This window comes from Pantoea sp. AN62 (genome assembly GCF_050432985.1).
Classification (GTDB): Bacteria; Pseudomonadota; Gammaproteobacteria; order Enterobacterales; family Enterobacteriaceae; genus Pantoea; species Pantoea brenneri.
Genome location: NZ_JBNPYB010000007.1, coordinates 1 through 57,671, shown reverse-complemented (window position 1 = coordinate 57,671; position 57,671 = coordinate 1). Strand labels below are relative to the sequence as shown.

Annotated in this window: 51 protein-coding genes (1 of these 51 running past the window's edge); 16 read left to right on the top strand and 35 right to left on the bottom strand. The window is 56.6% G+C overall.

Annotated elements, in window-relative coordinates; genetic code table 11:
• The 3 genes from FHW04_RS10020 to FHW04_RS10010 all read right to left on the bottom strand — a co-directional run.
• Positions 1 to 701: the 5' portion of a LacI family DNA-binding transcriptional regulator gene (locus FHW04_RS10020; protein WP_089561642.1), read on the bottom strand. It extends 280 nt beyond the left edge of the window; the window shows 701 of its 981 coding nt (coding positions 1-701); the start codon lies at positions 699 to 701; its stop codon lies beyond the left edge, outside the window.
• A 148-nt stretch (positions 702 to 849) separates the two neighbouring features.
• A complete protein-coding gene (locus FHW04_RS10015; protein ID WP_069728646.1) occupies positions 850 to 1,512 on the bottom strand; it encodes an OmpA family lipoprotein in 663 nt (220 codons plus the stop codon).
• A gap of 116 nt (positions 1,513 to 1,628) precedes the next feature.
• Entirely contained in the window at positions 1,629 to 2,189 is a 561-nt protein-coding gene (locus tag FHW04_RS10010; RefSeq protein ID WP_089561643.1) for a DNA-3-methyladenine glycosylase I, read from the bottom strand.
• Positions 2,190 to 2,443: 254 nt separating this feature from the next.
• Here FHW04_RS10010 and FHW04_RS10005 point away from each other — a divergent pair, with 254 nt between their 5' ends.
• The 6 genes from FHW04_RS10005 (at position 2,444) to FHW04_RS09980 (ending at position 8,174) form a co-directional block, all read left to right on the top strand.
• Positions 2,444 to 3,073: an autotransporter gene (locus FHW04_RS10005; protein ID WP_227021944.1), complete on the top strand. Its 630-nt coding sequence runs from the start codon at positions 2,444 to 2,446 to the stop codon at positions 3,071 to 3,073.
• Positions 3,074 to 3,148: 75 nt separating this feature from the next.
• Positions 3,149 to 3,826 (top strand): hypothetical protein, encoded by a 678-nt coding sequence (locus tag FHW04_RS10000; protein WP_089561645.1) that lies wholly within the window; start codon positions 3,149 to 3,151, stop codon positions 3,824 to 3,826.
• A gap of 107 nt (positions 3,827 to 3,933) precedes the next feature.
• The gene (gene dnaT / locus FHW04_RS09995; RefSeq protein ID WP_031376148.1) at positions 3,934 to 4,470 is read left to right on the top strand and encodes a primosomal protein DnaT; all 537 of its coding nucleotides are present in this window, start codon (positions 3,934 to 3,936) and stop codon (positions 4,468 to 4,470) included.
• Entirely contained in the window at positions 4,470 to 5,210 is a 741-nt protein-coding gene (gene dnaC, locus FHW04_RS09990) for a DNA replication protein DnaC (protein WP_031376149.1), read from the top strand. The genes dnaT and dnaC overlap by 1 nt, the downstream gene beginning before the upstream one ends.
• A 190-nt stretch (positions 5,211 to 5,400) precedes the next feature.
• Positions 5,401 to 6,912 carry a sodium:solute symporter family protein gene (locus FHW04_RS09985; protein WP_089561646.1) on the top strand — a complete coding sequence of 504 codons (1,512 nt, stop codon included), beginning with the start codon at positions 5,401 to 5,403 and terminating at the stop codon, positions 6,910 to 6,912.
• Positions 6,913 to 7,040: 128 nt separating this feature from the next.
• Positions 7,041 to 8,174 (top strand): ROK family protein, encoded by a 1,134-nt coding sequence (locus FHW04_RS09980; RefSeq protein WP_089561647.1) that lies wholly within the window; start codon positions 7,041 to 7,043, stop codon positions 8,172 to 8,174.
• 31 nt (positions 8,175 to 8,205) lie between these two features.
• Here FHW04_RS09980 and FHW04_RS09975 read toward each other — a convergent pair whose 3' ends face one another.
• The 5 genes from FHW04_RS09975 to xylF all read right to left on the bottom strand — a co-directional run bounded on the left by FHW04_RS09975 (position 8,206) and on the right by xylF (position 15,200).
• Positions 8,206 to 9,657: a sugar porter family MFS transporter gene (locus tag FHW04_RS09975; RefSeq protein ID WP_031376152.1), complete on the bottom strand. Its 1,452-nt coding sequence runs from the start codon at positions 9,655 to 9,657 to the stop codon at positions 8,206 to 8,208.
• Positions 9,658 to 10,210: 553 nt separating this feature from the next.
• On the bottom strand, positions 10,211 to 11,389 hold the full coding sequence (xylR, locus tag FHW04_RS09970; protein WP_031376153.1) for a D-xylose utilization transcriptional activator XylR: 1,179 nt from the start codon (positions 11,387 to 11,389) through the stop codon (positions 10,211 to 10,213).
• A 92-nt stretch (positions 11,390 to 11,481) separates the two neighbouring features.
• Positions 11,482 to 12,666 carry a xylose ABC transporter permease XylH gene (gene xylH / locus FHW04_RS09965; RefSeq protein WP_031376154.1) on the bottom strand — a complete coding sequence of 395 codons (1,185 nt, stop codon included), beginning with the start codon at positions 12,664 to 12,666 and terminating at the stop codon, positions 11,482 to 11,484.
• Entirely contained in the window at positions 12,659 to 14,179 is a 1,521-nt protein-coding gene (locus FHW04_RS09960; protein ID WP_069728652.1) for a xylose ABC transporter ATP-binding protein, read from the bottom strand. Before FHW04_RS09960 ends, xylH begins: the two co-directional genes overlap by 8 nt.
• Before the next feature lie 28 nt (positions 14,180 to 14,207).
• The gene (gene xylF / locus FHW04_RS09955; protein WP_069728653.1) at positions 14,208 to 15,200 is read right to left on the bottom strand and encodes a D-xylose ABC transporter substrate-binding protein; all 993 of its coding nucleotides are present in this window, start codon (positions 15,198 to 15,200) and stop codon (positions 14,208 to 14,210) included.
• A gap of 346 nt (positions 15,201 to 15,546) precedes the next feature.
• Here xylF and xylA point away from each other — a divergent pair, with 346 nt between their 5' ends.
• Both xylA and xylB read left to right on the top strand, forming a co-directional pair.
• Positions 15,547 to 16,869, top strand: coding sequence for a xylose isomerase (xylA, locus tag FHW04_RS09950; protein ID WP_031376156.1), 1,323 nt, complete (start codon positions 15,547 to 15,549; stop codon positions 16,867 to 16,869).
• Between the two features lie 17 nt (positions 16,870 to 16,886).
• Positions 16,887 to 18,329 (top strand): xylulokinase, encoded by a 1,443-nt coding sequence (gene xylB, locus FHW04_RS09945; protein ID WP_094106092.1) that lies wholly within the window; start codon positions 16,887 to 16,889, stop codon positions 18,327 to 18,329.
• Between the two features lie 126 nt (positions 18,330 to 18,455).
• Here xylB and FHW04_RS09940 read toward each other — a convergent pair whose 3' ends face one another.
• The 24 genes from FHW04_RS09940 to ravA all read right to left on the bottom strand — a co-directional run bounded on the left by FHW04_RS09940 (position 18,456) and on the right by ravA (position 45,073).
• Positions 18,456 to 19,694, bottom strand: a complete 1,239-nt coding sequence (locus FHW04_RS09940; RefSeq protein ID WP_031376158.1) for an MFS transporter — start codon at positions 19,692 to 19,694, stop codon at positions 18,456 to 18,458.
• A 107-nt stretch (positions 19,695 to 19,801) separates the two neighbouring features.
• Positions 19,802 to 20,536 carry a phosphate signaling complex protein PhoU gene (gene phoU / locus FHW04_RS09935; protein ID WP_031376159.1) on the bottom strand — a complete coding sequence of 245 codons (735 nt, stop codon included), beginning with the start codon at positions 20,534 to 20,536 and terminating at the stop codon, positions 19,802 to 19,804.
• A gap of 17 nt (positions 20,537 to 20,553) precedes the next feature.
• Entirely contained in the window at positions 20,554 to 21,327 is a 774-nt protein-coding gene (gene pstB, locus FHW04_RS09930; protein WP_031376160.1) for a phosphate ABC transporter ATP-binding protein PstB, read from the bottom strand.
• A gap of 44 nt (positions 21,328 to 21,371) precedes the next feature.
• Positions 21,372 to 22,262: a phosphate ABC transporter permease PstA gene (gene pstA / locus FHW04_RS09925; RefSeq protein WP_031376161.1), complete on the bottom strand. Its 891-nt coding sequence runs from the start codon at positions 22,260 to 22,262 to the stop codon at positions 21,372 to 21,374.
• Positions 22,259 to 23,221, bottom strand: a complete 963-nt coding sequence (gene pstC / locus FHW04_RS09920; RefSeq protein ID WP_031376162.1) for a phosphate ABC transporter permease PstC — start codon at positions 23,219 to 23,221, stop codon at positions 22,259 to 22,261. Before pstC ends, pstA begins: the two co-directional genes overlap by 4 nt.
• Before the next feature lie 87 nt (positions 23,222 to 23,308).
• Positions 23,309 to 24,352, bottom strand: coding sequence for a phosphate ABC transporter substrate-binding protein PstS (gene pstS, locus FHW04_RS09915; protein WP_031376163.1), 1,044 nt, complete (start codon positions 24,350 to 24,352; stop codon positions 23,309 to 23,311).
• Between the two features lie 165 nt (positions 24,353 to 24,517).
• The gene (gene glmS / locus FHW04_RS09910; RefSeq protein ID WP_031376164.1) at positions 24,518 to 26,347 is read right to left on the bottom strand and encodes a glutamine--fructose-6-phosphate transaminase (isomerizing); all 1,830 of its coding nucleotides are present in this window, start codon (positions 26,345 to 26,347) and stop codon (positions 24,518 to 24,520) included.
• 147 nt (positions 26,348 to 26,494) lie between these two features.
• Positions 26,495 to 27,865, bottom strand: a complete 1,371-nt coding sequence (gene glmU, locus FHW04_RS09905; protein ID WP_089561648.1) for a bifunctional UDP-N-acetylglucosamine diphosphorylase/glucosamine-1-phosphate N-acetyltransferase GlmU — start codon at positions 27,863 to 27,865, stop codon at positions 26,495 to 26,497.
• Between the two features lie 160 nt (positions 27,866 to 28,025).
• Positions 28,026 to 28,445 (bottom strand): F0F1 ATP synthase subunit epsilon, encoded by a 420-nt coding sequence (locus FHW04_RS09900; protein ID WP_031376165.1) that lies wholly within the window; start codon positions 28,443 to 28,445, stop codon positions 28,026 to 28,028.
• Positions 28,446 to 28,469: 24 nt separating this feature from the next.
• Positions 28,470 to 29,867, bottom strand: a complete 1,398-nt coding sequence (gene atpD, locus FHW04_RS09895) for a F0F1 ATP synthase subunit beta (RefSeq protein WP_010258870.1) — start codon at positions 29,865 to 29,867, stop codon at positions 28,470 to 28,472.
• Between the two features lie 30 nt (positions 29,868 to 29,897).
• Entirely contained in the window at positions 29,898 to 30,764 is an 867-nt protein-coding gene (atpG, locus tag FHW04_RS09890; protein WP_031376166.1) for a F0F1 ATP synthase subunit gamma, read from the bottom strand.
• 52 nt (positions 30,765 to 30,816) lie between these two features.
• Positions 30,817 to 32,358 (bottom strand): F0F1 ATP synthase subunit alpha, encoded by a 1,542-nt coding sequence (gene atpA, locus FHW04_RS09885; RefSeq protein WP_069728658.1) that lies wholly within the window; start codon positions 32,356 to 32,358, stop codon positions 30,817 to 30,819.
• 14 nt (positions 32,359 to 32,372) lie between these two features.
• Positions 32,373 to 32,906, bottom strand: coding sequence for a F0F1 ATP synthase subunit delta (gene atpH, locus FHW04_RS09880; RefSeq protein WP_069728659.1), 534 nt, complete (start codon positions 32,904 to 32,906; stop codon positions 32,373 to 32,375).
• Between the two features lie 14 nt (positions 32,907 to 32,920).
• Positions 32,921 to 33,391 (bottom strand): F0F1 ATP synthase subunit B, encoded by a 471-nt coding sequence (atpF, locus tag FHW04_RS09875; RefSeq protein ID WP_031376169.1) that lies wholly within the window; start codon positions 33,389 to 33,391, stop codon positions 32,921 to 32,923.
• 105 nt (positions 33,392 to 33,496) lie between these two features.
• On the bottom strand, positions 33,497 to 33,736 hold the full coding sequence (atpE, locus tag FHW04_RS09870; RefSeq protein WP_003849523.1) for a F0F1 ATP synthase subunit C: 240 nt from the start codon (positions 33,734 to 33,736) through the stop codon (positions 33,497 to 33,499).
• A 104-nt stretch (positions 33,737 to 33,840) separates the two neighbouring features.
• Complete coding sequence (atpB, locus tag FHW04_RS09865; RefSeq protein WP_031376170.1) at positions 33,841 to 34,659, bottom strand: F0F1 ATP synthase subunit A; 819 nt, start codon at positions 34,657 to 34,659, stop codon at positions 33,841 to 33,843.
• Between the two features lie 8 nt (positions 34,660 to 34,667).
• Complete coding sequence (gene atpI, locus FHW04_RS09860) at positions 34,668 to 35,048, bottom strand: F0F1 ATP synthase subunit I (RefSeq protein WP_031376171.1); 381 nt, start codon at positions 35,046 to 35,048, stop codon at positions 34,668 to 34,670.
• Between the two features lie 713 nt (positions 35,049 to 35,761).
• Positions 35,762 to 36,379, bottom strand: a complete 618-nt coding sequence (gene rsmG / locus FHW04_RS09855; protein WP_089561650.1) for a 16S rRNA (guanine(527)-N(7))-methyltransferase RsmG — start codon at positions 36,377 to 36,379, stop codon at positions 35,762 to 35,764.
• Between the two features lie 47 nt (positions 36,380 to 36,426).
• The gene (gene mnmG / locus FHW04_RS09850; protein WP_031376173.1) at positions 36,427 to 38,316 is read right to left on the bottom strand and encodes a tRNA uridine-5-carboxymethylaminomethyl(34) synthesis enzyme MnmG; all 1,890 of its coding nucleotides are present in this window, start codon (positions 38,314 to 38,316) and stop codon (positions 36,427 to 36,429) included.
• A gap of 432 nt (positions 38,317 to 38,748) precedes the next feature.
• On the bottom strand, positions 38,749 to 39,189 hold the full coding sequence (gene mioC / locus FHW04_RS09845) for an FMN-binding protein MioC (protein ID WP_031376174.1): 441 nt from the start codon (positions 39,187 to 39,189) through the stop codon (positions 38,749 to 38,751).
• A gap of 154 nt (positions 39,190 to 39,343) precedes the next feature.
• Complete coding sequence (asnC, locus tag FHW04_RS09840) at positions 39,344 to 39,805, bottom strand: transcriptional regulator AsnC (protein ID WP_003849496.1); 462 nt, start codon at positions 39,803 to 39,805, stop codon at positions 39,344 to 39,346.
• A 102-nt stretch (positions 39,806 to 39,907) separates the two neighbouring features.
• Positions 39,908 to 42,046, bottom strand: a complete 2,139-nt coding sequence (ovoA, locus tag FHW04_RS09835; RefSeq protein ID WP_089561651.1) for a 5-histidylcysteine sulfoxide synthase — start codon at positions 42,044 to 42,046, stop codon at positions 39,908 to 39,910.
• A 73-nt stretch (positions 42,047 to 42,119) separates the two neighbouring features.
• Positions 42,120 to 43,580 carry an ATPase RavA stimulator ViaA gene (gene viaA / locus FHW04_RS09830; RefSeq protein ID WP_089561652.1) on the bottom strand — a complete coding sequence of 487 codons (1,461 nt, stop codon included), beginning with the start codon at positions 43,578 to 43,580 and terminating at the stop codon, positions 42,120 to 42,122.
• Positions 43,577 to 45,073, bottom strand: a complete 1,497-nt coding sequence (ravA, locus tag FHW04_RS09825) for an ATPase RavA (RefSeq protein WP_031376176.1) — start codon at positions 45,071 to 45,073, stop codon at positions 43,577 to 43,579. Before ravA ends, viaA begins: the two co-directional genes overlap by 4 nt.
• A 292-nt stretch (positions 45,074 to 45,365) precedes the next feature.
• Here ravA and kup point away from each other — a divergent pair, with 292 nt between their 5' ends.
• Entirely contained in the window at positions 45,366 to 47,234 is a 1,869-nt protein-coding gene (gene kup, locus FHW04_RS09820) for a low affinity potassium transporter Kup (RefSeq protein ID WP_046289503.1), read from the top strand.
• Positions 47,235 to 47,267: 33 nt separating this feature from the next.
• On the opposite strand, the gene qseC is transcribed toward kup, so the two are convergent.
• Both qseC and qseB read right to left on the bottom strand, forming a co-directional pair.
• A complete protein-coding gene (gene qseC, locus FHW04_RS09815; RefSeq protein ID WP_069728664.1) occupies positions 47,268 to 48,608 on the bottom strand; it encodes a quorum sensing histidine kinase QseC in 1,341 nt (446 codons plus the stop codon).
• Positions 48,596 to 49,267: a quorum sensing response regulator transcription factor QseB gene (gene qseB / locus FHW04_RS09810; RefSeq protein WP_031376178.1), complete on the bottom strand. Its 672-nt coding sequence runs from the start codon at positions 49,265 to 49,267 to the stop codon at positions 48,596 to 48,598. The genes qseC and qseB overlap by 13 nt, the downstream gene beginning before the upstream one ends.
• Positions 49,268 to 49,429: 162 nt before the next feature.
• Here qseB and FHW04_RS09805 point away from each other — a divergent pair, with 162 nt between their 5' ends.
• From FHW04_RS09805 to rbsR, 7 genes are all read left to right on the top strand, one after another.
• Positions 49,430 to 49,831 carry a YgiW/YdeI family stress tolerance OB fold protein gene (locus tag FHW04_RS09805; RefSeq protein WP_031376179.1) on the top strand — a complete coding sequence of 134 codons (402 nt, stop codon included), beginning with the start codon at positions 49,430 to 49,432 and terminating at the stop codon, positions 49,829 to 49,831.
• A gap of 182 nt (positions 49,832 to 50,013) precedes the next feature.
• Positions 50,014 to 50,433 carry a D-ribose pyranase gene (gene rbsD / locus FHW04_RS09800; RefSeq protein WP_046289504.1) on the top strand — a complete coding sequence of 140 codons (420 nt, stop codon included), beginning with the start codon at positions 50,014 to 50,016 and terminating at the stop codon, positions 50,431 to 50,433.
• 7 nt (positions 50,434 to 50,440) lie between these two features.
• Positions 50,441 to 51,949: a ribose ABC transporter ATP-binding protein RbsA gene (gene rbsA, locus FHW04_RS09795; RefSeq protein ID WP_089561653.1), complete on the top strand. Its 1,509-nt coding sequence runs from the start codon at positions 50,441 to 50,443 to the stop codon at positions 51,947 to 51,949.
• Positions 51,946 to 52,917, top strand: a complete 972-nt coding sequence (gene rbsC / locus FHW04_RS09790; RefSeq protein WP_031376180.1) for a ribose ABC transporter permease — start codon at positions 51,946 to 51,948, stop codon at positions 52,915 to 52,917. Before rbsA ends, rbsC begins: the two co-directional genes overlap by 4 nt.
• A 26-nt stretch (positions 52,918 to 52,943) precedes the next feature.
• Positions 52,944 to 53,819 carry a ribose ABC transporter substrate-binding protein RbsB gene (gene rbsB, locus FHW04_RS09785; protein WP_031376181.1) on the top strand — a complete coding sequence of 292 codons (876 nt, stop codon included), beginning with the start codon at positions 52,944 to 52,946 and terminating at the stop codon, positions 53,817 to 53,819.
• 62 nt (positions 53,820 to 53,881) lie between these two features.
• A complete protein-coding gene (gene rbsK, locus FHW04_RS09780) occupies positions 53,882 to 54,811 on the top strand; it encodes a ribokinase (protein WP_089561654.1) in 930 nt (309 codons plus the stop codon).
• A gap of 13 nt (positions 54,812 to 54,824) precedes the next feature.
• Positions 54,825 to 55,808, top strand: coding sequence for a ribose operon transcriptional repressor RbsR (gene rbsR / locus FHW04_RS09775; RefSeq protein WP_094106100.1), 984 nt, complete (start codon positions 54,825 to 54,827; stop codon positions 55,806 to 55,808).
• On the opposite strand, the gene mdtD is transcribed toward rbsR, so the two are convergent.
• On the bottom strand, positions 55,805 to 57,211 hold the full coding sequence (gene mdtD, locus FHW04_RS09770; protein WP_089561655.1) for a multidrug transporter subunit MdtD: 1,407 nt from the start codon (positions 57,209 to 57,211) through the stop codon (positions 55,805 to 55,807). The two genes, rbsR and mdtD, sit on opposite strands and share 4 nt — an antisense overlap.
• Positions 57,212 to 57,671 lie beyond the last annotated feature (460 nt).

Here is a 57,671-nt window from a genome sequence, read left to right as displayed (position 1 = left end):
GGGTTTTCCTCTGCCAGCCAGGCACAGGTCTGCTGGTAGCCGGCGCGGCGCGAAGCGGGCATCGCGGCCTGCGCATAAGGCGCAAGGGTGCCCAGCGCATCCAGATAGCCCTGGCGACGATCGCGAATCCGGGTGCTGTTTTCGTTGCTGCCGAGCCAGGCAATTTTCTCTCTGCCCTGTGACAGGCAATAGGCGACCGCCAGTTGCGAACCGGCCGCGTGGTCGACATCAAACCAGGCGTAATCCTGTGGCAGTTCGCTGCGGCCCAGCGCCAGAAAACGAAAATCGGTCTGAAGCAGATACGCCAGTCGCCGGTCCTGCGGGGTGATGTGGGTGACGATGATGGCATCGACCGCGCGGCTGCGCAGCAGACGGGTTAACAGCGGCTGGCTGTGCGGCTTATCCGCCAGCAACAGCAGGTCGATTTCATGGTGGGCAAGACGCTGATCCAGCGCCAGCAGCATCTCACTGAAGTGACCGTCGCTCAGCGGCGGCGCGCTGACCGGATAAACCAGACCTACCGCGTTAGCACGCCCGGTTTTCAGACGGCGGGCAGCAGCATTGGGCCGGTAACCGCGACGCTGCGCTTCTTCTTCAATCCGTTTACGGGTTTCCTGCGCGACATCTTCGTAACCATTGAGCGCGCGGCTGACCGTGGTGACAGAAAGTCCTAATGCCGCTGCAATTGCTTTAAGTGACATAAGAGATGACTCACTGATCAAATTTTGATCAGGCTAACATAAAGCCTGAAGTGGCTCTATCAGCAGATGCGTTACTGGAACCTTTAACGCTGATATTTACAGAAAATGTCAGCGGGATGAATGCGCCCCCGAGCGGGGGCGACACCCATTAACCGAGCGGGCTGAGGGTAATTTCAACCCGACGGTTTTGCGCTTTTCCGGCTTCGGTACTGTTGCTGGCGACCGGATTATCCGGGCCTGCGCCCTGAGTCCGCAGACGATTGCTGGCGACGCCCTGCACAATCAGCGCGCTGGCGACACTGTCGGCGCGCTGCTGTGACAGACGCATATTCAGTGCGCGCGTTCCGGTGCTGTCGGTATAACCCACCACGTTTACCGCTGTTTTTGGATACTCTTTTAGCACCATCGAAACGCCCGTCAGGGTATTCGCCCCCGCTGGCTTCAGGTTACTGCTGTTGGAGTCGAACGTCACGTTATTCGGCATGTTGAGGACGATGTTATCGCCTTCACGGGTCACGCTGACGCCGGTACCGCGCATCTTGTCGCGCAGCTTCGCTTCCTGCACGTCCATGTAGTAACCGACACCGCCACCCAGCGCTGCACCGCCGGCTGCGCCAATCAACGCGCCTTTACCGCGATCTTTCTTCGATGAGGAGAGCACGCCCACGCCGGCACCCACTAAGGCACCCAGACCGGCACCCACGCCTGACTTACCCGCCTGCGATTCGCCGGTGTAAGGATTGGTGGTACAGCCAGACAGGGCCAGGCTTCCGCTTAATAACAAGGTAATCGCGACTAATTTCTTCTGCATTTTTGTTCCCTTACGTTCGACACACAGGGGAAAACTGTCCCCATAAGCGGCACGATTATGCCGCGTAAAAGTGAGGAAAGGGGTGAGGGAAAGTCTTAATTTGTCAGGAATCGTGCTTAAAGATTGTCAGGATGGCAAAAACAGCTGGTCTGATGATCGTTTATCAGCCCGCAGGCCTGCATAAACGAATAACAGATTGTCGGGCCGATGAATTTAAAACCACGCTGCTTAAGCGCCTTAGAGAGCGCAATGGCGTGCGCTGAGGTGGTGGGTGCCAGCTTATAGTCGGGATGATGATGGACAATTTGCGCATTATCGACAAATTGCCAGACGAAGCGGGCAAAATCTTCCCCTTGGGCTTCCATCGCCAGAAACGCGCGCGCATTCGCGATGATCGCGGCGATTTTGCCTGAATGGCGAATAATGCCGCTGTTATGCATCAGCGCCTCAATCGCCTGCTGATCCATTAAGGCAATCGCCTGTGGATCAAAATGGTGAAACGCCGCACGGTAATTCTGTCGCTTTTTCAATACCGTGATCCAGGATAATCCCGCTTGCTGCCCTTCCAGGCAGAGCATCTCAAACAGCGCGCGCTTGTCGGTTTGCGCCACGCCCCATTCGGTATCGTGGTATGCCAGATAGAGGGGATCCTGGGTCACCCAGCCACATCGTTGCATTATCTGATTCCTTATCGCGGAAATATTTTATCGGGCCGCTTGATCTTAGAAACAATCGGTTAATAGTTGAACAACTAACGGCTATACGACGATGGGTTATATAACGACGGGTAAAACAAGATCGCAAACCGGTGGTTAATCCAGTTTCCCCGGGAATAACTTCAGCCCCGACTGGAGATCGTATGTTGCAGAAAAGTGGGTGGAGAGACCAGCGCTATCGGATACGCGGCTGGTGCAGTGCAGGACTGTTACTGTTGACGCAACCGACCTTTGCCTGGGGCGGCGACTTTGCTGCGCCCGCGATCATCACCCCGCCGCCCGACTACAACACCATTCTGGCAGAGAAGATCTCCCGCACCTCGCTCGACTTCAGTGACGAAAATCGCGCTCTGTTCGAGGCTGCGCTCAATTCTCCGGCAGCCCTGCCGGTAGAGTTGCACAGTGAAACCGGCATCGTCGGCAGCACGCCGCTCGGAAAACGCTATCGCGCCGGGGTCGATCTGCCGGTTGGCGAATCCTTCACTACCGGTCCCGTGGCGCAATATGCGGTCGATCCGCCGCAGATGAACTGTCTGCAGTGCGATTACAGCGATCAGCAGAGCCGTGAACAGATTGCCAGCGTCGGCTGGCGTGTCGATATGCAGCAGGGATGGATTACGCCGTGGGCCCAGCTGAGCTACAGCCATCCACTGGCGGAATCGCCACAAAACGATCGGCGCGATGCGGTGATCGGGACCCGTCAGGAGAGCGGAATCGATCTCAGCGTCAGCGCGCAACTGCCGCTGAACAGTAATCTGGCGGCTTTCGCTTCGTTTTCACAAAACAGTGCGCTGAATGGTGATGAGCCGTTGCTGTATAGCCTCGGCATCAGCGCCAGCTTCTGAGCGGGGCATAAAAAGAGAAAGGGCGTTGAGCGTTTAAAATATAATGAGTCCGCTAATCATTATACTGGTAACACTATGCGCAACGATTTGACAATTATTGGCCGTGAAATAACGGTCTTCATACTGGCAGCACTCTTTCTCGCTCTGATGATATTGCCCATCTATATTGATGTGGCCTGGATGAATGATGCGCTGCACGAAACCTCTTTTACTGAAACCACCCAGGAAATCATGCTGGCGGTGATTGCCGCCCTGTTCTTTATTGCCGCTCAGCGCCGTCCGGCGCAGCGTGGTGCGCTGACCTTAGTGGCGGGCTTCTATAGCTGCATGCTGATCCGCGAACTCGACTTTGTGTTTGATACCATCCAGCACGGCAGCTGGATCTGGTTCGCGCTGGCGGTAACTGCCGGATGCCTTGCGGTCGCGCTGCGGACGCCGAACAAAACCCTGCACGCGCTGGCCAGACTGGTGCAGCACCGTAGCTGGCCGGTGATGGCCTCCGGCTTTCTGGTGGTGCTGGTCTTTTCCCGCCTGTTTGGCATTCATTCGCTGTGGCAGCACCTGATGCTGGGCGATTATAACCGTGTGGTTAAAAACATGGCGGAAGAGGGAACCGAACTGCTGGGTTACGGCCTGTGCTGGCTGGCCTCGGTGCGCTATTTATGGCAAACCCGCCCGGTTGCCGTTGCCGTCAGTGCGACCCAACCCGCCTCTGCCCGTCATGCAACCTCCCCGGTGACCTCTCACTCATAATGGTCGCGCTTTTTGAGCGATCCGCAACGTTAAAAAAGGTACAATAAACACTTCTGCGTCGGCGGTACTGCCCCGGCGCAAGGTGTTCGTTAACCTCAGGTCTTTTCATGTCAGTCAAAATCTTAACTTCAACGCTCATTGGCCTGGATGCCTTCCGTCAGGACCCGCTGACCGCGCTGCAACAGGCGGAAAACGGTACGCTGGCGGTATTAGAGGATTACGCGCCGGTGATGTACGCCATCACCCCGGCGCGTCTGGCGCAGTTACTGGCGCTGGAAGCCGCTGCCCGACAGCCAAATGATGTGGCGCTGGATGACAGCCTGTATGACGATGCGCCTGCGGCAATCTCTGCGCCGGTTGGTAAGTTCGCGATGTATGCTGGCTGGCAGCCAGACGCGGATTTTACCCGCCAGGCCGCCATCTGGGGCGTGGCGCTCAGTGAACCGGTGACTGCCAGCGAGCTGGCCGCTTTTGTCGCCTACTGGCAGGCAGAGGGCCGGCTGTTTCACCATGTTCAGTGGCAACAAAAGCTGGCGCGAAGCATCCAGATGAACCGTGCCGCCAACGGCGGGCAACCGAAGCGCGATATCACTCAAATCAGCAGTACTGACTACGATATTCCTGATGGTTTCCGAGGTGAATAATGAAAACGCCAAACGATCTCTTTAGTCGCCTGAAAAGAATGATGCCCGCAGGTACCCGACCAAAGTTCACTAATGGTGAAGAACTTTTGGCCTGGAACCAGGAACAAGGCCGTTTGCGCTCTGAAGCCATTGTGCGTGAGAATCGCGCAATGAAAATGCAGCGCATTATGGGCCGATCCGGTATTCGCGAACTGCATATTAACTGTTCTTTCGACAACTACCGTGTCGAAAATGAAGGCCAGCGTAAGGCACTGGAACAAGCGCGACAGTATGCGGCCGAATTCGAGGGTAGCATCGCCAGCTTTGTCTTTTCGGGCCGCCCCGGCACCGGTAAAAATCATCTGGCAGCCGCAATTGGCAACGACCTGATCCTGCGCGGTAAAAGCGTGCTGATTGTGACGGTCGCCGATCTGATGTCGAGCATGAAGGGCACCTTCAGCGGCAGCAGCGGCATTACTGAAGAGCGACTGCTTCAGGATCTCAGCAGCGTTGACCTGCTGGTGATTGATGAGATCGGCATGCAGAGCGAATCCCGCTACGAAAAAGTGATCATCAACCAGATTGTCGATCGCCGCTCCTCGTCGAAGCGCCCAACCGGCATGTTAACCAACCTTAATCCCAATGAGATGAACACCCTGCTTGGCGAACGCGTCATGGACCGGATGCGCCTCGGCAACAGCCTGTGGGTGCGCTTCGACTGGGAAAGTTATCGCAGCCGGGTGCGTGGCGACGAATATTAATACCCTGCCCGCTGCGGCGGGCAGCCTGCTGTATTGCCCGCCGGACTACCCACACGGCTGAGCGTCACCTCTGCGCTTAGCCTGCGTAACGCCGCCGGATCGATTCGTTTTCAGTCACCCTGCTGTTGGTCTGCCTTCCGCGCTGCGCCGCCGGATTGCCGGCCAGGCGAGTGACCCGGTGGAGTCAGCCATGAGCCTGCTCGATTACGCTGTAATAGCGCTCTACGCGCTGATGATTGTGCTGATCACGCTGTGGGCGATGCGCAGGGTCGGCAATACCCGTGACTTCTTTACTGCCGGTGGCCGGATGCCCTGGTGGCTCTCCGGCGTTTCCCATCATATGTCTGGCTACAGCGCCGCGGTTTTTGTTGCCTACGGCGCGGTGGCTTACAACATGGGCATTACGATCTGGTTCTGGTGGGCGCTGCCTATTTCGCTGGCGGTATTGATCGGCTCCTCGCTGTTTGCCCCGCGCTGGGCCAGGCTGCGTCGTTACATGCAGATTGAATCCCCCACCGAGTATCTGCTGACCCGCTATAACCTGCCGACCCAGATGGTACTGGCGTGCAGCGGCGTGCTGCTGAAAACGGTAGATGTCGGGGCCAAATGGGCCGCCATCGCGGTGATTATCAACGTCTTCACCGGTCTCGACCCGCTGTTCGGCATCTGCATTGCAGGCGGATTAAGTCTGTTTTACAGCGTGATCGGCGGACTGTGGGCCGATGCCTGCAACGATTTTGGTCAGTTCATCGTGCAGTTTGTCGCCGCCATTGTGATGCTGGTGGCGGTTGGACTCCAGCTCGGCGGCATCGGCGCGCTGTTGACTATCTGGGATCGGCTACCGGCCAGCCACCTTCAGATTGTGCAGGGACCTTACACCACTGGCTTTACCTTTGCCTACCTGCTGATCTACACCCTGAGCTACAACGGCGGAACCTGGAACCTGGCGCAGCGGTTTATTGCCGCACCGGACGGACGCGAAGCGCGCAAGGCGGCACTGCTCTCTGCTGCCCTCTACCTGATCTGGCCGCTGGTGCTGTTCTGGCCGATGTGGGCTGCACCGCTGCTGTTTCCCAATCTGGCCGACCCGTCACGCGCCTGGTCGCTGATGGCGATGCAGTTACTGCCTGACGGGCTGATCGGGCTGATGCTGGTTGCGATGTTCACCCATACCCTCTCAATGACCTCGTCTGACGCCAACGCCATTACGGCGGTGGTGACCCGCGATATTCTGCCCACCATCTGGCCGCGTGCCTTTCCTCGCGGCCAGAGTTCGCTGCGGGTGGCACGCTGCACCACCTTCCTGTTTATTATCACCACTCTGGTGATTGCCCTGAATGCCAGCCGGTTCGGCGGCGTATTGTCGCTACTGGTTATCTGGTTTGGCGGGCTGGTCGGGCCGATATCGATCCCGATGCTGCTGGGTTTGCTGCCCGCTTTCCGTCGATCTGGCAGCACCGCAGCGCTGGTCAGTTGGGCGGCAGGCGTCGGGACCTTCTTCTTCGTGCGGTTTGTGATTGACGATGCCAGCCTGGCAACTCAGGTGGCGGCACCGGTATTGTCCTCGCTGTTGCTGTTTACCCTGCTCGGCTGGCTGCGTCGCTCGCCCGTCAGCCCACAGGTCGATATGCTGCTGAGCGCGCTTAATCAGGATCGTTCGGCATCGCCGGAAGCGGTCTGGCGGCATAAAACCCTGAGTTAAGCCGCTCAGACGCCGACCGATCGGCCGGATCTCGCCTGGTTGTGTGAAATAGTACGCAAAAGTGTGGGATGACGAATACGTACGGGCTGATACACTGAATTCTTTCTCCTCTGGTGGGTGAATTCGCCATGAAAGCGAACGGAAAAGGTCCCGCGTTACTGCGACTTAACAACCAAAAGCGGGTCATGACGCAGTTGCGAAAACTGCGCATCACCTCGCGCCAGGATCTGGCCCAGACCTTATCGCTCAGCAAAAATACCGTCTCACTGATCATTGATGATTTGCTGGAGCAGGAGTTAATTGAGGAGCTGGGACCGGTCAGCGTGGCAGCAGCAGGACGCCCTAAAATCGAGATTACCCTGCGCCCGGAGAAGCTGAAGAGCGCAGGCGTAATGGTGGAACGCAATGTGATTCACTGGCGGGTCTGCGACTACTTTTCTCAGGTACTGGCCGAACAGACGCTGCGTACCGACACTGAAAATCCGACCCGGCTGCTGGCTGAGCTGTCGATGCTGTGTCGTGAGCTGGCCGAGCGCTACCCCGATTTGCTGGGGATAGGCCTCGGCTTTCCCGGCATCGTTGATCCCCGGCGCGGCTGGATGCATCTCTCATCACACCTCGACTGGCAGGATGTGGATCTGCTGACCGCGCTGCGGAAGCAGGTACGGCTACCGATCCGCATCATGAACAACGTAAAGGCCGCTGCGCTGCTGGCAGTACAGCAGCGCGGGCTCTCCGTCGACAGCGGCCACTTTTATCTGCGCATCTCAGAGGGGATTGGTGGGGCGCAGGTGCAGCACGGCGAAGTTTTTACCGGACACAGCTGGACTGCCGGTGAGGCGGGCCACCTGACCGTTCAGCCTGACGGCCCGCGCTGCAGCTGCGGCCGACGGGGCTGCCTTGAGGCGTTAATCAGCCAGCCGGCAGTGCAACAGCAGCTGGCGCAGCGCCAGCCCGGCCTGAGCTGGCAGAACCGCGACAGCGCACCGCGAATAGTGGATGAGGTGATGGCGCAGGCTGGTAGCTATCTGGGTGCGGCGCTGAGTCAGATCATGCTGCTGCTCAATCCGGCGACCATCATGATCGATTGTCCGTGGAGCGCCAGCCAGGCCTTTTGCAAGGCGGTGCGCGATACCACCCAGGCCAGCGCCCTCGCCTTTACCGCCGCCCATACCCAGCTGCTTTTCCTTGAAAACCGCATCGATCCGGCCAATGGGCTGGCGCTGGCGGTGATTGAGCAGACCGAACAGCGGGTCGGTTAACCCGCCAGATAAGGCAGCGAGTGCTGCCTTTTTATGATCGGACGTCACTTACCGGCACGCTAACCGTCTCGTCCGCTTCGCGTGGGTCGATATTAAACTTCTCCAGTACGCGTGCGTGGATTTTCTCCAGCGGCATTCCGGCCGTTTCCGGCAGGTAGCGGAAGGTGAAGAAGTACATGCCGAGCGAAAACAGCGCGAACAGCAGCAGCGGGAAGCCGCCGTGGAACATCTCCAGCAGCACGGTGTTGCTGTTGAGAATCGGAAAGGTGGTGCTGATAATAAAGTTCGCCACCGACATGGCACAGATTGAGATGCCGACGCAGATTGATCGGATTTCCGTGGGAAACAGCTCGCCCAGCACGGTCCAGACAATCTGTCCCCAGGTCATACCAAAGAACACCATATAGGCAAACAATCCCACCACCGCCAGCAGACCCGGCAGGCGGTAATAGAACGCGATAAAGGTATAGGCGAGGAAAATGGCAGAGGTGATCGCCCCCAGCAGCAATAGCTTACGCCGTCCGACCTTATCGATCAGCGCCATCCCCATCAGCACGCCGACAAACTGGCAGACTGACAGCCAGAAAGTCTGTAGTAGCGCCGAATCGGTGCTGCCGGAGACATTTTTCAGCAGCGTCGGGCCGAAATACTGAATCACGTTGATGCCGCTGATCTGATTACCGACTGCCAGACCAATACCGATGATCAACAGCGGCAGCGTGGTTTTATTCAGACGGAAGCGGGCTTTATGGCGGCTGGCGGCTTCATCAGAAAACGAGTGCTTAATCTCATTGAATACGCTCTCGGCGTGCGCCGGGTTAGAGATTTTGCTCAGGGTATCCAGCGCTTCTTTATCTTTGCCTTTCAGCACGTTCCAGCGTGGTGATTCCGGGATAAAGGCAATGAAAAAGATGAACAGCGCACAGGGCACCAGCGCGGTAGCCAGAATGTAACGCCAGCCGATATCCACCATCGCCTCGGGCAACATCGATTTGTTGATGAAATAGTTAGTCAGCAGCACCACCGATTGACCACCAACGCAGCAGACAGCGTAGAGCGCGCTGGTCCGGCCGCGAAATTTCGACGGCGACAGCTCCGCCAGATAAATCGGCGAGATCACTGACGCCAGACCAATCGCCAGGCCGCCCAGGATACGGAACGCGACAAAGGTGAAAAAGTTATGGGCGATTGCGGTACCAACCACCGAGGCGGTAAACAGCAGCGCAGTAATCGCGAGCGATTTTTTGCGGCCGAATTTATCACTGAGCTTTGGCGCAATAAAACAGCCGACCAGGCTGCCCAGCAGGATGTTTGATACCGCCCAGCCGGTTTCTGCCGGGGTGAGCTGAAAATAGTCACTGAGCGGTTCGATGGCGCCGGAGATAATCGACGAGTCATAGCCCATCAGCAGACCGCCAAAGGCGGCGACGGTGCAACAGAGCATGACATATTTCATGTTGTAGCGTTTTTGCCGGGTTTCCATTTTTCAGGCTCCTGTTCTCTACTGCCTGAACCGAAACGGTTCAGAAAGAGGGGGCATAGTTGTCAGAGGTTTACGGGCTTCAGCGATCAAGCACCAGTGAAATATATTTTCTAAATCAGATAATTTGGATTAATTCTTTCGGAAATGTGAGCGGGGTTCGAAAATTTTGTGGAGGCGCTGAGGTAAAACCATCATAAAAAGGGTTATTAATCAGGATAATAAACAGCAATATGCTGCCTGAGCCCGTTTTTTCTCAACGGCAGCGGGCTGGCCGAGCGACATTTTTTCCGCTGACAGCAGCCTGAAAGCCTGGGGGAGGCGTAAAAACGCCTACAGGATGAGAGGGGAAAAGTTGCTTATTAATCCGATGATTTATAAGGTTATAATGAGTATTCCATGCCATTCACCCTGTCGGCGGCTGGCCTGACTTTGGTCCGATGAGTCGGTTTTGTCCGGCGGATGAAATATAATTTCCATCCCGCCGCTTTTATGAACGATAGGATTTAGAGGCGAGCGGTCGGCCAGTATCACCTGGACCGGCCTGGCCCCACGGCTACAACACGTTTTCACCATAAAGCTGGCGATACTCTTTCGGCGTGGTGTCGTACCCTTTCCTGAAGACCGAATAGAAATACTGCAGGGACGGATAACCGCACATCTGCGAGATTTCATTGATATTGAGTGACGACGATGCCAGCAGTTCGCGGGCTTTTTCCAGCTTTTCACGGTGGATCATCGCATGAATGGTGTCGCCGGTTTCATCGCGAAACCGTTTTTCCAGATTGGATCGTGACAGGCCGATGGCATCCAGCACCTGCTCCACCTTAATGCCCTTACAGGCGTTAAAGCGGATGTAATGCATCGCCTGAATGACGGCAGGATCGCGCAGCGAACGGAAGTCGGTAGAGCGACGGGCGATCACTTTGACCGGCGGCACCAGGATGCGCTGAAGCGGTAGCGGCTGCTTATCCAGCAGGCGGTGCAGCAGTTTGGCCGCCTGGTAACCCATTTGCCGCGAGCCCTGCGCCACCGATGAGAGCGCGACGCGCGACAGATAGCGCGTCAGCTCTTCGTTATCAATGCCGATAACCGCCAGCTTTTCCGGCACCGGAATTTTCAGATGCTCACAGGCCTGCAGCAGATGGCGCGCCCGTGAGTCGGTGACGGCGATAATGCCGGTTTGCGGTGGCAGCGTCTGCAGCCAGTCGGCGAGCCGGTTCTGAGCGTGCTGCCAGTTTTCCGGCGCGGTCTCCATGCCCTGATAGACCACCCCCTGATAGCGCTCCCGCATCACCAGCTGACGAAATGCCTGTTCCCGTTCCTGCGCCCAGCGCTTGCCGCTTGAAGCCGGCAAACCGTAAAAGGCAAAGCGGTTGATGCCTTTCTCTTTGAGATGCATAAACGCCCGCTCCACCAGCGCGGCATTATCGGTGGCGATGTAATGCACCGGCGGATAATCCTCCTGTCGGTGATATGAGCCGCCAACGCCGACGATCGGCACCGGCACATTCGACAGCAGGGTTTCGATTGAGCGATCGTCGTAATCGGCGATCACGCCGTCGCCCAGCCACTCCCGAATATTGTCGATGCGGCAGCGGAAGTCCTCCTCAATGAAAATGTCCCAGTCGGTTTGCGACGCCTGTAGATATTCCCCGACGCCCTCAACAACCTGACGGTCATACACCTTGTTAGCGTTAAACAACAAGGTAATGCGATAACGTTTATCATGCATGGTGGCGATTCCCTTAAATGCTCAGCGCATTGCATAGCACGGCTGACAGGGGCATAAAAATGGTTTGCGCCACAATGTGATCCTCCACGCGATTACACCCGACGCCGCGTGGCGGTATCCATCCACACCGCCAGCAGCAGAATGGCACCCTTGACGATGTACTGCCAGAAGGTCGGCACGTCCATCATGCTCATGCCGTTATCCAGTGAAGCCATGATAAATGCCCCCATCACCGCACCGGCTACCGAGCCGACCCCACCGGCCAGGCTGGTACCGCCAATCACACAGGCGGCGATGGCGTCGAGTTCCGCAATGTTGCCAGCCGAAGGCGAACCGGCACCCAGCCGCGAACTGAGGATCAGACCCGCAATGGCCACCATCACGCCGTTAATCGCAAACACCGCCAGTTTGGTACGCGCCACGTTAATCCCTGACAGTCGCGCCGCATCGATATTGCCGCCGATTGCGTAAATGCGTCGGCCAAAAGCGGTCCGGGTCGCCATAAACATCCCGGCCAGCAACAGCAGGGCGAGCAGTAATACCGGGGTCGGTACGCCGCGATAATCGTTCAGCAACCAGATCGCGCCCAGCACCAGTATCGCGGTAATCGCCTGACGTGCCACGGTGCCGCTGGCCGGGCTTTGGGCCAGTCCAATCTGCTGACGGCGCAGGCGTAAACGCCATTGCCACAGCATAAACAGCGCCAGACCGGCGAAACCAAAGCCGAAACCGACGCCGCCCGGCAGGTAGCTCTGGCCGATCTGCGACATGCCCGGCGTGATTGGCGCAACCGTGGTGCCATCGGTGATCCCCACCAGGATGCCACGAAAGGCCAGCATCCCCGCCAGCGTGACGATGAATGACGGCACTTTGCGATAGGCGACCCACCAGCCGTTCCAGGTCCCCAGCAGCAGTCCCATCACCAGGGTAACCACAATGGTCAGCGGCAGCGGCCAGCCCAGCCAGACGTCAAAAATCGCTGCGGCGCCGCCCAGTAATCCCATCATTGAGCCGACTGACAGATCGATCTCCGCCGAGATAATCACAAACACCATCCCCACCGCCAGAATGCCGGTAATCGCGGTCTGTCGCAGCAGGTTGGAAACGTTACGCGGGCTGAGCCACGCGCCATCGGTGGTCCAGGTAAAGAACAGGGCAATCAGCACAATCGCTCCCAGCATCACCAGCACCTGGAGATTGGGCAGCGGGAATTTGCCGGGCGACGGCTTGCCCGGGGTTCCTGACAGGCCACTTTGGGTACTTTCACTCTTAAGCATAATGTTCACTCCGCAGGGCGGCTTCCATCACCTGCTCCTGAGTCAGGTTATCGTTGATCAAATCAGCTTTAATTTGCCCTTCATGCATCACCAGTATCCGATCGCTCAGGCCCAGTACTTCCGGCAGCTCGGACGAAATCACAATCACTGCGATCCCCTGCTGCACCAGCGCATTGATCAGCAGGTAGATCTCCTGACGTGCACCAACATCAATGCCGCGCGTCGGCTCATCCAGAATCAGAATTTGCGGGTTAAGCAGCAGGCACTTCGCCAGAATCGCTTTCTGCTGATTGCCGCCGCTCAGCCGGCCAATCGGTAATTCAGAGGAGGAAGTCTTCACCCGCAGACGGGTAATCGCCGCGTTGATCGCCTGCTGTTCCTGCGCTTCATCGAGGGTGGAAAGCCGGTGGCTGAACTGATCCAGCGCCGCGAGGGTGATATTTTTTCCCACCGCCATCAGCGGCACGATGCCATCTTTTTTACGGTCTTCCGGCACCATGGCGATGCCGTGTGCAATGGCGGCGCGGCAATCGGTGATCCTGACCGGCTTGCCGTTGATCCAGATATCGCCCTGCCAGCGTCCCGGCCAGACCCCGAACAGGCACTGCACGGTTTCGGTTCTGCCCGCCCCGACCAGCCCGGCGATGCCGAGAATTTCCCCGCGCTTCAGGCTGAAGGAGACGTTGTTGACGCGGCGAATATGCCGGTTAACCGGATGCCAGGCCGTGAGGTTCTCGACTTTCAGCACCGTATCGCCAATCTGATGCGGCGCATGGGGATAGAGCGCGGTCAGCTCGCGTCCGACCATCATGGTGATGATGTCATCTTCACTCAGGCCGGTTGCCGTGCGGGTGGCGATATGCTGACCGTCGCGAATGACGCAGATGGTATCGGAGATCGCTTTGACCTCGTTCAGCTTGTGGGAGATGTAGATGCAGGCGATGCCGTGTTCACGCAGGTTACGGATAATGCCGAGCAGCACCTCCGTCTCCTGTTCGGTCAGTGAGGAGGTCGGCTCATCCAGGATCAGTAACCGGACCTGCTTGTTAAGCGCGCGCGCGATCTCCACCAGCTGCTGCTGACCGAGGCCCAAATCGCCGACCCGCGCGGCGGGAGAGACGTTCAGCCCGACCCGGGCCAGCAGTTGCTGGCAGCGCAGCGTCATGGTTTCATCATCAACCATGCCGAAACGCCCCAGCTCGGCACCGAGGAAAATGTTCTCCATCACCGTCAGTTGCCGCACCAGTGCCAGCTCCTGATGGATGATCACAATCCCTTTGCGCTCGGTATCACGAATGGTCTGCGCCTCTATTTTGTCGCCGGCAAAGTAAATCTGGCCGTCAAAATCACCGTGCGGATAGAGCCCGCAGAGGATTTTCATCAGGGTCGATTTACCTGAGCCATTTTCGCCACACAGCGACATCACTTCGCCCGCATCCAGCTGCAGGCTGACATCATTCAGCGCTTTCACCGCGCCGAAACGCTTGGTGATATTGTTCATTTCCAGCAGCATCGACTGTTCTCCCTCACGCCAGGCGCGGTCAGAGTTCGCTCTGTTTGTGGAAACCGTCTTTCACCACGGTGCTTTCGATATTGTCTTTGTTGACCTGAATCGGGGTCAGCAGCCGCGATGGAACCTCTTTAAGTCCGTTGTTCAGCGTGCTGTTGCTGGCCGGCTTTTTGCCATCGCCCAGTTCGACTGCGATTTTTGCTGCTTCGGTGGCGAGTTCGGTGATCGGCTTGTATACCGTCATGGTCTGGGTGCCGGCTTTAATCCGTTTGATGGCCGCCAGGTCAGCATCCTGGCCGGAGATCGCCACTTTGCCGGCCAGTCCCTGGGCGCTCAGCGCCTGAATCGCCCCGCCGGCGGTAGCATCATTAGACGCCACAACCGCATCGATATGGTTACCGTTGGCGGTCAGCGCGTTTTCCATAATTTTCAGAGCGTTTTCCGGCAGCCAGGCATCGACCCACTGATCGCCGACAATTTTAATGCTGCCATTATCGATAAAGGGTTTTAATACTTTCATCTGGCCGGCGCGGAACAGGCGGGCATTATTATCTACCGGGGAACCGCCCATTAAAAAGTAGTTGCCCTTAGGCACCTGTTTCACAATGCTTTCGGCCTGCAACTCACCCACTTTTTCATTATCAAACGAGATATAAAAATCGATGTCAGCGTTATTTATCATCCGGTCGTAGGCCAGTACTTTAATCCCTTCACGTTTCGCTTCGGCGACCACGTTACTCAGCACCTGGCCGTTATAGGGAATAATCACCAGCACATCGACGCCGCGGTTGATCATATTTTCAATCTGCGACATCTGGGTTTCTTCATTGCCGTTTGCCGACTGGACAAACACCTGCGCACCCAGCGATTCCGCCTGCTTCACGAAAATATCGCGGTCTTTTTGCCAGCGTTCCAGACGTAAATCATCAATTGCCATGCCGATCTTCACTTCTTTGGCCACGCTGGTCTGGCTGAACAGAGCCAGCGCAGCGCAGACGGCTAACAGCGCATGTTTCATCTTCATTGCGTTTATCCTGTAGGTTGAGGCTATTGTCGTTGCAGGCCCATGAACCAGGCGGATGAATTGTTGCCCTGATTTTCCCGTTACATCAATTACTGATTTTTATCCGGCCATTACGTTTTTTGGTTTATTTCTTTTTTTATGAGCGCGATCGATATTTCATCTTTTTCGGACTGAGCAAGAGATCCGGCAATAACCGCGCTGAGATCAGCTTTATTTTGCGAGCCAGCGCACAAATAATAATTATCTGATACGCAGTGTGAAATATCGTAATTGAGCCGCGCCGACAGCCAATATCAAATATCGCTTCAATGCAGACCATTCGGGTCCCGATGCTAAGGAGCAAACCATGCACGCTTATTTCGATCAGATCGATCGCGTCCGTTACGAAGGAACCAAATCGACTCAGCCTCTCGCGTTTCGTCATTACAATCCTGACGAAGTGATCCTCGGCAAGACCATGGCGGAACATCTGCGCTTTGCGGCCTGCTACTGGCATACCTTCTGCTGGAACGGAGCGGATATGTTTGGCGTCGGCGCGTTTGATCGCCCATGGCAAAAAAATGGTGATGCGCTGCAGCTGGCGAAGCAAAAAGCGGACGTCGCCTTTGAGTTCTTTCACAAGCTGAACGTGCCTTATTACTGCTTTCATGATGTGGATGTTTCGCCGGAAGGCGATTCGCTGCGCAGCTATCAGGACAATTTTGCCATCATGACCGATAAGCTGCTGGAGAAGCAGCAGGAGACCGGGGTGAAGCTGCTGTGGGGCACGGCGAACTGCTTTACCCATCCACGCTACGGCGCGGGCGCGGCGACCAATCCCGATCCGGCGGTCTTCGCCTGGGCCGCGACTCAGGTGTGCAGCGCCATGCAGGCCACCAAAACCCTTGGCGGTGAAAACTATGTGCTGTGGGGCGGCCGCGAAGGGTATGAAACTCTGCTGAATACCGATCTGCGCCAGGAGCGCGAGCAGATTGGCCGCTTTATGCAGATGGTGGTTGAGCACAAACACAAAATCGGTTTCCAGGGCACACTGCTGATTGAGCCGAAGCCGCAGGAACCGACCAAGCATCAGTACGACTACGACGTCGCCACGGTGTATGGCTTCCTCAAACAGTTCGGTCTGGAGAAAGAGATCAAAGTGAACGTCGAGGCCAATCACGCCACGCTGGCCGGTCACTCTTTCCACCACGAAATAGCTACCGCCATTGCGCTGGGCATTTTCGGCTCGGTCGATGCCAACCGCGGCGACGCGCAGTGTGGCTGGGACACCGATCAGTTCCCGGTCAGCGTGGAGGAGAATGCGCTGGTGATGTATGAGATCCTCAAGGCGGGCGGCTTTACCACCGGCGGCTTAAACTTTGATGCCAAAGTGCGTCGCCAGAGCACCGACAAATACGATCTGTTCTACGGCCATATCGGCGCGATGGATACCATGGCGCTGGCGCTGAAAGTCGCGGCCCGGATGATCGACGACGGCGAGCTGGATAAGCGCGTGGCACAGCGTTACAGCGGCTGGAATGGTGAGTTCGGCCAGCAAATTTTGAAAGGCGAGTTTTCACTGGCCACGCTGGCGGCGCATGCTCAGCAACAGCAGTTGAATCCGCAACATCAGAGCGGACGCCAGGAGCAGCTGGAAAACCTGGTGAATCACTATCTGTTTGATTTCTAAACGTTCAGGAGCAGAACATGTTTATCGGGATCGATTTAGGCACCTCTGGCGTCAAAGTGGTGCTGGTGGATGCCGCCGGCCAGGTGCGGGCGACAGAAACAGCGCCGCTGCAGGTTTCACGTCCACAGCCGCTGTGGAGCGAACAGGATCCCGAAAGCTGGTGGCAGGCGCTGGACCACGCTATGCAGGCGCTGAGCCGGCAGCACGATCTGCGCGCCGTTGAGGCGATCGGGCTGAGCGGCCAGATGCATGGCGCGACCCTGCTGGACAGCGCCGGCCGCGTTCTGCGTCCGGCGATACTGTGGAATGATGGGCGTAGTGAGGCGCAGTGCCGTGAACTGGAACAGAAGGTGCCGGACGCCCGGGCGATCACCGGCAACCTGATGATGCCCGGTTTCACGGCGCCCAAGCTGCTGTGGGTGCAGCAACACCAACCGGTCATTTTCAGTCAGATCGCGAAGGTGCTGTTGCCAAAAGATTACCTGCGCTGGCGGATGAGCGGTGACTTCGCCACCGACCTGTCAGATGCGGCAGGCACGCTGTGGCTGGATGTGGCGCGGCGAGACTGGAGCGATGAGATGCTGCGCGCCTGCGATCTCAGTCGTGAGCAGATGCCACAACTGTATGAGGGCAATGCCATAACCGGCACGCTGGATGCTGCCCTGGCGGCGCGCTGGAAAATGAATCCGGTGCCGCTGGCGGCGGGCGGTGGCGATAATGCGGCGGGCGCGGTCGGCGTTGGCATGACTGAGCCGGGTCAGGGCATGCTCTCACTGGGCACCTCCGGCGTCTACTTTGTGGTCAGCAAGGGCTATCTGAGTAATCCTCAGCGCGCCGTTCACAGTTTCTGTCATGCCTTACCGCAGCGCTGGCATCTGATGTCGGTGATGCTCAGCGCCGCTTCCTGCCTCGACTGGGCGGCTGAACTGACCGGCTGTCACGATGTACCGGCACTGCTGGATGAGGCGGCGCGGGCGCGCGATGACGTGCCGCCGCTGTGGTTTTTACCCTATCTCTCCGGCGAACGCACGCCGCACAACAATCCCAACGCCAGAGGCGCTTTCTTTGGCTTTACCCACCAGCATGGTCGTCCGGAACTGGCGCGGGCGGTGCTGGAAGGCGTGGGATTTGCGCTGGCGCAGGGGATGGATGTGCTGCATGAATGCGGCGTGCAGCCAAAAAGTATTATGTTGATCGGGGGCGGCGCACGCAGTGCGATGTGGCGGCAGATGCTGGCGGACATCAGCGGTCAGACGCTCGATTACTGCCACGGTGGTGAGGTCGGACCGGCACTCGGCGCGGCCAGGCTGGCGCAGCTGGCACTGGATGGTCAGGCTGCGGCACCGACGCTTACCCTGGTGCAACGCCACCGGCCGGACAGCGCGCGCAGGGCGCATTACCAGCCGCTGCGGCAGACGTTTGCCGCGCTGTATCAGCAACTGCTGCCGTTAATGCACTAAACCGCGACAAACCCCGACGCGCTGGCCGGTAACCGCCGTGTCGGTGCGTTTTGCTTATCCGTTTACCGGCCGGTAGCATCACAGCCGGGATAGTTGTTCACATCCCGGCAGATCCGCGCCCTGCTTTCAGCCAATCGCGCCCAGCGTGTCATCCTGACTGTGCTTTTTCGGCAGCAGGAACAGGGTGGCCACAATATCCAGCAGATAGATCAGCGCCAGCAGCGTAATCGCCGCCGCAAAGGAGAACTGGCTCGCCAGCAGGCCAATCACCACCGGGCCGAAGCCGCCGACGCCACGCCCAAGGTTAAACAGGACGTTTTGCGCCGTGGCCCGCACCTGTGGCGGGAAGGTATCGGAGATCAGCGCGCCGTAACCGCCAATCATCCCGTTAACGAACATTCCCATGATCGCCCCGGTAACCAGCATGATGCCGGGATCGCGTAACTGAGCATAAATCACCACCATCACTACCGCGCCAAACTGATAGAGCAGGAAAATCTTCCAGCGCGCAAAGCGATCGGCCAGCACACCAAACAGCCAGATACCGAAGGTCATACCGACCACCGTTACCGCCGTCCACAGACCCGATTTGGTCAGGCTGAAGCCGAAGCTGGAGGAGAGGTAGCTCGGCATCCAGATCATCAGGCCGTAGTAGCCAAAATTCTGTACCGAACAGAGGATGAAAATGCCGAGGCTGGCTTTTGCAGTCGCGCGATCGCGGACCAGCAGCTTGAGGCGCGCCGGGAAAGAGAGCGAGGGAACGTTTTTGACCTGTCGGCGATAGGCCTCCGGTTCGCCCATACTGCGACGGATCACAAACGAGACCAGCGCGGGTAATAAACCGACCAGAAACATGCCGCGCCAGCCGATCACGCTCAGCAGCGGCGGCGTAATAAAGGCCGCCAGCAGCACACCGAGCTGCCAGCCGATACCGACCCACGCCGAGGCGCGGTTGCGCTTCTCTGCCGGCCAGGCTTCGGCAATCAGCGCCATACCGATGCCGAACTCTCCGCCCAGCCCGACGCCCGCCAGGGTACGCCAGGCCAGCAGATCCCAGTAGCCCTGCGCCACGGCGCACAGGCCGGTAAACACCGAGAACACCAGGATAGTGATGGTCAGCATACGAATACGACCAAAGCGATCGCTGAGATGGCCAAACACAATACCGCCGATGACCGCGCCGATCAGCGTCCAGGTGACCAGCGATCCCGCCTGCGATGGATTGAGCGCCAGCGAGACGCTGATCGCCGGCAGCATAAAGCCAAGGATCAGCAGATCAAATCCATCCATCGCATAACCGCTGACGGCGGCCAGCATCGCTTTACCGGGCGTGACGCCGGGTTTAGCCTGGGGAGAAGGAGACATTATTCAGCACCTCAGAAGGAAAAGTGCCGCAAGTATAAAGAGTGTTGCCGGGGGGACCAATCGAAAACGCCGAACCGTACGCCAGCGCGGCGTACGGTTGCGGTCACTCAGGAGGGCTTATTGCTGCCATCATCGCCTGACAGCAGTTCGTCGAGCCGGTCACCGCCAACGTGGCGGAAATCCTGACCTTTGACGAAATAGAAGATGATTTCACAGATGTTCTGGCAGCGATCGCCGATGCGCTCAATCGCCCGGGCGCAGAACAACGCCGTCAGTACGCTGGGAATGGTACGCGGATCTTCCATCATGTAGGTCATCAGTTGACGCACAATGCCCTCGTACTCTTTATCCACCTTTTTATCTTCACGGTAGATAGCGATCGCTTCGTTGAGGTCCATGCGCGCAAAAGCGTCCAGCACATCATGCAGCATCTGTACGGTATGACGACCCAGCGACTCGAGACTCACCAGCAGCGGCAGATGTTGCTGACCGAACTTCTCCAGCGCGGTGCGGCTGATCTTCTCCGCTACGTCACCAATCCGTTCCAGCTCAGAAATGGTTTTAATGATCGCCATCACCAGCCGCAAATCGATAGCGGTTGGCTGACGTTTGGCGATGATGCGCACGCAGGCCTCATCAATCTCCACTTCCATCATGTTGACCTTCTGGTCGCCGTCGATCACCCGCTGCGCCAGTTCACCATCGAGGTTATGCATCGCGGTGATGGCGTCGGTCAGCTGCTGCTCGACCATGCCACCCATGATCATCACCTGGGTGCGAATGTGCTCCAGCTCGGCATTGAACTGACCGGAGATATGTTTGTTCAGATTCAGATTATCCATGGCGATCTCCTGTCAAATCAGCCGTAGCGGCCGGTAATGTAGTCTTCAGTTTGCTTCTGTGCCGGCTTGGTGAACAGCGTGTCGGTATCGCTGAATTCAATCAGTTCGCCCAGATACATAAATGCGGTGTGGTCGGAGCAGCGTGCGGCCTGCTGCATGTTGTGCGTCACGATCACCACGGTGTAGTCCTGCTTCAGCTCGGTAATCAGCTCTTCAATACGCCCGGTTGAAATCGGGTCGAGCGCCGAACAGGGTTCATCCAGCAACAGCACTTCCGGGCGAATCGCGATACCGCGGGCGATGCACAGACGCTGCTGCTGACCACCGGAGAGACTGTAACCGCTCTGATGCAGCTTGTCTTTGGTTTCGTTCCACAGCGCGGCTTTAGTCAGCGCCCACTGGACCCGTTCGTCCATATCGGCACGTGACAGCTTCTCAAACAGGCGAACACCGAAGGCGATATTGTCATAAATCGACATCGGAAACGGCGTCGGCTTCTGAAACACCATGCCGACCCGGGCGCGCAGCAGCGCGATATCCTGTTGCGCCGCCAGAATGTTGTCGCCGTCCAGCAGGATATCGCCTTCAGCCCGCTGATCCGGGTAGAGCGAGTACATTTTATTGAAGGTCCGCAGCAGGGTCGATTTACCACAGCCGGATGGCCCGATAAATGCGGTGACCTGATTTTTGGCGATATCCAGATTGATATTCTTTAACGCGTGAAACTTACCGTAATAGAAGTTCAGATTACGGACCTGAATTTTATCGGCTGATGCAGTCGCGATACTCATTGCTCGTCTCTCTTATACGGCGCCGCGCAGGGCAGCGCCGGAAGTTAACCGTGTTTACCTTTGGCAAAAATCACCCGCGCTACGATATTCAGCAGCAGCACGCACAAGGTAATAATCAGTACGCCAGCCCAGGCCAGGCTCTGCCATTCGGCGAACGGGCTCATGGCGAACTTAAAGATGGTGACCGGCAGATTCGCCAGCGGCTGCATCATGTCGGTGCTCCAGAACTGGTTCGACAGCGCGGTAAACAGCAGCGGCGCGGTCTCACCAGCGATGCGGGCAATCGCCAGCAATACCCCGGTGATAATGCCGGAGACCGACGCCTTCAGGGTGATGGCGGAGATCATCTTCCACTTCGGCGTGCCCAGCGCATAAGCCGCTTCACGCATGCTGTCCGGCACCAGCCGCAGCATGTTCTCGGTGGTACGAATTACGATCGGCACCTGCAGCAGCGCCAGCGCAATCACCCCGGCCCAGCCGGAGAAGTGCTGCATCTGCGACACCACAATGGTGTAGACAAACAGCCCGACCACAATCGACGGCGCTGACAGCAGAATGTCGTTAATAAAGCGGATCACTTCCGACAGAAACGACTTGCGGCCATATTCCGCCAGGTAGATGCCGGCCATGATGCCCAGCGGCGTGCCGAAGAAGGTCGACCAGAAAATCAGTAATCCGCTGCCCGCTAAGGCGTTCGCCAGGCCGCCGCCGGCAGTATTCGGTGGCGGCGTTGATTCGGTGAACAGCGACCACGACAGGCCATCAAGGCCGCGTGATACGGTGGTGAACAGGATCCACACCAGCCAGAACAGACCAAATGCCATGGTCAGCAGCGACAGCGTCAGCGCTATCTTGTTTTTGGTGCTGCGCCAGGACTGCATCTTACGACGGGATGCGTCGAGTTCGGCGCGCGCCTGAACTTCAATGGTGGTCATGATCGCGCTCCTTCACTTTTCGCCAGCCGCATAATCATCAGTTTTGAAATCGCCAGCACGATAAAGGTAATCACAAACAGAATCAGACCCAGCTCCATCAGCGCCGCCACATGCACGCCGGATTCCGCTTCAGCGAACTCATTGGCGAGGGCGGAGGTGATGCTGTTGCCCGGCATAAACAGCGACGGGCTATCGAGCTGGTAGGTGTTGCCGATAATAAAGGTCACCGCCATGGTTTCACCCAGTGCGCGGCCCAGTCCCAGCATCACGCCCCCTATCACACCGTTTTTGGTGAAGGGCAGCACGATACGCCAGATCACTTCCCAGGTGGTGCAGCCGATGCCGTAGGCCGACTCTTTCATCATCACCGGCGTCTGCTCAAACACATCGCGCATCACGGAGGCGATGTAGGGGATGATCATGATCGCCAGAATCACGCCAGCGGCCAGAATACCGATACCGAATGCCGGACCGGAGAACAGCTCACCGACAATCGGAATGCCTGACATCACGTCGTTGACCGGCGTCTGGAAATATTCAGCAAACAGCGGCGCAAACACGAACAGGCCCCACATGCCATAGACAATGCTGGGGATCGCGGCCAGCAGCTCAATGGCGGTACCCAGCGGGCGACGCAGCCAGCCTGGCGCGAGTTCGGTCAGGAACAGCGCGATACCAAAACTGACCGGCACGGCAATAATCAGCGCGATGATAGAGGTGACGAGGGTGCCGTAAATCGGTACCAGCGCACCAAATTGTTCGTTGGGGGCATCCCAGGTTTTGGTCCACAAAAAGGAGAAACCAAACTTCTGAATGCTTGGCCACGAGGAGATGATCAGGGAGACGATAATGCCGCCCATCAGCAACAGGACGATCAGCGCGGCAAGCTTGACCAGCGCACCAAATATTCTGTCACCTTGCTTGCCTGGGGCTTTGAATGCCGGCTTGGTTGCAGCCATAGAAGTCTCAGTCTTCAGGAGTTATCAGGGCGGCAGTACGCCGCCCGTTGGGTCTGACCGAACCGGAATCCGGCCAGGGTCGGTCAATTACTGATAAAGCGCCTTACCAGAACTGTCTTTGATATTGGCTTTCCATGCAGCGCGAATCTGCTCGGTCACGCTCTCTGGCAGGGCGGCATAATCCAGCGCGGTAGCGGTTTTGCTGCCGTTTTTGTATGCCCAGTCAAAGAACTTCAGCACTTCGCTGCCTTTGGCCGCATTAGCCTGATCTTTGTAAACCAGGATAAAGGTGGTGGAAGAGATAGGCCAGGCATCCGCGCCTTTCTGGAAGGTCAGGTCCTGAGCAAATGATTTGCTCCAGTCTGCGCCTTTCGCCGCGTTGCTGAAGCTGGTTTCGCCTGGGGCGACCGGTTTGCCATCAGCGTCCATCAGTTTGGTGTAGGTCAGGTTGTTCTGTTTGGCGTAGGCGTATTCCACATAGCCGATTGAACCCGGCAGACGCTGTACAAACGCAGCCACGCCGTCGTTGCCTTTGCCACCCAGACCGACCGGCCAGTTTACGGTGTTGCCTTTACCGATTTTGCTGTTCCAGTCCGGGTTCACTTTCGCCAGGTAGCTGGTGAAGACAAACGAAGTACCGGAACCATCAGCGCGGCGTACCACGTTGATATTAGTCTCTGGCAGTTTCACGCCCGGGTTCAGTTTAGCGATCGCCGGATCGTTCCACTTTTTGATGGTGCCGAGGTAGATGTCGCCGACGGTTTTACCGTCCAGCGTCAGTTCACCTGATTTGATGCCCGGCAGGTTAACCGCCAGCACCACGCCGCCGATTACCGTCGGGAACTGGAACAGGCCATTTTTCTGCAGATCTTCATCTTTCATTGGCGCATCGGACGCACCGAAATCGACGGTTTTGGCGATGATTTGTTTCACGCCACCAGATGAACCGATGCCCTGGTAGTTAACTTTGCTACCGGTGGCTTGCTGATACTCTGCTGCCCACTTGGCATAAACCGGCGCCGGGAACGTCCCGCCTGCGCCCGTCAAATCGGTGGCCGCAAAAGCAGATACCGCGCTGACTGCAAAGGTGGCGGCGAGGATTCGGGCTACGGTGCTACGCATCAGTGTCATGTTCCCTCCAGGGGAGAAAATTCAGGCTCGGGGCCGTTTTAGTAAGAGTCAGTGATTGCTGCAGGAGGGAAAATAGGACAGTTTGATGACAGTGAAATGTACGAAATATGACAGTTATATGACAGCGGGCAAAAATGAAGCGGGCCCGCGACCGGGCCCACTTTGTTATTCTACGGTAACCGATTTCGCCAGGTTACGCGGCTGATCGACGTCAGTGCCTTTGATCAGCGCGACGTGATACGACAGTAGCTGCAACGGCACGGTATAGAAGATTGGCGCAATCACCTCTTCAACGTGGGGCAGCGGGATAATCTTCATCCCGTCACTGTCGCTGAAGCCCGCATCCTGATCGGCAAACACATACAGCAGACCGCCGCGTGCCCGCACCTCTTCGATGTTGGATTTGAGCTTCTCCAGCAGTTCGTTGTTGGGTGCCACCACGATCACCGGCATATCGGCATCAATCAGCGCCAGCGGGCCGTGCTTCAGCTCGCCCGCCGCATAGGCTTCGGCGTGAATGTAGGAGATCTCCTTCAGCTTCAGCGCCCCTTCCATGGCGATCGGATACTGATCGCCGCGGCCGAGGAACAGCGCATGATGCTTATCTGAGAAGCCCTCTGCCAGATTTTCAATCAGCTTATCCTGCGCCAGCATCTGTTCGATCCGGCTGGGCAGCGCCTGCAGCGCATGGACAATCTCATGCTCGGTTTCCGCCGCCATGCCTTTCAGCCGGCCCAGCTTCGCCACCAGCATCAGTAACACTGCCAGCTGCGTAGTAAAGGCTTTGGTCGAGGCAACACCGATTTCGGTGCCCGCTTTGGTCATCAGCGCCAGATCAGATTCCCGCACCAGCGACGAACCGGCCACGTTACACACCGCCAGGGAACCGAGATAGCCCAGCTCTTTGGAGAGACGCAGCGCTGCCAGGGTATCGGCCGTTTCGCCCGATTGCGATAAGGTGATCAGCAGGCTGTTTTTCCGCACCGCCGACTTGCGGTAGCGAAACTCAGAGGCGATCTCGACATCACACGGAATATTGGCCAGCGACTCAAACCAGTAGCGTGACACCATGCCGGAGTTATACGAGGTGCCGCAGGCGATAATCTGGATATGCTCCACCTGCGCCAGCAGCGCTTCTGCACCTGCGCCCAGCTCGCTGAGATCGACCTGGCCGTGACTGAAACGGCCGCTCAGGGTGCTTTTCAGCGCCATCGGCTGCTCGTAGATCTCTTTCTGCATGTAATGGCGGTAGATGCCTTTGTCACCGGCATCATACTGCAGGGTCGATTCGATCTCTGCGCGCGTCACCGGTTTACCAGTACGATCAACGATGGTCACATCGCGACGGCTGATTTCAGCGATATCACCCTCTTCCAGATAGATGAACCGACGCGTCACCGGCAGCAGCGCCAGCTGATCGGAGGCAATAAAGTTCTCGCCCACGCCACGGCCAATCACCAGCGGGCTGCCGGAGCGTGCCGCCACCAGCAGCGACGGATCGCGGCTGTCCATGATCACCATGCCATAGGCGCCGCGCAGTTGCGGGATGACGCGTAGCACCACTTCACGCAGCGTTCCGCCCTGCTTCTGCTCCCAGTGAACCAGATGCGCCACCACTTCGGTGTCGGTTTCAGAGGCAAACACGTAACCACGCTCGATCATCGCAGCGCGCAGCGGCTCATGGTTTTCAATGATGCCGTTGTGCACGATAACGATGTGCTCAGAAACGTGCGGATGCGCATTGGCTTCCGACGGCTCGCCGTGCGTTGCCCAACGCGTATGGGCAATACCGGTGCCGCCAATCAGCGGCTGCTGTTCGGCTGCATCGGCCAGCTTCTGCACTTTCCCTAAACGTCGCAGGCGCGTTACGTGCCCCTGACGATCGACCACGGCCAGACCGGCCGAATCATATCCGCGATACTCAAGACGACGCAGGCCTTCCAGCAGAATTTCTGCGATATCGCGTTGTGCTACTGCACCAACAATTCCACACATAATGATGTTTTCCTGACTACATGGCTGTTCGCCACTTTCGTTGTCATGCGACCTGATATCCGGCTTTGCCGGTTCCCCGAGCCTTGTAGAGAGTGGGGATTATAGTTTTGGCACTGCATCGGCCCGCATGAAGCGGGCCGTTAAAAATTATTTTTTCTTCTGTGGGCGCTGCCAGTCCGCTTTGTGATTCTGCTCTTTGCGGTTGTAGACCAGTCCCGCTTCGGTGACATCTTTCATGATGGTGGTGCCCGCCGCAATGGTAGCACCTGCCGCCACGCTGACCGGCGCCACCAGCTGGGTGTCCGAGCCGACAAACACGTTATCACCGATCACGGTTTTTGATTTATTCGCGCCATCATAGTTGCAGGTAATGGTGCCGGCCCCGATGTTGACGTTAGCGCCGATCTCCGCGTCGCCCAGATAGGAGAGGTGACCCGCTTTCGAACCTTCGCCCAGACGGGCTTTTTTCATCTCAACGAAGTTGCCGACATGGGCGGCATGTGCCAGCTCACTGCCGGGACGCAGTCGGGCGAAAGGTCCGACGGTACAGGCGCTGGCCAGATTCGCATCCTCGATCACCGAATAAGGGCTGATTTCGCAATCGTCGCCAATCACGCTGTTTTTGATGATGCAGCCCGCGCCGATTTTTACCCGATCGCCCAGCGCCACCTGACCTTCAATGATGACGTTGGTGTCGATTTCCACATCCCGGCCGTGGGTCAGGGTACCGCGCAGGTCAAAGCGGGCCGGATCGCGCAGCATCACGCCCGCCAGCAGCAGGCGCTCAGCCTGTTCAGTCTGATAAGTGCGTTCCAGCGTTGCCAGCTGCAGACGATTATTCACGCCATCGGTCTCACTGATGCGCGTCGGATGAACCGCCTCAATCACCCGGCCTTCCTGATGCGCCAGCGCGATGATATCGGTGATGTAGTATTCACCCTGCGCGTTATTGTTGGTGAGCTGCGCCAGCCAGCGTTTCAGATCGCCGCCGTTGGCGATCAGGATACCGGTGTTGATTTCAGTGATTTGCAGCTGCTCTGGCGTGGCATCTTTCTGCTCGACGATGCCGACAATGGTGCCGTTCTCGCGCACGATGCGGCCATAGCCGGTCGGATTCTCCAGCACCACGGTGAGCAGGCCGATGCCGCCCTGCGGTTTGGCCTCACGCAGGCGCTGTAACGTCGCTTCAGCGATCAGCGGTACGTCGCCGTAGAGCATCAGAATGTCTTCATCGTCAGCGAAGCAGGGCGCGGCCTGCTGCATGGCGTGGCCGGTGCCGAGTTGTTCGGCCTGCAGCACCCAGTTGAGGGCGCTGTCGGTGAGGGTGGCTTTAAGACGATCGCCGCCGTGACCATAAACCAGATGCACCTGCTGCGCGCCCAGCCCTTTGGCCGCGTCAATCACATGCTGCACCATCGGCTTGCCTGCCAGCGTATGCAGAACTTTTGGCAGATCGGAATACATACGGGTGCCCTTGCCAGCGGCAAGGATCACCACGCTCATCGCACTGTTAGACATAACTATCCTGAGTGAATTTTTACGGGTGAAAGTAAAACGGTTTGAGGGTGAGATTACTACATTTTTCTCAGGCCGAAATTAGGCGGGAGGGCGCAGATGACCCGGCAGGCAAAAAAAATGCCAGCCCGGAGGCTGGCATTTCGTGACGCATAAAGCTGGATTACATCGCTTTTTTGGTCAGTTCGATCACGCGCAGTTTAGCAATGGCTTTCGCCAGCTCGGCAGAGGCCTGAGCATAGTCCACGTCACCGTGGCTGCTGTTCATGTGCTCTTCTGCTTTGCGTTTCGCTTCCAGGGCGCGGGCTTCGTCCAGATCGGTACCGCGAATAGCGGTATCGGCCAGAACGGTGCTGCTGCCCGGCTGCACTTCCAGCACGCCGCCAGAGAGGTAGATAAACTCCTCTTCGCCGTGCTGTTTCACGATACGGATCATTCCAGGCTTAATGGCAGTCAGCAGCGGCGCATGGCCAGGGAAAATCCCTAACTCACCTTCGCTACCTGACACCTGAATTTTCTGTACCAGACCAGAGAACAACTGACTCTCTGCGCTGACCACATCCAGGTGATAAGTCATAGCCATAATATTCCTCCCGGGAAACCGTTATTACAGTTTCTTCGCTTTTTCCACGGCTTCTTCGATGGCACCAACCATGTAGAAGGCCTGCTCTGGCAGGTGGTCAAACTCACCTTCCATGATGCCTTTAAAGCCACGGATAGTGTCTTTCAGCGTAACGTACTTGCCCGGAGAACCGGTGAAGACTTCCGCAACGAAGAACGGCTGAGACAGGAAACGCTGAATCTTACGCGCACGTGCCACCAGCAGTTTATCTTCTTCAGACAGCTCGTCCATACCGAGGATGGCGATGATGTCTTTCAGCTCCTGGTAACGCTGCAGCAGTGACTGAACGCCACGCGCTACGTCGTAGTGCTCCTGACCCACAACCAGTGGATCCAGCTGACGGCTGGTGGAATCCAGCGGGTCAACGGCCGGGTAGATACCCAGAGAGGCGATCTGACGGCTCAGCGTTACCGTTGAGTCTAAGTGCGCAAAGGTAGTTGCTGGTGACGGGTCAGTCAGGTCATCCGCAGGGACGTAAACGGCCTGTACGGAAGTGATTGAACCGGTCTTAGTGGAGGTAATACGCTCCTGCAACACACCCATCTCTTCGGCCAGCGTTGGCTGGTAACCTACCGCAGATGGCATACGACCCAGCAGTGCAGAAACTTCGGTACCGGCCAGGGTATAACGGTAGATGTTATCGATGAACAGCAGAACGTCGCGGCCTTCATCACGGAATTTTTCCGCCATGGTCAGACCGGTCAGTGCCACGCGCAGACGGTTACCCGGCGGCTCGTTCATCTGGCCATACACCAGGGCAACTTTGTCGATAACGTTGGAGTCGGTCATTTCGTGGTAGAAGTCGTTACCCTCACGAGTACGCTCACCCACACCGGCAAACACTGAGTAACCTGAGTGTTCAGCCGCGATGTTACGGATCAGTTCCATCATGTTGACGGTTTTACCTACACCCGCGCCACCGAACAGACCCACTTTACCGCCCTTGGCGAACGGACACATCAGGTCGATAACCTTGATGCCGGTTTCCAGCAGTTCCTGCGAGTTAGACTGATCTTCATAAGAAGGTGCCGCGCGGTGAATAGAGGCGATCTCTACTGCGCTGCCATCTTCTTCTTTCAGCTCGCCTTTCATGTCGATTGGCTCGCCGAGAACGTTCATGATACGGCCCAGGGTCGCTTTACCGACCGGAACCTGAATCGGTTTCTGCAGGTCGTTGACGCTCAGACCACGCTTCAGGCCGTCAGACGTACCCATTGCAATGGTACGGACCACGCCGCCGCCCAGCTGCTGCTGAACTTCCAGCACCAGACGCGCATCACCATTCATAACCTCGAGGGCACTGTACACTTGCGGTACCGCGTCCTGAGGGAATTCGACGTCAACAACGGCGCCGATAATCTGGACAATCTTTCCAGTTGCCATCTTGAATCCTCTACCTAATTCCAAACCTGGTTAAACCGCGGAGGCCCCCGAGACGATCTCGGTAAGTTCCTGGGTGATGCTGGCCTGACGAGCTTTGTTGTACACCAACTGCAGCTCTTTGATCAGATTTCCGCCGTTATCGGTTGCGGCTTTCATCGCCACCATACGTGCGGCCTGCTCACTGGCCAGATTTTCCACCACACCCTGATAAACCTGCGATTCGACGTAACGACGCAGCAGGGTATCCAGCAGCGCTTTCGGATCGGGTTCGTACAGGTAATCCCAGGTCTTCGCCTTCATCTCTTCTTCACCTTCCGCTGGCGGTAACGGCAGCAGTTGGGTAATGGTCGGAGTCTGAGACATGGTGTTATTGAACTTGTTACTGACGATCATCAGTTTGTCGATGCGGCCTTCATCATAAGCCTGCAACATCACTTTTACCGGGCCAATCAGGTCAGACAGGGTAGGTTTATCGCCCATGCCGCTGACTTGCGCCACGATGTTGCCACCAACAGAACTGAAGAATGACGCCCCTTTAGAACCGATAATCGACAGATCGCTCTGCACGCCTTTATCGGACCAGGACTTCATATCTGCCAGTACTTTCTTGAACAGGTTAATGTTCAAACCACCACAAAGCCCGCGGTCAGTTGAAACGACCAGGTAGCCGACGCGCTTAACGTCGCGCTCTTGCAGGTAAGGGTGCTTGTATTCCAGATTACCCAACGCAAGGTGACCAATCACTTTGCGCATGGTGTCTGCATACGGACGGCTGGCCGCCATGCGTTCCTGCGTTTTACGCATCTTGGAGGCGGCGACCATTTCCATCGCTTTGGTGATCTTCTGCGTGTTTTTCACGCTTCCGATCTTGCTTCGTATCTCTTTTGCGCCGGCCATTAGCTTCTCCTCAAAGCCTTGCGGCCTGCCTTTTCAGACAAGCCGCCAGACATTACCAGGACTGGGTTGCTTTAAACGTATCGATCAGGCCTTTCAGCTTGGCTTCGATATCGTTGTTGTAGTTACCCGACTGGTTGATTTCAGCCATCAGCTCGGCGTGATCGCGATCGGCGAAGGCCAGCAGTGCAGCTTCGAAGCTGCCAATTTTTGCCAGCTCAACGTCGTTCAGATAGCCACGCTCGGCCGCGAACAGAACCAGACCCTGCTGCGCGACTGACATCGGCGCATACTGTTTCTGCTTCAGCAGCTCGGTGACTTTCTGACCGTGGCTCAGCTGTTTACGGGTTGCATCGTCCAGATCAGAGGCGAACTGCGAGAACGCCGCCAGTTCACGATACTGTGCCAGCGCGGTACGGATACCACCGGACAGTTTCTTGATGATCTTGGTCTGTGCAGCACCACCAACACGCGATACCGAAATACCTGGGTTAACCGCCGGACGAATACCGGAGTTGAACAGGTTCGATTCCAGGAAGATCTGACCATCAGTAATCGAGATTACGTTGGTCGGAACGAACGCAGAAACGTCGCCCGCCTGGGTTTCGATGATCGGCAGTGCAGTCAGTGAACCGGTTTTACCTGTCACGGCACCGTTAGTGAAACGCTCAACATAATCAGCGCTTACGCGTGATGCACGTTCCAGCAGACGGGAGTGGAGATAGAACACGTCACCAGGGAATGCTTCACGACCTGGTGGACGGCGCAGCAGCAGAGAGATCTGACGGTAAGCAATTGCCTGCTTAGAGAGATCATCATAAACGATCAGCGCATCTTCACCGCGGTCACGGAAGTATTCACCCATCGCACAGCCTGCGTACGGAGAGAGATACTGCAGGGCAGCAGATTCAGAAGCAGAGGCCACCACAACAATGGTGTTCTGCAGCGCGCCATGCTCTTCCAGCTTGCGAACCACGTTAGAGATGGTTGAGGCTTTCTGACCAATCGCAACGTAGACACACTTGATGCCCGAGTCGCGCTGGTTGATGATCGCATCGATCGCCATCGCGGTTTTACCGGTCTGACGGTCACCGATGATCAGCTCACGCTGGCCACGGCCGATTGGAATCATCGCATCGACCGACTTATAACCGGTCTGAACCGGCTGGTCGACTGACTGACGGTCGATAACGCCTGGTGCAATCACTTCAACCGGTGAGAAACCGTCGTTGTCGATTGCGCCTTTACCGTCGATTGGTGCACCCAGGGTGTTCACCACACGGCCCAGCAGACCACGGCCTACCGGTACTTCCAGAATACGGCCAGTACACTTCACCTTCATGCCTTCGGCGAGGTCAGCGTAAGGACCCATTACCACTGCACCTACTGAGTCACGCTCGAGGTTCAGGGCAATCGCGTAACGGTTGCCCGGCAGGGCAATCATCTCACCCTGCATCACATCGGCCAGGCCGTGTACGCGGATGATACCGTCACTTACAGAAACAATCGTACCTTCGTTGTGAGCTTCACTCACGACATTGAACTGAGCAATGCGCTGCTTGATCAGTTCGCTGATTTCGGTGGAATTCAGTTGCATATGCTCCAGTCCCCTTAAGACTGCAAGACGTCAGCCAGACGGTCAAGACGGCCGCGTACGCTGCCATCAATAACCAGATCACCCGAACGGATGATCACGCCTGCCATCACAGACTTATCAATTTTGCAATTCAGCTTAACTTTGCGTGACAGACGTTTTTCCATCGCGGCGCTGATTTTATTCAGCTGGTCGTCACTCAGCGTACTGGCGGAGATAACATCAACTTCTGCGGTGGCTTCATAAGCGTCACGCAGGTCGATGAATTGGGCCAGTACTGCCGGAAGCGCTGTCAAACGTCCGTTTTCCGCCATCACCTTAATCAGGTTCTGCGCGGGTTCATCCAGTTGATCACCACAGACTGCGTTAAACGACGCTGCCAACGCTTCGGGTGCTAACGCACCTGAAAGAAGATCAGCCATCTGTTCATTGCGAGCCACTTCTGCGGCAAACGCCAGCATCTGTTGCCAGCGTTCAATACCTTGATGCTCAACAGCAAAGTCAAAAGCTGCTTTGGCGTAGGGGCGAGCTACAGTAATCAGATCAGACATCAGCCCCTCCCTCCTTACAGTTCAGCGACCAGTTTATCAACGATGTCGCTGTTAGCAGCTTCATCCACGGAACGTTCGATGATCTTCTCGGCACCGGCCATAGCCAGCAACGCGACTTGCTTACGCAGTTCTTCACGAGCACGTTTGCGTTCGGCGTCAATCTCAGCCTGCGCTTGTGCCACGATGCGAGCACGTTCGTTATCAGCTTCGGTTTTGGCTTCGTCCAGAATCTGCGCGCGACGCTTGTTCGCTTGCTCGATAATGACCTGAGCGTCTTCTTTAGCTTTTTTCAGCTGGTCGGTCGCATTAGCCTGCGCGAGATCCAAATCTTTCTTCGCGCGTTCAGCAGAAGCAAGGCCTTCAGCAATTTCTTTCTGGCGCTTTTCGATGGCAGCCATAATCGGCGGCCATACGTACTTCATGCAGAACGCGACAAACAGGATGAACGCGATGGCCTGGCCGAGGATTGTTGCATTAATGTTCACAGCACAATGCCTCTAATTGAGTATTTAACTTTTCTGCCGTTATCAACGATAAGCGGCAGAATCCGTTCACCCTTGCACACTGTGCGCTGAGTGAACACAGGAGCTTTAGGCGACAGCAAACATCACGTAGAGACCCAGACCAACAGCGATCATCGGGATTGCATCCACCAGACCCATTACAACAAAGAACTGCGTGCGCAGCAGAGGAATCAGGTCAGGCTGACGAGCAGCGCCTTCCAGGAATTTTCCTCCGAGGATGCCGATACCGATCGCAGCACCGATTGCCGCCAGGCCCATCATCACAGCGGCAGCCATGTACAGCAGATCCATATTCAGGTTTTCCATGACAGTCTCCAGTTTGTTTCAGTTAAATGCTCCCTTCATCTTCCGGGCCGCGGCCTGATGGCCGTCACCCGGAATAGAGAGGGAAAGTAGTGTTGAGAAAAAAATCAATGTTCTTCAGATGCCATCGACAGATAGACAATCGTGAGGACCATGAAAATGAAAGCCTGTAGCGAAATGATCAGGATGTGGAAAATGGCCCACGGCACATTCAGCACCCACTGCGACCACCACGGCAACAGACCGGCAATAAGGATAAAGATCAGCTCACCCGCATACATGTTGCCGAACAGTCGTAAACCGAGAGAAACCGGTTTAGACAGCAGGCTCACACCTTCCAGAATCAGGTTGATCGGGATGAAGATCGGGTGGTTAAAAGGCTGCAGCGTCAGCTCTTTCGTGAAGCCGCCAATGCCTTTCATTTTGATGCTGTAGAACAGAATCAAAATAAAGACGCCCAACGCCATAGAGAGCGTGATGTTCACGTCTGCAGACGGCACGACGCGCAGCGCCGGCAGGCCCAACCAATGCTCGCCGATATACGGCAGCAGATCGATTGGCAGCAGATCCATGAAGTTCATCAGGAAGACCCAGACAAAAATTGTCAGCGCCAGCGGGGCGATAAGTTTGCTCTTACCGTGATACATGTCGCGCACGTTGTCATCAACGAAGCCGACAACCAGTTCGATAGCCGCTTGTAATTTCCCTGGCACACCGCTGGTAGCTGTTTTAGCTACTTTACGGAACAACACCAGGAAGATGAATCCCAGCACCAGAGAGAAAAACATGGAATCGATATTTAATACCCAGAACGTCGCGGGAGCGTCGTGCGGATTCACTAACTCGAAAGTACGCAGGTCCAGCTGAAGGTTATTCAGATGGTGTCCTATGTATTCTTGCGGAGTAGAGATTTCTCCTGCAGCCATGATGCCTCTTACCCTTTGTTGTTAATTACCGCCGGTGCCAGCATTTGTACCACCAGCACCGATAACCAGGTTATTCCGACCGGCCAGAAAACCGCCCCGAATAGACCCAACGCCACAATGAGCAAAATGATGGTCGCGAACACTTTGGCTATTTCACCCAAAGCGAAGCTCCACGCGACTCGCCCCGAAGCCGGGGTTTGCCCCTGCAGGCGCCAGGCTAAAAACAAAAACAACACGTTCGGCAGCCAGGCTGCCGCTCCGCCAGCTACAGCAGAGACGCCCCAGGTGACATCTTTCAGGGCAAAGAGTGCGCCGATGATGACGATTGTCACCAGCTGAATCATCAGCACTGTCCGGGCGAATTTTACACTGTAAAGAGACACTGACATGACGCTGATACTCTCCTGCCCCATTCGGGGTATGTCGCGTGTCGTATAAGACTGCCTTTACGCATTTGAGTCAAGCAGCAAAAGCCGTGCAAATTATACGGGCCGCACCTGCGATTTCAATCGGTAAGTAGCGAAAAGGTGAACAATTATTTAAATTTCTTTCCGGAGGGCTATTTTTCCAAACATCCCCCGGTAAGGATTCGCCTTTTCCCGGCTGAAAATTGGCTGGCGAGTTGCTTTTAAAGCGTGCTTTAGATCACATAATAAGCATTCGCGCCGCCAGGACTTTTCTCAGAACGCTAATTACATGCCGTTCATATCCGCGATAAAGCCATAAAAATCAGCAAGTTGAAAATATATTACCCGCCAAAAAAGCCTATTTTCACTGAAAACACGCTATTGACATCGAACTGTGCATGAGAATCGTGAAATTCATATTACGCACGCCAGGTAATTACCTTGATATATTTTCTGGCGTGACTATTTTTATTCCGTTAGTCCGCTATACAAGTGATCTTTGTGCTAACTAAATGTGAATTAAACGTTAAATGTAACAGAGCTTTTCGGATAATTTCCGTCGGCGTTTTTAACCTTCCGCCGTCAGAGGCTTAATGAAAATCCTTTATTATTAACGCATCAAATGCACTTTTTTTCACCAGTCAGCGGGATAAGACAAATCGCTGAAGCGGGTTAAATCCTTATCTATTTCAGGCCTATTGCTGACGGAGGATAACAAGGTGCCGGTCGCCTTCCAGCTGAGGAACCTGCAGCTTAATCACCTCATCACAGCGATAGCCGGCCGGTAAGCTGGCGATTTCATCATCCGGACGGACACCTTTAAGGGCAAAAAAGCGCCCTTCTGCCCCGGGCAGATGATGACACCAGTTAACCATGTCAGTCAGTGAGGCGAATGCCCGGCTGATCACGCCATCAAACGGTGGCTCTGCCGGGAAGTCTTCAACCCGGCTCTGCACCGGCGTAATGTTAGTAAGTCCTAACTCATGCTGTACCTGCCGCAGGAAACGCACCCGCTTACCGAGGCTGTCGAGCAGCGTAAAGTGCGCATCAGGCATCACAATCGCCAGCGGAATGCCTGGCAGGCCCGGTCCGGTACCGACATCAATAAAGCGCGAACCGATCAGGTGTGGTGCCACCACAATGCTGTCGAGTATATGGCGAATCAGCATCTGCTGCGGATCGCGCACTGACGTCAGGTTGTAGGCTTTATTCCACTTGTCCAGCAGGCCGACGTAGGCAACCAGCTGCTGTTTTTGTTGATCGGAGAGGGAAATCTTGGCTGCCTGTAGCAGCGAGGTGAGTGTGTTGATCACAGCGTAAGTCCAGTCAGCGGGGGCGAGTCGCCTCGCCCCGTTTCAGGTCAGGCGCTTTTGCGCAGCAGACCCTGTTTTTTCAGATAAATAAGCAGAATAGAGATAGCCGCCGGCGTGATGCCGGAAATGCGCGTCGCCTGGCCAATCGAGGTTGGCTTGTGGTCATTCAGCTTCGCGATCACCTCATTTGACAGGCCGTTGACCTGGCGATAATCCAGATCCACCGGCAACAGGGTATTCTCGTTGCGCTGCTGACGATCGATCTCTTCCTGCTGACGCGCAATGTATCCTTCATATTTGACCTGAATCTCAACCTGCTCTGCCGCTTGCTCATCGGCCAGCGCCGGGCCAAAGGTATCCAGCGTCATCAGGGTGAGATAGGTCATTTCCGGCCGACGCAGCAAATCTTCGCCACTGGCTTCTTTGGTCAGCGGCGCGCTGAGGACGGTGTTCACCTCGGCAACGCGCTCAGATTTAGGGTGTACCCAGATATCGCGCAGACGCTGACGCTCCTGCTCAATCGCTTCCAGCTTCTGGTTGAAACGCGCCCAGCGGGCATCATCGACCAGGCCCAGCTCGCGGCCAGTTTCGGTCAGACGCAGATCGGCATTATCCTCACGCAGCATCAGACGATACTCGGCGCGGGAGGTAAACATGCGGTACGGCTCTTTGGTACCGAGGGTGCAGAGGTCGTCAACCAGTACGCCGAGGTAAGCCTGATCGCGACGCGGTGCCCAGCCCTCTTTGTCGGCAGACTGACGCGCGGCGTTGAGGCCGGCCAGCATCCCCTGCGCGGCTGCTTCTTCGTAGCCGGTGGTGCCGTTGATCTGTCCGGCAAAGAACAGACCGTTAATGAATTTGCTCTCCAGCGTCGGTTTCAGATCGCGTGGATCAAAAAAGTCATACTCGATGGCATAGCCCGGACGTACGATCTTCGCATTTTCCATGCCCTGCATCGATCGCACGATCTGGATCTGTACGTCAAACGGCAGGCTGGTTGAGATGCCGTTCGGGTAAATTTCGTTACTGGTCAGCCCTTCCGGTTCAAGGAAGATCTGATGCGCGTTACGATCGGCAAAACGCATCACCTTGTCTTCGATCGACGGGCAGTAACGCGGGCCGATCCCTTCGATGATCCCGGCATACATCGGGCTGCGATCGAGGTTATTGCGGATCACTTCATGGGTTTTTTCGTTGGTATGGGTGATCCAGCACGGCACCTGCTGCGGATGCTGAGCGGCATTGCCCATGAACGAAAACACCGGCATCGGGTTATCGCCATGCTGCGGCGCCAGTACGCTGAAGTCGATGCTGCGCGCATCAATGCGCGGCGGTGTACCGGTTTTCAGGCGATTAACCCGCAGTGGCAGGGCACGCAGACGTTTTGCCAGCGGAATGGAAGGTGGATCGCCTGCGCGACCGCCGCTGTAGTTATCCAGTCCGATATGAATTTTACCGTCGAGGAAAGTCCCGACCGTCAGTACCACGGTCTTCGCCCGGAATTTCAGCCCCATCTGGGTAACGGCACCGACTACCCGATCGTTTTCCACAATCAGATCGTCGACCGCCTGCTGGAAGATCATCAGGTTGGGCTGATTCTCCAGCGCAGTGCGGATCGCCTGCCGATAGAGCACGCGATCGGCCTGAGCACGGGTTGCCCTGACCGCCGGGCCTTTGCTGGCGTTTAGTATCCTAAACTGGATACCGGCCTGATCGATTGCGTGGGCCATCAGACCCCCCATGGCGTCCACTTCCTTCACCAGATGTCCTTTGCCAATGCCACCGATCGCCGGGTTACAGGACATTTGTCCAAGCGTATCAATGTTATGGGTGAGTAACAGGGTTTGCTGACCCATTCGGGCTGCCGCCATTGCGGCTTCGGTGCCCGCATGACCACCACCAATTACGATGACGTCAAAAGGATCCTGATAAAACATGAAGTGGTACCTCGGTTGATAAACGTGCCGGATCGTCGTCCTGGGGCGTGGATTCTACTCAAATTCCGTCTGGGGTGAAAGCCGCGGGATCGTCCGGTTTTAAAAGAAAGGATCTTAGATCTGTATATGATCTTTCTGTTAGATCTCTTATTAGGATCGCCGGTTTCTGTGGATATGTGCCAGAACACCCGTCAAAACAGGGGATTACCCAGGATCACTAGCTGTTAATGATCGGTGATCCTGATCCGTATAAGCTGGGATCTAAATGGCGACTTATACACAGCTCAAAAAGCATACTATGGTTATTCTTTGGATAACTACCGGTTATACGCAGTAAAAGAGGGTAGTTATCCACAAAATAAACGTCTGCAAAAGGACAAAATCAGCATCTTCCACTGGGGATCGTCACTATTTCACGATCCCCGACCAGTCTCAGATCGCGTTTTTCCACGTCATGACCCAGGCCTCAGCCGGATCTTCCGGGATCTCATGCTCCAGTACGTCGATTTCCAGTCGATCACCGATCCGCTGTGCGCCCTGGGCGATCAACAGCGTCTCGATCTGACGAATCGCCCCGCAAAACAGGTCATATTCATGATTGCCGAGACCGACGGCACCAAACCGGACCTGAGAGAGATCGGGCTGGCTTTCACTGATAGCCTCGAACCACGGTTGCAGATTGTCGGGAATTTCACCTGCGCCATGGGTTGAGCAGACCACCAGCCAGATGCCTTCCTGCGGCACCTCATCCAGCGCCGGGCCGTGCAGCATCTGCGTTGAGAAGCCTGCGTCCTGTAATTTTTCTTCCAGATGCTCAGCAACATACTCGGCGCTGCCCAAGGTACTGCCACTGATTAAAGTAATATCGGCCATCTTGCTCTCCTGGACATTAAGGCGGGCATTGTACGCTGTGATCAAGCGGTGATCCACCTGTGGAAAACAGGGTTAATAGATCGGGAGAGGTGAACGCAGCCGTTGTCAGCCGCTGCATTCGTCCGGGATAAGGTTGTGCACAGGAGAAGTGCGATCAGGGTTTGATGGTCCGCATGATCGGGTTTTGCAGAGAGATCAGGGTTTCTGTTGATTGAATTTCATCAATGGTCTGGATCTTGTTGATCAGCACCTGTTGCAGGGCATCAATCGAGCGGCACATCACCTTAATAAAGATGCTGTAGTGGCCGGTGGTGTACCAGGCCTCCACCACTTCATCCAGCGCGTCCAGCTTGCTCAGCGCCGCCGGATAATCGCGGGCACTCTTCAGAATGATGCCGATAAAACAGCAGACATCAAATCCCAGCTGGCGCGGATCGATGTCGACGCGGGTGCCCAGTATAATGCCGGCCTGCTTCATCTTCTCTACCCGCACATGGATGGTGCCGGGGCTGACGTTAAACTGTTTTGCCAGTTCGGCGTAAGCGGTACGCGCGTTATCCAGCAGGGCATTCAGAATGCCGCGATCCAGATTATCAAGCTGCAGATGTTCGGCCATGGCCATCCTCGTTGGGCTGCTTTGAATTGAACAAGGGAGAATGTGCAGCAAAAGCGCGGTTCAGGCAACAACCGGCAGCGACGGGCGCCGCTGCCAGGTAACTTAGCGTTTACGCCAGACGGTAACCTGCGCCAGCGTGTGCTGGAACTTGCGCGCCGTTTCACGGATCACAAACGGCATCTCCTGCGGCGTATCCAGCAGTTCAAAGTCGGCCGCCAGCAGCCGTTGCAGCGCCTGTAGCGTCGTCAGCGCCTCACCATTTTCACGTACGCCGCCCAGCCAGTTCTCTTTAGGCGTATACGCTTCCAGCCAGGTGTAAGGCGAGGAGAGCAGCAGAATGCCGCCCGGACGTAGCATCGGCGTGACATCCTGCAGGAAGCGCGCAGGCTGGCGCAGGCGATCGATCAGATTGGAAGCCAGCACCAGATCGTAGCGGGCCGGTTGCGGTTTGAGGTTACAGGCGTCGCCCTGCACAAACTGAATGCGCTGCGCCAGATCGCCATCCAGCCCGAAATCTTTCAGACGCACCTGGCGATACTCTACCAGATCGCCCTCCTGCGGCACGACATAACGGAAATCTTCGCCGCTGGTCAGTTGCAGCGCCACGTCAATAAAGCGCGCCGAGTAATCCATGCCGGTAACGCGTTCAAAATGGCGGGCCAGCTCAAAACTGGCGCGTCCGGTGGCGCAGCCGATATCCAGCGCTTCAGCGTGTGACGTGGTGTAATTCAGCGCCAGTTTTACCAGGCTTTCGGCGTAATTATCGACCCCAAAATAGCGCGGGCCATACTGGAAATCGAGATACTGCGACACCATGGCGTCGGTTTCGTACGGATTCAGCGTCATGCTTTCCTGATGGCGGGAGACCACGTAGCGGAAACCGGCGTGCTGGAAGAAATGTCGGCGGAACGCATAACGCGCCGATTTGAGCGCTTCGTTGCCGGTCGAGATCCAGCTGCCGCCTTTAATCAGCGAATGCTTGCCATCAAAGGTCGGGGTGGAAAAGTCGTCGTACAGCGGATGGACTTTAAAGCCTTCAAAGCCGTTAGTCGGCGTGGTGGTCCACTGCCAGACGTTACCGACGATATCGAAGAACTCGCCCTGGGCGAACTGATCGACCGGGCTGGAAGAGGCCCAGTATGCCAGATTGATATTGCCAGGTGCCCGCTCCCACTGCGGCTGATCGCCGGCGACCTGTTCACGCAGCTGATACCACTCCGCTTCGCACGGCAGCTGGATAGCCATTCCGCTCTGGTCGGCTTTCCAGCGACAGAAGGCGGCCGCTTCCAGCTGGTTCACTTCCGCTGGCCAGTCCCACGGCATCGCCACTTCTTCACACATCAGACGCAGCTTAAGCTGATCGGGCATCGCTGGCGTGCCGACCCAGAACGTTGGCTTCTCCGCCTGGGCAAACTGGCACCAGCCCCAGCCTTCATCATCCCACCAGCGGGCGTCCTGATAGCCGCCTGCGCTGACAAACTCAAAAAACTCGGCGTTACTGACCAGCATCTTGCTGGCTTTGAACGGCTGCAGCGTGATCTGCTGGCTGCCATATTCGTTATCCCAGCCGTAGGTATCGTCGGTTTTGCCCAGCGTAACGCGACCGCCCGGCATCGGCAGCAGACTGTTGACCGGCACATCCTGGCGCTGATGGCGCGCCAGCGGACAGACTGGCCAGGCCGGCTGCGGCGTCACCCAGTCAACCGGCAGTTGCCGGATCAGCACGCTGGACGTTTCCAGGTGAATACGCTCATGCTCGATCCCCATCAGGATCACCCAGGCCGGGCTGTCCCACTGGATCGGTAAGCTCAGCGGCATCGTCTGGATCAGGTCGCTGACCACTGCTTTGACCCGACCACGATAGTCACGTACCGCGTCGATAGTGGGCCACTCATAGTGGCTGTCATTGAGATCGTCCCAGCTCATCTCATCGACGCCAATCGCCATCATCGCTTCAATACGATCGTCGAGGCGCGCCTCAATGTAGCGACCGGCCATCAGCTTATTAATGTAGAAGGTGGCGGTATGACCAAAATAGAAGATCAGCGGATGACGCAGCGGAATGGCTTTGGTAAACCAGGCCTGCGAATCAGTCAGGCAGGTAAACAGACTTTCGTACTGCTCCCAGGTCTGGAGGAAGTAAGTCAGCAGTTCGGCACGTTTTTGTTCAATATTCTGGCCGGAGAGCAGTAAGGTTCGCGTCGGCGCAGGCAGATCGCGATGGGGTTGGACGGTCGTCACAAGGTGCTCCAGATTGCTGTGTGAAAAAATGGCAGTGATTCACTATAGCAAAGAAGCATTTCTGCCTGATGACTTAACGCCGCCAGTGGCGCAGCAGGCGGCTTTTCATACCGGTATCGAAGCGCCAGATATGGTCGAAGATGCGCATAATGCCGGGCTTGCCGTGGGTCGACATCGCCACGGCGTGAAAACGTTGCTGATTGTGTCGCTGGCGCTGTTTGATGGCGCTGATCACCTCTTCCGGCAGCCGCTGGGCGATAAAATCGGAGACGATCACCGCGTCCGCCTCCTGCCAGACCGGTCCTTCCATGCGCTTAACCACGGCCGTGAGACAGGCGGCAAGATCGGTGCCGCCACGAAAACGCTGGCTGAGGAAGCGAATAGCCTGCTCAAGTCCATCATCACCGGTCAGCTCATAGCCAATCACCTCATGGGCGAACAGCATAATGTAGCAGCGACGACGATCGGCCAGCGCCACCTTCAACAGTGCCAGGCAGAACGCTTTGGCGCAGCGCTCGTTGAACCCGCCCATCGAACCGGAGGTATCGACGCAGACAATAAACGGTCCGCGCGGCTGCTCTTCATGATGCTGGTGGCTGACCGGTCGCTGGGTCACTTTTTCATGCCAGGCATCGCCCTGCAGCTTGTAGGTCAGCAAGCGTTTCTCTACCAGCCGGCGGTAAAATTCCAGCTCCAGCTCGCTGATGCTCAGCGCAGCCAGCTCCGGTGGCAGCAGGCGCAGCACATCATCGCTCTGATGAATGCCGCTGACCTCTTCCGGTACCGCCGCTGGCTCGTGAACCAGCTGATGAAATGCCTCCATCGGCGCATCCTGTGACGGCACCGATTTCGCTTCCCGGCTGCGGCCGAGCTGTTGTGCCAGCTTCAGCAGTTCCGGCTGCTGCGCCAGAAAATCACCGTACTGCAGCATCAGCTGGTAGTCGCCTGGCTGCAGTGAAGTTTTGCTCATGTCCCACAGCCGGCCTGCCGCCGCTTCGTCATCGTCGCTCAGCATCGGTGCCAGCTGACCACTCAGCGCCATACGCTGCAGCAGTTCCGCCATCAGACGTTCGCGCTGCTGCTCCAGCAACTGCTGATTCAGCGTCAGGGTTTGCAGCGTCAGGCTGAGCCGCCAGCGCTGTAAAAACAGCGTATGCTGCGCACTGCTGAGATGATGGATGTCGGTGTGTTGCAGTAGCCGGCGGGCTTCATCAATAAACGGTGAAGGCAGGCGTTCCAGCGTTTGTAGCGTGTCATCGAGCTGCTGGCTGAACTGACGATCGCTGAGCAGCTGCACCCGCTGGAACAGCTGAAACTCCTCCGCCAGCACGGCGGGTACCGGGGTGGCCTTCAGCTCAGCGTTGATCTCCGCTTTCCAGCGCGGCACATCGCGCAGCAGGGCTTTTTTCAGACCGGGGAATTTTTCAAAAAACAGTGCCAGTTGCGCCGACGCCAGCAGAGCGATGATCAACTCTTCAATCAGTTCCGTTTCGCCAATTGAGAGCAGCGTGCTGAGCGTCTCCAGTGAGATCATTTACGCGCCTGTTTCAGCTGTTCCGCCACATCCTGCAGGCTGGTCTCAACCCGCGCCAGCCAGTCATCGCTGATAAACAGACAGCGCTGATGCTGGCTGAACAGGTGACGCTGGCTGCGTAACTCACTTTCCAGCGTATCCAGCGCCTCGATAATTTCGCCGGGTAGCTGATCGCTATTGCTGGCGCCAGGCAGTGTCAGCCGTGAGGATTGCAGGCTGACGTCACGTATCGCCAGGCAGTGCTGCGCATCGACCTGTAAATCCAGCGTCTGCGCGAAGCCGATGCCGTTGAGCTTGCCGCGTATCTCGCCGCCTTTTTGCAGCCACTGATGCAGTGCGTCGCGGGCGATCACCAGATGCGTGACCTGCATATCATGCAGCGTCAGTGGATGTTGCAGCATCAGCGTCAGCTGCTCGTCGGTAAGATTTTCCGGCAAATCGTAATAGGGTTTGCGGCTGAACATACCGCTGTGCTTCTCCAGCGTGATCGCCTGCGCCATGCTCTGTTGCTGCTGCAAGGCCATCCGGCGCGCTTTGATCTGTTGCAGCCTGAGTAGCATCGGCTGCTGTTGCCAGGCATGCTGGGTCATTAACAGGTCAATTTCACGTTCCAGCAGCTGCATTGAGGCGACATCGTGCCACAGGCAATCTTTCAGCAGGATCAGGTCGATTGGCGCGATGGCGTTGCGGCCGCTGTAAAAGGCGCTGGCCTGCAGCAGGTGAATGGCTTTTTTCCAGCGCCGGTCAGAAATGTAAGGGGCCGCTGGCTGGCTCTCCAGCTGCTGACGCAGTTGATAAATCAGTTCAAACACCGCATCGGGTAAACTGACCTGGCTGATGCCAAGCTGCCACTGGGCATACTCTTCATCGCTGATGCGCAGCGATTCGGCCACCGGATTGGCATTTTCATCCTGCTGATGCGTCAGCATGCTGCGGAAGTTCTGCTTTTCATGCACGTTGTCCAGCCATAAGCGGATCAGCATCCGGTCATACAGTGCTTCCAGACCGCTGTCGGCTTCCGGCAGTTCGTTGGAGGCGGTGACCAGCAGCCGCATCGGAATTTTTTCTTCGCTGTCGCCGTTGCGGAAGCGGCGTTCGTTAATCGCAGTCAGCAAGGTGTTCAGAATGGCCGGACCGGCTTTCCAGATCTCATCGAGAAAGACAATCTCCGCGTCGGGCAGATAGCCTTTGGTCAGGCGCTGATAGCGACCTTCATCTTTTAGCGCCTGGATCGACAGCGGGCCAAACACCTCTTCAGGCGTGGAGAAACGGGTCATCAGGTATTCAAAGGCGCGGGCGTGCTGAAAGGCATATTTGAGGCGGCGGGCAATCAGACTCTTCGCAATGCCAGGCGGACCGAGCAGGAACACGCTTTCACCGCTGAGCGCGGCCAGCAGACAAAGGCGAATAGCATGATGCCGTTCATACAGGCCTTTTTCTAACGCGTTGCTGAGGCGAGAAATTCTTTCTGCCAAAAGATGGGGTTGAGCCATAATCACATCAATGTCCTTACGATCGTCGGGCCGCCGCGCTTAAGCAAGCGCCTTACTCTATAGATAATGATGCGTGAAAGCGTTGATAGCTGTCAGCTTTTTTGTTTCAGAAGATTCGGTTAACGGGAAAGCGGCCATAAGCCGCGGTTTCTGAGGTAAAAACCGCCGCATTCCGCCGGTGGTCAGGTTAACCGGGTATAGGAATTTTCGGCAATACGTGCATACTGTGCGCTTTTTGATGGCTTGAGCGAGGGGTTTTTGCGCCTCTTAGACTCCAACAAAAGATAACTCTATGAGCTCGGATAATAAGCAGTCACTTGGTGGGCTAACGCTGGCCGCAATTGGTGTTGTCTATGGGGATATCGGCACCAGTCCGCTGTATACCTTGCGTGAATGTCTCTCCGGCCAGTTCGGCTTCGGCGTGGAACGCGGCGCGGTATTTGGCTTTCTGTCACTGATTTTCTGGCTACTGGTGCTGGTGGTTTCACTGAAATACATCAGCTACGTCATGCGGGCCGACAACGCGGGTGAAGGGGGAATTCTGACCCTGATGTCGCTGGCGGGCCGTCATACCGGTGCCCGCGCCACTGCGGTGCTGGTAATCATGGGCCTGATTGGCGGCAGCTTCTTCTATGGCGAAGTGGTGATCACGCCAGCGATTTCAGTGATGTCGGCGATAGAAGGACTGGAAATTGCCGCTCCGTCGCTTGATCCCTTTATCGTGCCGCTGTCGATTGCGGTGCTGACGCTGCTGTTCGCGATTCAGAAACACGGAACCGGCATGGTCGGCAAGCTGTTTGCGCCGGTAATGCTGCTGTGGTTCCTGGTGCTGGCGATCCTCGGCGTTAACGGCATCATGAAGAACCCTGAAGTTCTGCAGGCGCTTAATCCCACCTATGCGGTTAACTTCTTCCTGCAATATAAGTCGATCTCCTTCTTTGCACTGGGCGCCGTCGTACTGGCGATTACCGGCGTAGAAGCGCTGTATGCTGATATGGGCCACTTCGGTAAAATCCCGATCCGGCTGGCGTGGTTCTCCGTGGTGCTGCCGTCACTGGTGCTCAACTATTTTGGCCAGGGCGCGCTGCTGCTCAGCGATCCCAAAGCGATTAAGAACCCCTTTTTCCTGCTGGCGCCGGACTGGGCGCTGATCCCGATGCTGATTCTGGCGACTCTGGCGACGGTAATCGCCTCGCAGGCGGTAATCTCCGGCGTCTTCTCGCTGACGCGCCAGGCGGTCCGTCTCGGGTATCTGCCCGGCATGCGGATCATTCATACCTCGGAGCGTGAATCGGGCCAGATCTATATCCCGATGATCAACTGGGTGCTCTATTTCGCGGTGCTGATTGTGATTATCAGCTTTGAACACTCCAGCAATCTGGCGGCGGCCTATGGCATTGCGGTGACCGGTACTATGGTGCTGACCTCAATTCTCTCCTGCACCGTGGCGATTAAAAACTGGCACTGGCACAAGCTGGCGGTTGGCGTAATCCTGCTGCTGATGCTGTTTATCGACGTGCCGCTGTTTACCGCCAACCTGGTCAAAATTTTCTCGGGTGGCTGGTTGCCGCTCTGCCTCGGCCTGGTGATGTTTATCATTATGACGACGTGGAAAAGTGAACGTTTCCGCCTGCTGCGCCGGATGCATGAGCACGGCAACTCACTGGAGGCGATGATTGCGTCACTGGAGAAATCGCCGCCGGTGCGGGTACCGGGCACCGCGGTCTATATGTCGCGCGCACTGAACGTGATCCCCTTTGCCATGCTGCATAACCTCAAGCACAACAAAGTGCTGCACGAACGGGTAGTGCTGTTGACGCTGCGTACTGAGGATGCGCCTTACGTGCACAATGTGCGGCGGGTGACGATTGAGCAGCTTTCGCCGACGTTCTGGCGCGTGGTGGCCAGCTATGGCTGGCGCGAAACGCCGAACGTGGAGGAGATTTTCCACCGTTGTGGGCTGGAAGGGCTGAACTGCCGGATGATGGAAACCTCTTTCTTTATGTCGCATGAGTCGCTGATTATCGGCAAACGGCCGTGGTATCTGCGGTTGCGTGGCAAGCTGTTCATGGCGCTACAGCGCAATGCGTTACGCGCCCCTGACCAGTTTGAGATCCCGCCAAACCGGGTGATCGAGCTGGGCACCCAGGTCGAGATCTAACCTGTAAAACCCGCCTTATCGGCGGGTTTTTTATTACCAGCGCAGCGTGACGCACAATCCGCTGCCGGGGCGCTGGCTGAACGCCAGCTGCATCGCGTGCAGCTGAGCGATGTTCCGCACGATCGATAATCCCAGCCCGCTGCCACTCTTCTCCTGACCGGGCGGTCGCCAGAAACGCTCGCCTAACCGTTGCCGATCGGCATCGCTCAGGCCCTCTCCGTTATCCTCGACGGACAGGCTGTTGGCCGCGAGCCGCACATCCACTTCACTGCCGGCAGGGGTATAGCGAATCGCGTTATCCAGCAGGTTGCGTACCAGCAACGAGAGCAACAGCGGATGGCCCTGTATCACCGGTTCGGCTTCTGCGTGCAGACGTAAGGTTACGCCGGCTTTATCCGCCAGCGGCAGTTGCGCCGCCAGCGTCTCCTGCAGCGTCTGTTTTAACGATACCGGTTCAAAGGCGCTGCGGGCATCATCCGCTTCCACCCGCGACAGGGTAAGCAGCTGATCCACCAGCCGGGTAGCGCGCGCAATGCCGCTATCCAGCTGTTTCAGCGCATGGGTTCGCATCGTTTCATCGTCGACGGCCAGCTGAATCACTTCGCTTTGTACCTGCAACGCGGCCAGCGGGCTGCGCAGCTCATGCGCGGCATCCGAGGTAAAACGCCGTTCACGTTGCATCATTGCGCTGATGCGACTGAACAGGCCGTTCAGCGCGAGGATCAGCGGCTGCACCTCTTTCGGCACCCGTTCGGCCTGCAAAGGGGTGCCGTCATCCGGTGCACGCTGAGCCAGTTGCTTCGCCAGCTGCTTTAACGGACGTAATTCCGACCAGACCAGGCTGATGAGCAGCAGCAGCATAAAAGGCAGCGCGATCAGCCAGGGTAATACGCTGGCCTGCATCAAATCTCCGGCCATCTCATCGCGATATTCCCTCTCCTGACCGACCACCACGCGAAACTGTTTGTCTGGTGTGGTCAGCCAGACAAAACGCCAGCGGTCATCATCATTGGTGAGCTGGCCATCATGAAAACCCTGGTAGTCCGCTTCAAACGGCAGGTATCTGCCATTATCACCATCGTTGAGCACCTGCCGGCCATCATGGGTGAAGACAGCAAACGCCAGCGCGTCATCATCCTGATCGCCACGGTGGTGCCGCAGCAGCTGTCGGGTTTTTGGCAGGGACGGTGCATCTAGCGAGGCGTAATCGAGGGTCAGCAGGCGCTTGGCCAGCAGCATCTGCTGGGTATCGAACAGCTCATTAATGGTGTCACGCGTCTGATGCCATGCACTGAGGCTGGCACTGGCCCAGCAGATGCCCAGCAGCAGCACAAAACCGATGCCAAGCCGCAGAAACAGACTTACCGATCGCATTCTGTCGCTCCCAGGGTATAACCCACGCCGTGCAGAGTGCGGATAAACTGACTGCCGAGTTTCTTACGCAGGTGATGAATATGCACTTCCACCGCATTGCTGGAGACGTCGGCGTCCCAGCTATACAGTTTTTCCTCCAGCTGGCTGCGGGTCAGCACCCGGCCAGGGTTGCGCATAAACAGCTCCAGCAGCGCCAGTTCCCGACTTTTCAGCTCAATCGCCTGGCCGTCGCAGGTAACGCTGTGGCTGTCGGGCTTCAGGACCACGTTGCCATGACGCAGCTCTGGCTGTAGCTGACCATGCCGGCGACGGATCAGCGCCTGTAAGCGAGCAGCTACTTCGGTCAGAGCGAACGGTTTGCAGAGATAATCATCCGCGCCCATCTGCAGCCCTTCGACTCGCTGATCGAGCGCATCACGCGCCGTCAGGATCAGCACCGGTACATCCTGCCCTTGCTGACGCCACTGTCGCAGGATATCCAGTCCGTCCCGTTCGGGCAGTGACAGATCGAGGATCACCGCATCCCACGGCGCGGCGTTTAACGCCTGAAATCCGGCCTCGCCGGAGGTAAACCAGTCGACGCTAAATCCCAGCTTACCCAGTCCCGCTTTAATCCCGTCGCCAATTAAGCGATCGTCTTCTATCAGTAAAATACGCATCATTTCTCCCTGCGGTGATAGCGCTTTATACGAAGCAGACTGCCGCTTGTACAGCGCATTTCGGCGAAAATGGCTTATTTTTGCTTCTTAAGAAGCTGTTAAGAACCTTATGGTCAACTAGGCTCAACAAAACGAAACACATCATGGAAAAGAGGTGACAAAATGAAAAAGCACGCTGCAATTTTAGCTGTCGTTATGCTGGCTTCTGCCCCGGTTTTTGCTGCTCAGCAAGGCGGCTTTGTCGACCCCAATGCCCCGGCGGCGCAGGTTCAGACCCGACAGGGTGGTTTCAGCGCTGACCACACCAGTGTGGTGACGGTGAAGCAGGCGGAAGAGATGAAGGATGACAGCTGGATTACCGTACGCGGTAAGCTGGAAAAACAGATCGGCGATGAAGATTATCTGTTCCGCGATCAGACCGGTACGATGAAAGTCGAAATCGACCATAAGCACTGGAACGGCCAGACTATCTCGCCAAAAGATACCGTTGAGCTGACCGGTGAGCTGGATAAAGATTTCAACAGCATCGAAATGGACGTTAAACAGGTTAAGAAACTGCCTTAATCGTCCACTACGGGACCGCATCAGCGGTCCTTTTTTCTGCCCTGCTGCCCGCCTTAATTCAAATTTCCCGCCGCGTAAGCGAAACGTTTCGATAGCGATCACAAATTTCAGCTTCGCCGATTGAGTTGCTGGCGGCTTTTCATACACTCCTGTCAGCGAAACGTTTCGCTGTGGAGTGAAAAATGAAAAAAGGTCGCTTGTTAAACGCTGAACTCTCTCATGTGATTGCCCGCCTGGGACACACAGATACGCTGACGATTGCCGATGCCGGTTTGCCGATCCCGGCAGGACCGCAACGCATCGATTTAGCCCTGATACCGGGTACGCCCGATTTTATCGCGGTGGTAAAGGCCGTCACGCTTGAGATGCAGGTAGAAAGCGCCCTGATCGCGGAGGAGATTAAGCAGCACAATCCGCAGCTCCATAGCGCACTGCTCGCCGTGCTCGAAGCCTTGCAACAGCACCAGGGAAATACCATCACCATCCGCTACACCAGCCATGATCAATTCAAACAACAAACGCAGCGCAGTCAGGCGGTCATTCGCAGCGGAGAGTGTTCTCCGTTTGCGAATGTCATCCTCAGCGCCGGTGTGACCTTCTGAGGCCGCTATGCAACCTTTACTGCAGCTCAACGGCATTGAAAAATCGTTCCCTGGGGTAAAAGCCCTGAAGGGTGCCTCACTGAATGTCCAGGCAGGACGCGTCATGGCGCTGGTGGGTGAAAACGGCGCCGGCAAATCTACCATGATGAAAGTGCTGACCGGGATATATCAGTTCGACGCCGGTTCGCTGCACTGGCTCGGCAAAGAGACCCGTTTCAATGGCCCTAAAGCGTCACAGGAAGCGGGCATCGGCATTATTCATCAGGAACTGAACCTGATCCCCCAGTTAACCGTGGCTGAGAATATTTTTCTCGGTCGCGAATTTGTTAACCGCTTTGGCCGCATCCAGTGGGCGCGCATGTATGCCGAAGCGGATGCGTTACTTAAGCGGCTTAATCTGCGCTTCAACAGCCACAAGCTGGTCGGCGATCTGTCGATTGGCGATCAGCAAATGGTCGAAATTGCCAAAGTGCTGAGCTTTGAGTCGCAGGTGATCATCATGGATGAGCCGACCGATGCGCTGACGGATACCGAAACGCTGTCGCTGTTCCGGGTGATCAACGAACTGAAAGCGCAGGGCTGCGGCATCGTCTATATCTCACATCGTATGAAAGAGATCTTTGAGATCTGCGATGACGTCACGGTGTTCCGTGACGGCCAGTTTATTGCCGAGCGTCCGGTCAGCGAACTGACCGAAGAGAGCCTGATCGAAATGATGGTCGGTCGCAAACTGGAAGATCAGTATCCTCATCTGGATCAGGCGCCAGGCGAGGTGCGGCTGAAAGTCGATAACGTCAGCGGTCCCGGCGTGCATAACGTCAGCTTCAGCCTGCGCAAAGGTGAAATTCTGGGCATCTCCGGACTGATGGGCGCGGGCCGTACCGAACTGATGAAAGTGCTGTATGGCGCGTTGCCGCGTTATCAGGGCAGCCTGTGGCTCAGCGGTCGGGAAGTGGTGACGCGTTCGCCGCAGGATGGCCTGGCTAACGGCATCGTCTATATCTCGGAAGATCGTAAGCGTGACGGCCTGGTGCTGGGCATGTCGGTCAAAGAGAACATGTCGCTGACCGCGCTGCGCTATTTCAGTCACGGCGGCGGCACGCTGAAGCATGCGGCTGAGCAGCTGGCGGTGGGTGACTTTATCCGGCTGTTCAACGTGAAAACCCCCTCTATGGCGCAGCCGATCGGGCTGCTTTCCGGCGGCAATCAGCAGAAAGTGGCGATTGCCCGCGGCCTGATGACCCGTCCCAACGTGCTGATTCTTGATGAGCCAACCCGTGGCGTCGATGTTGGCGCGAAAAAAGAGATCTACCAGCTGATTAACCAGTTCAAAGCCGAAGGGCTGAGCATCATCCTTGTCTCTTCTGAAATGCCGGAAGTATTAGGAATGAGTGACCGCATCCTGGTGATGCATGAAGGCCGTTTAAGCGGCGAATTTACCCGTGAAGAAGCCACTCAGGAGAGCCTGATGGCCGCCGCCGTAGGCAAGCAACACAGCGAGGATTTAGTGGTATGACGACCCAATCTTTACCTGCCAGCCGTCGCTGGTTTAGCAAAAGCTGGTTACTGGAACAAAAGTCGCTGATTGCGCTGATGGTGTTAATTGCCGTGGTGGCGAGTCAGAGCCCGAACTTCTTTACCGTAGCCAACCTGTTCAACATTCTGCAGCAGACCTCGGTGAACGCCATTATGGCGGTTGGCATGACGCTGGTGATTCTGACCTCGGGTATCGATCTCTCGGTGGGCTCGCTGCTGGCGCTGACCGGGGCGGTAGGCGCGTCGCTGGTCGGCATGGAAGTGAATGCGCTGGTGGCCGTGGCGGCGTCTCTGGCGCTCGGTGCAGCGATTGGTGCGCTGACCGGCACCATTGTGGCGCGCGGTAAGGTGCAGGCATTTATCGCCACGCTGGTGATGATGCTGCTGTTGCGCGGCGTCACCATGGTCTACACCGACGGCAGCCCAATCAGTACCGGTTTTAATGCCAACGCCGATCTGCTGGGCTGGTTTGGTATTGGTCGTCCGCTGGGTATTCCTGCCCCGGTATGGCTGATGGCGCTGGTATTTATCGCCGCCTGGTACATGCTGCACCACACCCGTCTCGGCCGCTACATCTATGCGCTGGGCGGCAACGAAGCCGCGACCCGCCTCTCCGGTATCAATGTTAATCGCGTCAAGGTCATCGTCTATTCACTGAGTGGCATGCTGGCTGCGCTGGCGGGCACCATTGAGGTGGCGCGTCTCTCCTCGGCGCAGCCAACGGCTGGTACCGGCTATGAGCTGGATGCGATTGCCGCTGTGGTGCTGGGTGGTACCAGCCTGGCGGGCGGTAAAGGACGTATTGTCGGCACGTTGATTGGTGCCCTGATCCTCGGTTTCCTTAATAACGGCCTGAACCTGATGGGCGTCTCTTCGTACTACCAGATGATCGTTAAAGCGGTGGTAATCCTGCTGGCGGTGCTGGTGGATAATAAAAGCAGTAAATAACTCTGACCTTTACACAGGATGAAATGATGAAAAAGTTAACCGCACTGGCCATGATCCTTGGCGCTACGCTCAGTACCAGCGCCATGGCAAAAGAGACCATCGCGCTGGTGGTATCGACCCTCAATAACCCGTTTTTTGTTTCGCTGAAAGAGGGCGCACAAAAAGAAGCCGACAAACTGGGCTACAACCTGGTGGTGCTGGATTCGCAGAATAACCCGGCAAAAGAGCTGGCGAACGTACAGGATCTGACGGTACGCGGTACCAAACTGCTGCTGATCAACCCAACCGATTCTGACGCGGTCGGCAACGCAGTGAAGATGGCTAACCAGGCCAACATCCCGGTTATCACCCTGGACCGCGTGGCCGCGCAGGGCACAGTGGTCAGCCACGTCGCCTCTGATAACCGTTTTGGTGGGAAAATGGCCGGTGATTTCATCGCCAAAAAAGTCGGCGAAAGCGCCAAAATTATTGAGTTGCAGGGCATTGCCGGCACCTCAGCCGCCCGTGAACGTGGCGAGGGATTCAAACAGGCTGCTGATGCCCACAAATTCCAGATCCTTGCCAGCCAGCCGGCTGACTTTGACCGGACTAAAGGCCTGAACGTGATGCAGAACCTGCTGCAGGCCCATCCGGACGTGCAGGCTGTGTTTGCGCAGAATGATGAAATGGCGCTGGGTGCACTGCGTGCGCTGCAGACTGCCGGTAAAACCGATGTGATCGTGGTGGGGTTTGACGGCACCGCTGATGGCGTGAAAGCGGTAGAAGGTGGCAAACTGTCTGCGACCGTGGCACAGATGCCAGACAAAATTGGCATGATCGGCGTTGATACCGCTGATAAAGTGCTGAAGGGTGAAAAAGTGAAGGCGATCAATCCGGTCGACCTGAAGCTGGTCACTCAATAACTCAAAGAAAAGCAGGGCACTGCGCCACCCTCCCGGTGGCGCACTTATTCCGGACTCCCCTAATGAGCAAAAACGCAAAACTGGCCGTTCTTGGCAGCATCAACGCTGACCACATCCTTAATCTGGCGCACTTTCCTCGTCCCGGTGAAACGGTGATCGGGCAGGATTACCAGATTGCGTTTGGCGGTAAAGGTGCCAATCAGGCCGTGGCCGCAGGGCGTGCTGGCGCGGATATCGCTTTTATCGCCTGTGTGGGCGCGGATGACATTGGCGAACGTATTCGTCAGCAACTGGCCCGCGACAATATTGATACTGCTCCGGTAGAAGTGGTGGCGGGCGAGTCGACCGGGGTGGCGATGATTTTCGTCAACCGTGAAGGCGAGAACAATATCGGCATCTATTCCGGCGCTAACGCCGCCTTAACGCCCGACTGTGTGGCGCGCCATCAGCAGGTGATCGCCGAGGCTGACGCGCTGCTGATGCAGCTGGAGTCACCGCTGGAAAGTGTGCTGGCAGCGGCGCGTTTCGCCAGAGAACAGCAGACTCAGATGATCCTCAACCCGGCACCGGCTACGCCGCTCTCCGATGAGCTGCTGGCGTTGATCGACATCATTACCCCGAATGAAACCGAGGCGGAAATTCTGACCGGGATTGCCGTTCACAACGATCAGGACGCTGCCCGGGCTGCGGCGGCACTGCATGCCAAAGGCATCGATACCGTACTGATTACGCTGGGCCGGCGCGGTGTCTGGTTGAGTGAGCAGGGCCAGGGTCAGCGTATTCCGGGCTTTAGCGTTAAGGCGATTGATACCATCGCTGCGGGCGATACCTTTAATGGTGCCTTTATTACCGCGCGACTGGAGCAAAAACCGATGCAGGATGCGGTGCGCTTTGCGCATGCCGCTGCGGCTATCGCCGTAACCCGATCCGGCGCGCAGCCCTCCGTGCCGTGGCGCGCGGAGATCGATGATTTTTTGCAGCAGCAGGATTAAGCGCTTGGCCACCATGAAAGATGTCGCTCGCCTGGCGGGCGTCTCTACCTCCACCGTTTCGCACGTCATCAACAACAATCGCTTTGTCAGCGAGGGCGTGCGGGAGAAAGTCGAACAGGCGATCCGCAGTCTGAACTACGCCCCCTCGGCGCTGGCGCGCAGCCTGAAGATCAACCAGACCCACACTATCGGCATGCTGCTGACCACCAGTAGCAACCCGTTTTATGCAGAAGTGGTGCGCGGCGTTGAGGACAGTTGCTATCAGCGTGGCTACAGCCTGATCCTGTGTAATACCGCCGGTGATGAGGAGCGGATGAATCGCAGTCTCGAAACGCTGATGCAAAAGCGCGTCGATGGATTGCTGATGATGTGTACCGAAAGTCATCTGCCGTCGGCGGACATTCTCAACCGTTATCCCTCTATTCCAACCGTGATGATGGACTGGGCACCGTTTGAAGGTCGCGGCGACATCATCCAGGACAATGCGCTGCTGGGCGGTGAGCTGGCAACTCAGCACCTGATCGACAGCGGCTATACCCGCATCGCCTGTATTGCCGGCCCGCAGGACAAAACCACCGCGCGGATGCGGCTGGAAGGATTTCACAATGCGATGGCGAAAAGCGGTCTGGAGGTGTTGCCGGGTTATGTGGTCAACGGCGACTTTGAATTTCAGGGCGGTTACAACGGGATGATTGAGCTGCTGGCGCTGGAAACGGTGCCGCAGGCGGTCTTCACCAGTAACGATGCGATGGCGGTCGGGGTTTATCATGCGTTATATCAGGCGGGTTTACAGATTCCGCAGGATGTCGCCGTGATGGGCTATGACGATATTGAGCTGGCGCGTTATCTTTCTCCGCCGCTGAGTACCATTCATCAACCTAAAGATGAACTGGGCGAACTGGCGATTGATACCTTAATCCATCGCCTGCGCGATCCCGACGCCAGCCAGCAGACGCTGGTGCTGACGCCGGAGCTGGTGGCGCGGGGCTCAACTTAAGCCGTCTTCTTCTTTTTCTTATCGCGGTTGGTAATCAGATTCCGTCCGTCGCCGTTTTTCAGCAGCATAAAGGTCAGCGCTGACAGCACCGTTACCACGCCCATGGTCAGAAATGTTGCGTGGAACTGTGCAACGGTGCTGGTTTCAAATTCCTGATAGAAGCGCAGGACGGCGGCGCTTACCGCGACACCAAAACTGATCGCTAACTGCTGTGTCACGGCCAGCACGCTGTTACCCCCGCTGGCGTTATCGTCATTCAGGTCGGCGAGGGTGATGGTATTCATCGCGGTAAACTGAGTCGACATTGCCATGCCGAGAATAAACAGCGGCAGTAATAACAGGATTATGCCTTCCTCGGGTGACTGCAGAGAGAAAGTGGCAATCAGGATGCCGATAATGACGGTAATACCGACCAGCAGACGGCGATAGCCTAACCAGCGCAGCAGTTGTGTCACCGTCGACTTCGCCAGTATCGACCCCACGGCGGTAGGAGCCATCATACAACCGGCGATAATCGCCGAATAACCAAAGCCCACCTGCAACATCAGCGGCATCAGGAACGGCACACAGCCGGTGCCCAGACGTGAAGCGATATTCCCGATGATGCCTACCGAGAAGGTGCGGGTTTTAAACATCGGCAGATTAATCAGCGGGGAGGGATGGCGGCGCGCGTGCACTATATAGAGAAGCAGCAGAACGATCCCGCCGAGTAATACCCCGCCCGCCAGCCAGGCTGACACAATACGCTCACCAAACAGTTCAATCCCTGTCGAGATCATGACCAGCCCCAGACCAAACAGTAAAAAGCCGAAGAAATCGAAGCGGCGTTTTGGCGTGGTGAAGTCCGGCATATATTTGCGGGCATAGAAGATGCCGAGTATGCCGATGGGAATATTAATCAGGAAGATCCAGTGCCAGGTGGCGTAGGTCACCATCACACCACCCAGCAGCGGACCCAGTATCGGACCGACCAGTCCCGGCATGGTGACAAAATTGAGCACCGGTAGTAGTTCGCTGCGCGGATAGGCACGCAACAGCGCCAGGCGCGCAACCGGCATCATCATGGCGCCGCCCACCCCCTGTACGATACGTGAGGTCACCAGCATAGAGAGCGTGGGTGACAGAGCACAGGCCAGCGAACCGAGCGTGAAGAGGGAGACCGCAGCGATAAACACTTTTCGGGTGCCATAGCGATCGGCAAGCCAGCCGCTGACCGGGATCAGCATTGCCACAGTCAGGGTATAACTGATTACAGCGGATTGCATGGCCAGAGGAGAACGTTCAAGGCTGGTGGCGATAGCGGGCAGGGCGGTGTTGAGAATAGTGGCATCCAGTGCCTGCATGAAAAATGCCATGGCAGCAATCCATGGCAAACCGGCCATGCTGCGCGCGGATTTTATCATTGAGCGTCCTTCTTAGGGTTATCCAGCGAGAAGAATGAAAAAGAATAGCACCGCCAGCGCAACGCGGCAGGCCTGTTTTTTCCGCTTTACGGGGATTTCTGTGCGTTATTCGATCATCAAATGGCGGTTTTTAAGGCGTTCGTTTAAAAAAAGCGCGCTTAGCAAATTTATTTAAAGAAACGCTTGTCAGCCTCCGGAAACTCCCTATAATGCGCCTCCACTGACACGGAACACCGGCTTACGGAGAAACGGGTCAGCAGGCACAGGAGACTGCGCCGCCGGAGAAAAGCTTCTGAAAAAGAGGTTGACTCTGAGGGAGGAAAGCGTAATATACGCCTCCTCGCGACAGGACGCTAACGCACTGTTCGCACTGCTCTTTAACAATTTATCAGACAATCTGTGTGGGCACTCGCAGGATTGATATCAGCGTCTCCGGACGTAAAAAATATCAAGTCTCACG

Coding starts and splice junctions, on each gene's coding strand:
- FHW04_RS10015 (WP_069728646.1), bottom strand. CDS start 1,512: ATGCAGAAGAAATTAGTCGCGATTACCTTGTTATTAAGCGGAAGCCTG.
- FHW04_RS10010 (WP_089561643.1), bottom strand. CDS start 2,189: ATGCAACGATGTGGCTGGGTGACCCAGGATCCCCTCTATCTGGCATAC.
- FHW04_RS10000 (WP_089561645.1), top strand. CDS start 3,149: ATGCGCAACGATTTGACAATTATTGGCCGTGAAATAACGGTCTTCATA.
- dnaT (WP_031376148.1), top strand. CDS start 3,934: ATGTCAGTCAAAATCTTAACTTCAACGCTCATTGGCCTGGATGCCTTC.
- dnaC (WP_031376149.1), top strand. CDS start 4,470: ATGAAAACGCCAAACGATCTCTTTAGTCGCCTGAAAAGAATGATGCCC.
- FHW04_RS09985 (WP_089561646.1), top strand. CDS start 5,401: ATGAGCCTGCTCGATTACGCTGTAATAGCGCTCTACGCGCTGATGATT.
- FHW04_RS09980 (WP_089561647.1), top strand. CDS start 7,041: ATGAAAGCGAACGGAAAAGGTCCCGCGTTACTGCGACTTAACAACCAA.
- FHW04_RS09975 (WP_031376152.1), bottom strand. CDS start 9,657: ATGGAAACCCGGCAAAAACGCTACAACATGAAATATGTCATGCTCTGT.
- xylR (WP_031376153.1), bottom strand. CDS start 11,389: ATGCATGATAAACGTTATCGCATTACCTTGTTGTTTAACGCTAACAAG.
- xylH (WP_031376154.1), bottom strand. CDS start 12,666: ATGCTTAAGAGTGAAAGTACCCAAAGTGGCCTGTCAGGAACCCCGGGC.
- FHW04_RS09960 (WP_069728652.1), bottom strand. CDS start 14,179: ATGCTGCTGGAAATGAACAATATCACCAAGCGTTTCGGCGCGGTGAAA.
- xylF (WP_069728653.1), bottom strand. CDS start 15,200: ATGAAGATGAAACATGCGCTGTTAGCCGTCTGCGCTGCGCTGGCTCTG.
- xylA (WP_031376156.1), top strand. CDS start 15,547: ATGCACGCTTATTTCGATCAGATCGATCGCGTCCGTTACGAAGGAACC.
- xylB (WP_094106092.1), top strand. CDS start 16,887: ATGTTTATCGGGATCGATTTAGGCACCTCTGGCGTCAAAGTGGTGCTG.
- FHW04_RS09940 (WP_031376158.1), bottom strand. CDS start 19,694: ATGTCTCCTTCTCCCCAGGCTAAACCCGGCGTCACGCCCGGTAAAGCG.
- phoU (WP_031376159.1), bottom strand. CDS start 20,536: ATGGATAATCTGAATCTGAACAAACATATCTCCGGTCAGTTCAATGCC.
- pstB (WP_031376160.1), bottom strand. CDS start 21,327: ATGAGTATCGCGACTGCATCAGCCGATAAAATTCAGGTCCGTAATCTG.
- pstA (WP_031376161.1), bottom strand. CDS start 22,262: ATGACCACCATTGAAGTTCAGGCGCGCGCCGAACTCGACGCATCCCGT.
- pstC (WP_031376162.1), bottom strand. CDS start 23,221: ATGGCTGCAACCAAGCCGGCATTCAAAGCCCCAGGCAAGCAAGGTGAC.
- pstS (WP_031376163.1), bottom strand. CDS start 24,352: ATGACACTGATGCGTAGCACCGTAGCCCGAATCCTCGCCGCCACCTTT.
- glmS (WP_031376164.1), bottom strand. CDS start 26,347: ATGTGTGGAATTGTTGGTGCAGTAGCACAACGCGATATCGCAGAAATT.
- glmU (WP_089561648.1), bottom strand. CDS start 27,865: ATGTCTAACAGTGCGATGAGCGTGGTGATCCTTGCCGCTGGCAAGGGC.
- FHW04_RS09900 (WP_031376165.1), bottom strand. CDS start 28,445: ATGGCTATGACTTATCACCTGGATGTGGTCAGCGCAGAGAGTCAGTTG.
- atpD (WP_010258870.1), bottom strand. CDS start 29,867: ATGGCAACTGGAAAGATTGTCCAGATTATCGGCGCCGTTGTTGACGTC.
- atpG (WP_031376166.1), bottom strand. CDS start 30,764: ATGGCCGGCGCAAAAGAGATACGAAGCAAGATCGGAAGCGTGAAAAAC.
- atpA (WP_069728658.1), bottom strand. CDS start 32,358: ATGCAACTGAATTCCACCGAAATCAGCGAACTGATCAAGCAGCGCATT.
- atpH (WP_069728659.1), bottom strand. CDS start 32,906: ATGTCTGATCTGATTACTGTAGCTCGCCCCTACGCCAAAGCAGCTTTT.
- atpE (WP_003849523.1), bottom strand. CDS start 33,736: ATGGAAAACCTGAATATGGATCTGCTGTACATGGCTGCCGCTGTGATG.
- atpB (WP_031376170.1), bottom strand. CDS start 34,659: ATGGCTGCAGGAGAAATCTCTACTCCGCAAGAATACATAGGACACCAT.
- atpI (WP_031376171.1), bottom strand. CDS start 35,048: ATGTCAGTGTCTCTTTACAGTGTAAAATTCGCCCGGACAGTGCTGATG.
- mnmG (WP_031376173.1), bottom strand. CDS start 38,316: ATGTTTTATCAGGATCCTTTTGACGTCATCGTAATTGGTGGTGGTCAT.
- mioC (WP_031376174.1), bottom strand. CDS start 39,189: ATGGCCGATATTACTTTAATCAGTGGCAGTACCTTGGGCAGCGCCGAG.
- asnC (WP_003849496.1), bottom strand. CDS start 39,805: ATGGCCGAACATCTGCAGCTTGATAATCTGGATCGCGGCATTCTGAAT.
- viaA (WP_089561652.1), bottom strand. CDS start 43,580: ATGATCTCACTGGAGACGCTCAGCACGCTGCTCTCAATTGGCGAAACG.
- ravA (WP_031376176.1), bottom strand. CDS start 45,073: ATGGCTCAACCCCATCTTTTGGCAGAAAGAATTTCTCGCCTCAGCAAC.
- kup (WP_046289503.1), top strand. CDS start 45,366: ATGAGCTCGGATAATAAGCAGTCACTTGGTGGGCTAACGCTGGCCGCA.
- qseC (WP_069728664.1), bottom strand. CDS start 48,608: ATGCGATCGGTAAGTCTGTTTCTGCGGCTTGGCATCGGTTTTGTGCTG.
- qseB (WP_031376178.1), bottom strand. CDS start 49,267: ATGCGTATTTTACTGATAGAAGACGATCGCTTAATTGGCGACGGGATT.
- FHW04_RS09805 (WP_031376179.1), top strand. CDS start 49,430: ATGAAAAAGCACGCTGCAATTTTAGCTGTCGTTATGCTGGCTTCTGCC.
- rbsD (WP_046289504.1), top strand. CDS start 50,014: ATGAAAAAAGGTCGCTTGTTAAACGCTGAACTCTCTCATGTGATTGCC.
- rbsA (WP_089561653.1), top strand. CDS start 50,441: ATGCAACCTTTACTGCAGCTCAACGGCATTGAAAAATCGTTCCCTGGG.
- rbsC (WP_031376180.1), top strand. CDS start 51,946: ATGACGACCCAATCTTTACCTGCCAGCCGTCGCTGGTTTAGCAAAAGC.
- rbsB (WP_031376181.1), top strand. CDS start 52,944: ATGAAAAAGTTAACCGCACTGGCCATGATCCTTGGCGCTACGCTCAGT.
- rbsK (WP_089561654.1), top strand. CDS start 53,882: ATGAGCAAAAACGCAAAACTGGCCGTTCTTGGCAGCATCAACGCTGAC.
- rbsR (WP_094106100.1), top strand. CDS start 54,825: ATGAAAGATGTCGCTCGCCTGGCGGGCGTCTCTACCTCCACCGTTTCG.
- mdtD (WP_089561655.1), bottom strand. CDS start 57,211: ATGATAAAATCCGCGCGCAGCATGGCCGGTTTGCCATGGATTGCTGCC.